We start from the raw sequence: 54,418 nt of genomic DNA, 5'->3' as shown, positions 1-54,418 counted from the left end.
GACAGTGGCTTATACCCAGACCGATACGACCACCAAGCAGAGCCCTAACGGGATCTCTGGGACCAGCATCTGGGTCCACTGTAGCGATTCTGTCTGACCACCTTCGTGTGTGGAATGACCCTTGATAGGTTTGGGCCTCCTATCACTGATCGCGCAGTACAGGGGCCTTTTAACTTAAAGACCTCTATACGAGTTACTTTATGTGGACTTTGAGTTGTTATTCTTTATAGATTGATCTTAAAAGAAATAATACTTTAAGTTATCGTAAAGTGGACTTTAAGTCCTTCTCTTATGGTCTCTCGTTGTGTCGGACATAAAGGTATAGGGTTTCACCATCCCATCAACCTCGACCCATGATCGCAGCGAGAGCCCATAAGAGAGGGTCTGCGCCCACCTCTACGCAAAAACCCTCACGTAGACAGGGAGGGCCAAATAATGGTCTTCATCCTGTTGTGCTTCACCTTCGCCCGTCGCTGGGCACTTCAATAATCCAGTCTTTCCGATAGCGCCTTCCATGCCACAGCCGGTTCCCTTGTTCGGGGTCTGGATGGCTGGCTGTGGGTGCGAACTTGGAGGGCGCTACCGAAAGGAAAACGAACACCATGCTGATCGACAACAACCAAGCCGACCTACTGCCTATCGTGATTGAGGGGCACACCTTCAAGCCGAGCGCTGAGGGCCTGTGGAGCCTCAACGAGATCCATCAGACCTTGAACCTTCCCGAGTCTAAGAGGCCGGGCCAATGGGATAACGAAGTATCGAACCGACTGCTGTCTTGTGGAAATTTCCACAAGGTGGATAAGGTGGGGTCCTTCGCTGATGAGCTGGGCGCCATCGCCTATGCCATGTGGGTCTCCACTGAGTTCTACCTGATGGTGGCCGGTGCCTTCGTGGCCATGCGTAACAGCGCCATCCGTGACGCTAAGGCCAAGGACGCCGCACTGGCTGCCAACATGCCCAAAGCTTCGGCACTCGACATGAAGGCACGAGGCGCAGGTCTGACGTGGACTGAGGCTTGCCGGGTCGCTGGCATTCAGCAGCCTCGTCTTGCCCTTGACGCGTTGGTCGCCATGAACGCTTTTGCCTATCCAGTGGACGACTTCGGTAGCCGTGAAGGCTCCCCGCGACCTCGTAAGCGTGGCTTTGAAGTTGGGGCATTCGTAAAAGTCTCATCGGACTTCGGGAATCGTGAAGGCTGGAGGGTCAAACCTCGTGGCCTCGACTGGCTGCGCGGGAAAGCTCAAGAGGTCAACTTGAGGGTAGCCGAAACGAAGGCCGCTCAAGCCAAAGCCAAGAGGGCTACGCAGGCATCCCGCATTGACCAGTGGGGCAGGGTACGCAAGGAGGTGCGCCAATGACCTTCCCCGAGCAGCTCAACGCGTTCTTCACGACCCCGGCAAGCCGAACCAAGCTGGTCACCCTGCGCACCATCTGGCGTGACCGCTACGCCCGCCAAGCCATTGCCCCAAAGGGTCACCACGGCGTGGACGTAGCGGCCCTGTACGAGCACTTGACGGCCAGCCATCCCGGCCTATCGGCTCTCGTGGAGTCGCTCGTAGCGTCCACCTTCATGCATCTCGATGCGGTCCTGATGGTCGCAATGCGTATTCCGCTGACCCGCAGTCAACCGATCACAGTAGTAACACCGTAGCCGTCCGCCATCGGCTTACATCAGGTCCCCACCGCAAGGCTCATCCAGCCGACCCGACCTGACACCCCATTGAAACCCAGAACCTATAGACAAACCTTGAGGCCCCGGAGTGACGTACTCCTACGTCTCTGGTCTCCGTGCGCGCCAATGCGGCAAGGTTTGATCTATGGGTCCCCTTTAGGAGATCCAACGCCGTGAACCTCAATATCCAAAACGTAACCCCTGAGACCGTTGAAGTCCAAGGCCAGACAGTGACCCGTGCCTTCGCTGAGGGTGTGATGCTCTCGGGTCTGATTGCCGGTGCAGGCACGAACAAGGTAGCCCAAGAGGTCATCGTTAAGCAGTACCTCGAAGCTGGCCTGAGTGCTGCTGCGTTCCCTGATGTGGTCCGTGCCGTGAACGTCCGTCATGCCCAGGCAAGTGCGGAGCGTGAACGCCAATTGGCTGAGTCGCGTGCCCATGCCGAGCGCTTCGCTTCGTACAGCGCCAAAGACGCGCTCACCGTTGCGCGCCGTCGTGCCGCTCGTGAGGAGCGCGAGCGTAAGCACCGCGAGATGGGTCAGGCGATCCGTGCAGCTAATGGCCGTAGCGACTTCTCGACTGGCAATTGGCTCGACAACCACTGAGCCCCGCCGTCTGCAACCACTTCAATTTCCAATCTCAGGAGACCAATTTCATGTCCAATGCATTCAAGAACACCGATCACCGCGATCAGCGTGACCGCTATCAGGCCCCGACCAAATACGAAACTGCCGTGTGGGGCAATGGCGGCAACCTTCAGTTCAGCACTCAGGCATCTACGAGCGCCCAGTCCACCGATTCCAGTGTGGTCGCTCAGGCCATCGCTGAGGGCATCGACGACTTCTTCAACGGTGGTGAGTGGGCCCAGAACGCGACCGATGCGATCCCTTGTGAGTTCCGTCCCAAGGGCACCGAGCCGACCTCTGTACAACTGGTCAACATGGTCAACCGCAACGTCGAGTTCGACCCGCGACAGTCGATCTATGATCGCTCCAAGATCACCAAAGGGGAGGCCGTAGCGGGCGACTTCATCTTCACTGAGCCGACCAATACCGCTGCCTTCTTCTCGCACCGCTTCACCCTGCTGGATGCCCACGTTATCGCTGGCTTCACCGGCAACGGTGTGGCGCAGATGATGGACAAGATGCTGGCCGACTTCGAGAAGGCCTGTGGTTCGACCATCGCTGACATCCTCATCAAGTCGCCGAGCACCGAGGTCAAGGAGGTCACCATTGTGGGCACCACTCCGGCTATCCGCGCCGAAGACTGGATTGACGCGCTGACCATGAGCATCAACCAATCGGTCGGTAACTCCTTGGGCGACTTCGTGCTGCTGATGCACATGACCGAGCAAGCGACCCTTGAGCGTGCCGCCCAGCGTGCTGGCGTTGAGTCCATTGAGGACCTCTTGGGCTGCCGTACTCAGTTCTATTCTGGGTCGGACCGTGGCGTCTTCATGCTGCCCAAAGGGTTCGCTTCGTTGTCGTTCCGCCATGACCAGAACGGTGATGTGTGGAAGGTCCTTGCGAGCCGTAACGCGGGCGTGCAGGGCTGGGACTTCGAGGTAACCGGTGTGGCTGACGTGATGGCTCAGGCCAAGGTCAAGATCAAGCTGGCCAACCCTGAAGACCCCACTGAGCGCCTGCAAGTCGAGGTCGTGGACTTCCCGCTGATTACCCGTGTGGTCGTCAAGCCGTAACACCCGTAGTTCCCCATAGGGCCCTTCGCGGGCCTTGTGGGCTGACCTGAGCATCTACCTCGCTGGTGGATCTTCAGTTGAGCCCATCCTGAGTCACACTCCTACGCGCAAAGCGCAGGGCAATGACCCACATTCAATCTCACATTTCACGTAGGAGCCCGGTATGGCCACCAAGAAACTATGGTTGGCCGTCCTGAAGGCCATGTTGACCTCAAAGGCTACGTGGAAACTGATAGGCGCCGTTGCGGTCCTTTATGGAGCTGCGCATGGCGAGCTGATCGCTGAGCTAGTGGGGGAGGTCGTCAGTGACGTATTTGCAGAGGTCCTTTCGGTTCCCCTTGAGGTGGCCGGTGATGTCCTTTGAAAACTGACAGAAATTTCCGTGAGACCACCTGTCACCAGTAGCCCGCGCAAGTACCCCCGTAGGCCCGTGTGCGTGCCAGCGAGTGCGCCCGTGTGCGGATGCCTGTACAGGTGGGGTCCTTATCGCGTGCGTCTGCACGGGCGCGCAAGGCTGTCCAAGCGATGACTTGGCGGGGTGTCACAAGCATGTTCCAATGCGTCACAAGTCATGGCATCATCTTCACACATTCAAAGGACAACCGGACATTATGGAGTTTCTTGCCGAATACGCAAGCTTTCTCGCCAAAACCGCAACGCTGGTGATCGCCATCCTGATGGTGTTGTCGGCCATCGCCGGTCTGCGCGGCAAGGGGCGGCGCAAGCCGGGTGGGCAATTGCAGGTCACCCGCCTCAACGAATTCTATAAAGAGCTGCGTGAGCGCTTGGAGTCGGGCCTGCTCGACAAAGGCGAGCTCAAGGCGCTGCGCAAGCAGCAGGCGAAGGACGAGAAGCAACAGAAGAAGAAAAAGCCCGAGCAGAAACGCCGGGTGTTCGTTCTCGACTTTGATGGCGACATCAAGGCCTCGGCCACCGAAAGCCTGCGCAACGAGATTACTGCGCTGTTGACCTTGGCCACACCACGTGACGAAGTGGTGCTGCGCCTGGAAAGCGGCGGCGGCCTGGTGCATAGCTACGGCCTGGCGGCTTCGCAGCTGGCGCGCATTCGTGAAGCCGGCATTCCCTTGACCATCTGCATCGACAAGGTCGCCGCCAGCGGCGGCTACATGATGGCCTGCATCGGCGAGAAGATCGTCAGCGCACCCTTCGCCGTGCTCGGTTCGATCGGCGTGGTGGCGCAATTGCCCAATATCAACCGCTTGCTGAAGAAGCACGATATTGATTTCGAGGTGCTCACGGCAGGTGAATACAAGCGCACCCTGACGGTGTTCGGCGAGAACACCGAAAAGGGCCGGGAGAAGTTCCAGGAAGACCTCGACATCACCCATCAGCTGTTCAAGGATTTCGTTGCCCGCTACCGTCCGCAATTGCACATCGATGAAGTGGCGACCGGCGAAGTCTGGCTGGGCATTGCCGCTCTCAACCGCCAACTGGTCGATGAGCTTGGCACCAGCGACGAGTACCTGAGCCGCAGCGCCCGCGAGGCCAATGTATTCCACTTGCGTTTTGCCGAGCGCAAGAGCCTGCAGGAGCGTATTGGCGTGGCTGCCAGTGGCGCGATCGAGAACACGCTGGTAGGGCTGTGGAGCAAACTTGGGCGCCTTCGCTAACACCTTGAACCCCTTGAAGATTTTTTTCTTGAAGGGGGTTGCAAGGTCAATCGATTGCCGACATAATGGCCTCCATAGAAACGCAGCTGAACTTGAAAAAGCCCAGCGGTTTCAAGGAGATAGCGAAAGCTGACTCCGACTTTGAGGCCGAGTAGCAAAGTGGTTATGCTCCGGATTGCAAATCCGTCTACGCCGGTTCGATTCCGACCTCGGCCTCCATATTCGAAAGCCCCGCAGATTAACGTCTGCGGGGTTTTTCTTTGTGGGCGGGAAATGGCGGGAGTTCCGAAACTTCAGCTTTTCGACGGCTTGGCAATGGCGTCGACATGGCGGTAAACCCGCTTGCTGATTCCTTCATTCGAGCGCCCTAAGTCAGACGCTCAGCCTCGTGCTGGTTTTTTTGCATCTGGCGCTCAGCCCTCGCCGCGATGCTTCCAGGCGTGGTGCCTGCCCAGGTCACTGGCATGAAAGGCCCGGGTGAGATGCGCCTTCTTCAGCTCCTCAACCCAGGCAATGGCCTCGGCGCGTTCTCGGGCGCGGATCGCATCAACAGCCTCCGCCCAGTGCTCCAGCGCCTCGGCAAACCTTCGCTTCTCATTCTCGGGCATCTCGGCACCCTTCGCGTGAGTGGTTGGAAGGGGTAAGGGTAGACCACATGGGCGTGATGCTTGGGGCGGTTGTCGGCAAGCGGCGAACGAAAAGCCCGGCGCTTGGCCGGGCTTGGGTTGCATGCAATGTCAAAGGGTTGACGCCTGCATCGTTGCGCGGAGCAGAGCTAGATCCTTGGTCGGTATGACATAGGTTCTGGAGAGCATGTCACCGACTCGTTGGCATCGTGCGGACTGCGCATAGATGAAGATCGTTATGATCCCTAGCGGAGCCTCGATGTGTCTGGTGAATCCTCGAATCAGGGCTTGTACAAGCGTAGGTGGGTCACCTGCTCCGTTGATGACGGTCAGCCCAAATACAAGCTTCCCCGGTGTCCTGCCTTTAAGAAGCCATTCCCATAGCGGATACAGGAATAGGTAGACAAAGACCAGTTCAAGCCCTGCGAACAACAGACGTTCTTGCTGGGTGAGCCACAAGCCGAGCAGAACAATTGCTCCGTAGTCGATGATGTACGCCCCTATGCGTTTCATCAGAAGGGACGTCCTTGAGACTTCCATCAGGTGCTCCGTGTTGTGGTAAATAGCGAATGGGTAGGGCCCAGGAGTTAACCGGCTTGGGGTAACTTGAAATTGCGCTCGTAGATCAGTCCGTAGCAACGGCGCGCTACAGTCGCGAAGTACACTGGTAAAAATGAGTGGCGCAAGACCTGGCTTGGGCGTTCGTCATGAGTGAGGCATTTCGAGCATGCACGTGTTGAGGTGGGTCTTGCTGTATCGGCAGCGGCTGGCTGACGTTTATCCTTGAGTCGCGAGATTCTTGTGCTGTGGCGCTGCAAAGGTAGATTGCCCTCATCAACAAGAAGGATGCCCGGAAATTGGAAATGGCCCAGGAATCGTGCCTTGCGGTAATTGCAGTCGCGCCGTTTCAGTTTTGTTTTGGAACTGAATACCTTGGCCTACCAAATAGGGAATGTGGCAATGGGCAAAAGATTGGGAAAGTTTAGAGCCTGGTTCACGCCCCGTCGGCGGCTCTGGACGGGAATAGGCACGTACGCACTAGTGATTGTGGTACCGATGCTCAGCCCGGGAACCAGCTTGAGTTTTCTGGTGGGGCCGGCGTGTATCATCTTTCTCAGTAGCTTCATGTACAGACCTGCCAGCAAGCGCTGAGGTGCTTCCGGGTAATCTACGATAGGCCGGATTCTGGCAAGTCTGTGGTGCCCTGGCCCGAAGTGCGCCCCCGGTTGTGATAGATTCCCGCCATTGACAAGGAGGTGATACATGGCAACCAGAGGCAAGGATCATCAGATCGACAATATCGAATTCAATGTCAGCGATATTGACCGCAGCAAAGCGTACTACGGTACGGTTTTCAACTGGCAGTTCGTGGACTATGGCCCGAGCTATACCGAGTTTACGGATGGGCGATTGACGGGCGGTTTCACCACGGGTGAGCCCGTCAGGCCTGGTGGCCCGCTGGTGATCCTGTATGCGGATGATCTGGCAGAAACGCAACATCGGCTTGAGGCTGCAGGGGCAAAGATCAGCAGGGCGGTGTTCGCATTTCCGGGCGGCAAGAGGTTCCACTTCATCGATCCGGATGGTTACGAGCTCGCGGTCTGGACTTCTGTGGATTGAAGCGACCAGGCCGAAACAGCGAATAAAAGAAAACCCGCCATCTAGGCGGGTTAAACAGAACGTATCGAAGCAAGGCCAGTCTGCCGCTACAGATGTCAGAATTTTGTGAAGGCCCGGCAGGTGAGGTTTCAATAACCGTTACTGAATTTTTCATCAATCATGTGTCTTTCTGCTGCGTAGCGCTTCGGGTCTACTGCGTCGGCGCGGCACTTTTCCTCGATGGCAAGGCCAGGCAATGCTGCGCCGATGGCCGACTCTACTTTCGTCCTGTTCTGCGGTGGTCGTCGGAAGTGGCCAAGCGCATCAACATGGCTGGGCTCAGGCAAAAAAAGCCCGCCGGGGCTGGCGGGCTGGAACGTGCTTGAAGGGAGAGCCTTGAGGTTGCGCCTGGTCGGTTAAGTCAGGGTTAACTACCCGCTGCATTGACCGCTGGCGCCGAAGCGCCTATACAGGCGGCCTGTAGTGTGTGGAGTGTGTGATGTACGAAGAAGACGATTTGCCAGAGCCCGAGCACGACCATTTGCTTGACCACGAATTTCACGACAGCTTCGACCCTGAGGCGGATGCGCAGGGAGCACTGGATGAAGTCGAGGAAGACGAGGAGCTGCAGGATGATTTCGATGACGAGGAGGATCACCCGGCCTGGCACGATGACTGCGACGATTGACGTCGCAGCAATCGTGTAGTGGTCCGGCGGTCAGCGGCGGTCGAGCGAAAAGCGCCCGGGGCCGCTGACGGCCAGTGCCAGCAGGCCGCCAACGATGCTCAGGTTTTTCAGGAACTGAGTCATGTTGGTGCTGCGTTCAGGGTCGACCATGTTCCAGAACGGGTGGCCGAGCAGCGCGGTGCCCAGCACGAACAGGGCGAACAGCAGTGCCAGTGGCCGGGTATAGAAGCCGAGGATCAGCAGGATGCCAACCAGGAACTCCATGATCACCGCCACCCCGGCAGCCAGCATCGGGGCCGGTGCGCCGAGGGAGGTCATGTAGCCGACCGTGCCCTCGAAGCCGGTCAGCTTGCCCCAGCCCGCGAGTACGAACAGGATCATCAGGAAGATTCGGGCAAGCAGCAGAATGAAGTCGCGTTGGCCTTCGAGCAGTGCATAGCGCATGGCGGCGCTCCGATGGACGGGGACAGTTTCCACTCTAGCAGCTGCTCGGCGGAATTCCGCTGGGCATGAAAAAGGCGCCGCAAGGGCGCCTTCATCGAAAACAGATGGTGCGAGTGGCGGGACTCGAACCCGCAAGGCTCACGCCGACAGATTTTAAGTCTGCTGTGTATACCAATTCCACCACACTCGCACTGTTGATCGCCGCGCCTCATTGATAGATGGCCTTGGCAATCAAGCGCGCTTTATAACCCATTGTTATAGAAGCGTCAACAAGCCTGCAGGTTCAGGGCGTGATGGTGTGGGCGATTCCGCGCAGCTCACAGGCAGAATCACGCAAGTCGTGGACATGGTTGTCCATGGTCCGAGCATCAGTCTTATGGATTGAATGACGCAGATACAGGGCGTGGCCGTCCAGTGCCTGGCACAGTGTGTCGATTTCGGCAGCAGTGTGCAGCAGGTCGTCCTGAAGCAATTGCAGACGTTGATTCGAGGGCATGTGGTGCGTCCTTGCGGGTAAGCGAGGTGCCACTATAGGCCAATTGACAGCAGGCTGTCATTGCGCCACCTTTGCGCCATTGGATCCAAGTGAGTAAGCCGTGATGCCCCCGTTTTCCTCAGGCCAGGCCAGCGCAGCAGGGCGTGTTGTGCGCCCGAAGCTGTTTTGGCGTGTGTTGTTGTTGCTGGTTTGCCTGCTGGCAGCCTTCCTCTTCGTCGGCCTGATGGGGCTGGGTAGCTATCTTGTGGTGCTCGGCCTGGATGAATTGCATTCGGCGTCTCAACGGCTCATGGCCGTGGGCGGCGGTGCCGTGATCTTGCTGGTGGGCCTGTGGCTGCTCAAAGTGGCAATGCCACGAAGGCTGGTGCCGACGTTGCGTGAGCCTGAAGTTGACGGTCGTCGCATGGAGTAGGGTGCTTGCAGGACTTTTGACTACGCTCAGTATGTCCTTATCGCGGTGCTTGGGGAGTTCGCATGCCAGCAACGGACCGGCCCGCCCAGTCAGTGATGCCCGAAGCGCGCTATGAACAGCTGGTTCAGGCGGTGGTGGACTATGCCATCTACATGCTCGACCCAGATGGCCATGTGGTGTCGTGGAACGCCGGTGCCCAACGGATCAAGGGCTATCGCGCCGACGAGGTGATCGGCAAGCATTTCTCCCTGTTCTTCACCGCCGAAGATTGTGCCGACGGCCGCCCCGAACGCCTGTTGCGCCAGGCCCTGGAGCAAGGAGTGGCGCAGGATGAGGGCTGGCGCGTACGCAAGGATGGCACGCAATTCTGGGCCCTGGCCGCGATGGACGTCATTCGCGACGAGCAGGGCCAGATCATCGGCCTGGCCAAGGTCACGCGCGACATCACCGATCGCCGGGATTCCGCGCTGCAACTGGACGCCATGCGCGCCCAGCTGTTCCAGGCACAGAAACTCGAGGCCCTCGGCCAACTGACCGGCGGCCTGGCCCATGACTTCAACAACCTGCTGACCATCATCCTCAGTTCCGCGCGCCTGGCTATCAACAGTCAGGACCCCGGCCGCACCCGGCGTATGCTCGAACACATTCTCGATGCCGGGCAGCGGGGCACCCAGCTGACCCAGCAACTGCTCAGCTTTGCCCGCTATCGGCAGCTGAGTGTCGCGCGGATTTCGCCTGCCCAGGTGGCCGGGTCCATTCGCGCACTGGCGGAACATGCGTTGCCTCCCGACATCGAGCTTGTCGAGCAGATCCAGGCAGAGCTGCCTGCAATTGAAGTTGATGCCGGGCAGTTGCAGATGGTGTTGCTGAACATGATGTTCAATGCCCGGGATGCGATCGGCACGGCGGGACGGATTGACCTGGTGGTCGACAGTGTGGAGCTGGCCGGTGAAGTGGAGGGCTTGCAAGGGCGCTACGTGCGTTTCGACGTGCGGGACGACGGCGAGGGAATCGATCCGCAGGTTTTGCCACGTATCTTCGAGCCGTTTTTCACCACCAAACCTTTCGGCAAAGGCACCGGTCTGGGGCTCAGCCAGGCCTATGGGTTCGCCAGGCAGAGCAATGGCGCCATCCGCGTTGCCAGCCGGCCCGGCAAGGGGACCTGCATGAGCCTGTATCTGCCGGCATGCCCCGATGACCAACCGCAGACAGGCGAGTAAAAAATCATGGTTGAACAGCTCAAGCGACTGGCCACCGGCATTGAAGGCCTCGATGCCCTGCTCAAGGGAGGGTTGGTGGTGGGGGCGTCCTATATCGTCCAGGGGCATCCGGGCTCGGGCAAGACCATCCTGGCCAACCAGCTTGCTTGCAACCATGTTCGCGAAGGCGGGCGGGTGCTGGTGGCCACGTTGCTCAGTGAATCCCATGAGCGGTTGTTCCAGTACCTGTCGACCCTGACGTTTTTCGATCAGACGCTGGTGGGCGACAGCATTCAGTTCGTCAGCGCCTTCGACACCCTTGAGCAGGATGGCCTCGATGCCGTAGTGCGGTTGCTGCGCCAGGAGATTGCCCGGCAGCAGGCTAGCCTGTTGATCGTCGATGGCCTGCTCAACGCCCGCTCGCGGGCGGAAACCAGCCTCGACACCAAGAAGTTTGTTTCCGAATTGCAGGGGCATGCCGCTTTTGCCGGATGCACTGTCCTGCTGCTGACCAGTGCACGCCTGGAGGAGGGCAGCCCCGAGCACACCATGGTCGATGGCGTCATCGAGCTGGGCGAGCACATGGTTGGCAGCACGGCGGTACGTCATGTCCAATTGCGCAAGACCCGTGGCAGCGCGGCGTTGTCGGGGCGCCACGAATGCCTGATCAGCGAGGCAGGGTTGCAGGTCTTCCCGCGGCTGGAATCACTGTACAGCCACCCCAGCCAGCCTGGCGCGCAGGCGCTGAGCCGCGCCACTACCGGGGTGAGCGACCTGGATCGCATGCTTGGCGGTGGTTTGGCTGAAGGCTCCGTAAGCCTGCTGATGGGGCCGTCCGGGGTCGGCAAAAGTGCCTTGGGTATCGCGTTTCTGGCTGCGTCCGATGAGCACGCACCTGGGCTGCACTTTGGGTTCTACGAGACGCCCGCTCGCCTGCGTCTCAAGGCTCAAGCACTGGGTTTCGACATCGCCGGGCAGGAGCGCGACGGGGTCGTGCAGCTCAGTTGGCAACCCACCACTGAGGGGCTGCTGGATGAGGTAGGCGCACGTTTGCTTGAGCAGGTACGGGCGCAGGGCGCCAAGCGCGTGGTGATCGACAGCCTCGGCGCGTTCGGGCGCCTGGCGCTGGAGCCTGGGCGCTTGAACGCGTTCTTCCGTGCCCTGACCGGTGAGCTGCGCGCGCGTGAGGTGACCGTCCTGCTCACGTGGGAGATGCGTGATATTTTCGGCGCCGAGATCACCGCGCCGGCACCGGACCTGTCGAGCATCGTCGACAATCTGGTGTTGATGCGCTTCGCCGAACTCGATGCCAAGCTGCACCGCATGCTGTCGATCATCAAGGTGCGCGACAGCGAGCACGACCCAACGCTGCAGGCGCTGCACCTGGGGCCGCAGGGGATCACCCTGGGGCGGGCTTTCGATGGCGCAAGTGGCGTGCTCAGCGGCACAGCGGTCGCGCAGGGCGATCGCTGATGGGGTGACGCCATGAACACCATCCTGATCGTCGATGACGAGTACCTGATCGCCGATATCCTCGGTTTCGCCCTGGAGGACGAAGGCTATCAGGTGGAAAAGGCCAGCAACGGGCGCAAAGCCCTGGAGGCGTTGAATGGGATGCAAAAAGGCAGGCATGTGGAGTTGGTGATCACCGATTACATGATGCCGGTCATGAATGGTGTGGAGCTCGTGCGGGCTATTCGCACTGAACTGGACCTGCCGCACCTGCCGGTCATTCTCATGAGTGGTGCGCAGGCCGACAAAAAGCTGATCCGCCCCGAGCTGTTCGCCGCGGTGTTCGACAAGCCATTCGACATGGACAGAATGATCGCCAAGGTGCGCGAACTGCTGGGCACCTGAGGTTCAGGGTGGGCGCCCCGCGTGGGCGGGCAATCGATCAGACGCGTCCGTGCGGCTTGATGCTTGGGTGATCAGTGTTTCTCGTCGCCTTTCTCCGGGGCAGGGCTGCCTGCCTGGATTCGCTTGTAAATCTCTTCACGGTGCACCTGGACATCCTTCGGCGCATCGATGCCGATCCTCACTTGCATCCCCTTGACTCCCAGAATGGTGACTTTGATGTCGTCGTTGATGACGATGCTTTCGCCGACCTTACGGGTGAGTATCAGCATGTAGTTCTCCTTGGTGATGTAAAAACCGCCGGGCCATTTACCACAACGGTGGGAGCTTTGTCCCTCTTCCTTTCCATTAAAGACGCTTTCGGCGGATAGTAATTCCTCCGTCAGACAATTTATGCCTGTCTCTAGTTGCAGGTGCTGGTGGACATATGATGCTGGCCATCAGCGGAGGTGCTCGGTGGCAAGGATAGGGTGGTTGACGTCATATGGGAAATTTCCTTGTTTGATAAGTGAAATAGCCGAGCTCAATGATCGTTTGCGTCCAGTGCCTGCAGAAAAACCAGCAGCGCCGCTTCCTCGGGCTCCAGACCCTTGCGCCGGCGCGCTCGCGGCAACTGTGCCAGGCGCCCGAGCTGAAAATGCTCGAACAACGCAGGGTGGATATAGCAGCGGCGGCAAACGGCTGGGGTATTGCCCAGGCGGTTGGCTACCTGGCGCACTGTTTCCGCCACCTGGCGCCGCGCTTCGCTGTCGGGCTCCCAGGCCAGTGGCCTCAGCAGGCTCAGGGCCAGGCTGCTGCCGGCCCAGGTGCGGTAGTCCTTGGCGGTGAAGTCGGCACCGGTCAACTGCTGGAGGAACTGGTTCACCTCGGTCGAACCGATGCTGTGGCGTTGCCCGTCATCGTCCAGGTACTGGAACAGCGCCTGGCCAGGCAGTTCCATGCAGCGCTTGAGTAGTGCCGCCAGGCGTCGGTCTTGCAGCGTGACGTCGTGTTCGACACCGCGCTTGCCGCGGAACTGAAAGCGGATGGTGCTGCCCCGAACCTTTACGTGACGGCAGTTCAGCGTGGTCAGCCCGTAGGAGCGATTGTCGCGAAGGTACTGCCGATTGCCGATGCGAATGAGCGTCGCGTCGAGCAGGCTGATCACCAGCGCCATCACTTTTTCCCGGTCCATCCCGCGGCGGGCCAGGTGTTCGTCCAGCCGCTTGCGCAAGGCGGGCAGGGCTTGGGCGAAGGCCAGCAGGCGGCCGTACTTGTACTGGTCACGCTGCTCGCGCCATTGCTGATGGTAGCGATACTGTTTACGCCCCCGGGCATCGCGGCCGGTGGCTTGTAAATGGCCCTGCGGGTCGGCGCAGATCCACACCTCGGTATAGGCTGGCGGGATCACCAGCGCCGCGATGCGCGCCAGGGTCGCGGCATCGCGTACCTGCCGGCCCAAGGCATCGAAGTAGAGGAATCGCTCGCCTCGCCGGCGCCGGCTCAACCCGGGCTGGTTATCGTCGACATAGTGCAGGGCGGCGGGTGGCGGGCAGTCGGGCATCGGTGCAGTCCATCGAGCGGTCATGCAGCAATGGACAACCGCCACTGCGACGTTGCTCAACCGAGCAGCGCCACCGACTTGATCTGCGCCCATAGGTGCTGGCCCGGCTGCACGCCGAGTTGCTCTGCCGAGTAGCGGGTGATGCGCGCCAGCAGGGGGCTGCCGCTGGCGTCCAGGCTTACCATCACATGGGCCGGGTTGTCTGCCGCGTGGCATTCGCGCACCTGCACCGGCAGGCGGTTGAGAATGCTCGAGGCGCCGTCGGCGCTCAGCGCCAGGCTTACATCGCGGGCCTGCACCTTGAGCCGCAGGGTGCTGCCCACATGCAAGTCAGGATGGGCGATGCGCAACAGCGGACCTTCGCCGCCGGGCAAGCGCAGGTCGAACAGCTCAAAGTGCGGGTCGTGGCCGACCACCACGCCTTCGAGCACTACGCCGGCATCCTCGCCCTGGGCCAGCGACAGGTCCAGGCGTGCCAGGGTCTGGCCGATCGGGCCGCTGGCCAGGGCCTTGCCCTGCTCCAGCAGCACCAGGTGGTCGGCCAGGCGCGCGACTTCGTCCTGGGCATGGCTGACGTAGATCAGCGGGATATCCAGCTCGTCATGCAGGCGTTCCAGATAGGGCAGGATTTCACGCTTGCGCGCACTGTCCAGGGCCGCCAGGGGCTCGTCCATCAGCAACAGGCGCGGGCTGCTGAGCAGCGCCCGGGCGATGCCGACACGTTGTGCCTCGCCGCCCGACAAGGTTGCAGGCTTGCGCTCGAGCAGATGACCGATGCCCAGCAACTGGCACGCCTGCTCCAACTTGATCTTGCGCTCACTGGGGGCAATACGGCGCCAGCCGAACTCCAGGTTGCCGCGCACCGACAGGTGAGGGAACAAGCTGGCTTCCTGGAAGACATAACCCACAGGGCGTTTGTGCGGGGCAATGAAATGCCCACGCGCACTGTCTTCCCAGACCTCGCCGTTGACCTCGATGTAGGCACTGGCGGCACGTTCCAGGCCCGCCAGGCAACGCAGGCACGAGGTCTTGCCCGAGCCGGAATGGCCAAACAGCGCGCTGATGCCACGCCCGGGCAAGTGCAGGTCGACATCCAGGGTGAAATCGTCGCGCGCAAGGGTGAGGCGCGCCTGTATCGAAGCACTCATTTCAGCTCCAGCCAGCCTTGCCACGCCGGCCGGCGTAAAGCATCAGCAGCACCAGGAAGGAGAACAGCAGCATGGCCCCGGCCAGCCAGTGGGCCTGGTCATAGGCCATGGCCTCGACATGATCGAAGATCTGCACCGAAACCACGCGGGTCTTGTCGGGGATATTGCCACCGATCATCAGCACCACGCCGAACTCGCCCACGGTATGGGCGAAGCCGAGAATGCTGGCGGTGATGAAACCGGGGCGTGCCAGCGGCAGCACCACATGGACGAAGGTATCCCAGGGGCTGGCGCGCAGGGTCGCGGCCACCTCCAGCGGGCGCTGGCCAATGGCGCTGAAGGCGTTTTGCAGAGGCTGGACCACGAACGGCATGGAATATACCACCGAGCCGATCACCAGCCCGGCGAAGCTGAACACCACGCTGCCCAGGCCCAGCGCCTGTGTGGCCTGGCCGATCCAGCCATGGGGGCCAAGCATCAGCAGCAGGTAGAAGCCGATCACCGTCGGTGGCAGCACCAGGGGCAGCGCCACCACCGCGCCAATCGGCCCGCGCAGCCAGGAGCGGGTTCGTGCCAGCCACCAGGCGATGGGCGTGCCCACCACCAGCAGGATGGCAGTGGTCAGGCTGGCCAGCTTGATGGTCAGCCAGATCGCACCCAGGTCACTGGCGTCGAGCGGCATCAGATTTCATAGCCGTAGGATTTGATCACGGCGGCTGCTTTCGGGCCTTTGAGGTAGTCGACCAGCGCCTTGGCCGCCGGGTTGTCCTTGCCTTTGTTCAGGATCACCGCATCCTGGCGGATCGGTTCGTGCATCGAGGCCGGGACGATCCAGGCCGAGCCGGTCTCGACCTTGCCGTCTTTGTAGATCTGCGACAGGGCGACGAAGCCCAGCTCGGCATTGCCGGTGGAAACGAACTGGAACGCCTGGGTGATGTTCTGCCCTTCGACGAGCTTGGCCTTGGTGGCCTCGGTCAGCTTGAGCTTGTCCAGCACCTGGGTGGCGGCCAGGCCATAAGGGGCGGTCTTGGGGTTGGCGATGGACAGGTGCTTGAAGTCGTTTTTCTTCAGCACCTGGCCCTTGCTGTCGACGTAGCCGGGCTTGGCCGACCACAGTGCCAGGGTGCCGATGGCGTAGGTGAAGCGCGAGCCGGCAACGGTCTCTTTTTCCTGCTCGAGCTTGGCCGGGGTGCTGTCGTCGGCGGCGAGGAACACTTCGAACGGCGCGCCGTTCTTGATCTGGGCGTAGAACTGGCCGGTGGCGCCGTATGCGGCGACCAGCTTGTGGCCGGTATCCTTCTCGAAATCCTTGGCGATGGCCTGGATGGGCGCGGTGAAGTTGGCTGCCACGGCAACCTGGACCTCATCGGCCCAGGCGCTGTTGAGGGAGAACAGGCTGGCCAGGGTGGCGGCGGCCAGGTGGGACAGGCGAATACGCATCGAGAAGGCTCCTAGGGACGGATGGTTATCGTTATGGTGCTGACTATATAGCGATAAGCCATCCGTCGGGAAGAGCTACGCGGCTAAGAAGTTGATCTATGGGTCAAGATTTTAAGCGCCCCGTTGGCAATTTCAAGCGTCAGCTCGCCTGCGTCGAGGTGTTTTCCCAAGCGCAGGGCCTGGCCTGACCACAGGTTGCTGAAATCACTGTTGCCCTGTGGGTCGGTAATTGCCCGTAGCGGCATCAATGCGCCGCCTGCCAGGGGGAAATGCGGGGCTAGTGCGCTCATCGGCCCCAGCTCGCGCATGATGCGGTTGTTGATGCCGCGCGCAGGGCGCCCGGTGAACAGGTTGGTCAAAGCGGTATCGCTGGCCGGGGCGTTGTCCAGTGCACGGCGATGCGCCGGCGAGACCTTGGCCTGTGGGCAGAACAGGTAGGCGGTGCCGATCTGCACTGCCGAGGCACCCAGGGCGAGGGCGGCTAGCAGGCCGCGGTGATCGGCAATGCCACCGGCGGCGATCACCGGTACGCGCACGGCATCCGCCACCTGGGGCACCAGGGCGAAGGTGCCGATCTGGCTGGTGATATCGTCGCTGAGGAACATGCCGCGGTGGCCGCCCGCTTCAAAGCCCATGGCGATGATCGCGTCGCAGCCGTGCTGCTCAAGCCAGATGGCTTCTTCGACCGTGGTGGCGCTGGACAGTACCTTGGCCCCGGTTGCCTTGACCCGTTGCAGCAGTTCGGCGGCGGGCAGGCCGAAATGGAAGCTGACCACCTCCGGGCGCATCGCCTCCACCAGTTGGCAGCTCTGCTCGTCGAACGGCGCACGGTTGGACACCGGCGTGGGTGCGTCGAAGTCGGCGCCGGTCTCGTCGTAGTAGGGCTTGAGCGCCTGCTTCCAGCGCGCGTCGCGCTCGGGGTCGGGTGCTGGCGGCTGGTGGCAGAAGAAGTTGAGGTTGAGCGGGCCGTTGCACGCGGCGCGGAAGGCCTCGATTTCCCCTCGTAACTGGTCGTGGGTCAGCATGGCGCAGGGCAGGGCGCCCAGGCCGCCGGCGTTGCCGACGGCAATGGCCATCGCCGAGCCGCTGGCGCCGGCCATGGGCGCCTGGAGGATGGGCACCTCGATGTTCAACAGTTCGAGGATGCGGCGGTCTGGCCAGGTGCTCATGGGCGACTCCTAGAGTGCGGCGGGATCGGGGCGGTTTTACAGGGCCTTGCTGACCTGAATGTCGCTGATCTTCTCGGCGTCGTCGCCGTGAATCTTGCGCAGGGCCTGCTGCGCCTGCTCCAGGGAGGCATCGGGCATCAGGGCGAAATCCCAGCGGCGTTCGCCGTCGAGCTTGTACTTGATCACATACTTGATGGTCTGGGTCATGCGGGCGTTATCCGAGTTTCGACGAGGAGCGGCGAATGATCTTGATCTTGTGCGTCAGGGTCGGCTTGCGGGTTACCGAGATCGGGCGCGTGGTGACGGTATCGATGGTGATGTTCCAGAAACCGGTGCTGGGCACGGTGATTTTTGCCGGGAACTTCTCGAAGTGGCCGCCGTGGTAAGTGTGTCGCCCGCCATTCTTGAAGCTGCGGAAGTTGGCGTCGTTCATCAGGCGGATGTTGCAGCGCTGGGAGCATTCGATGACGACGATGTCGTCCTCGTTCAGGTGCTCGCGCTGGTGTACGAATTTCATGGGGTGCTCCGCAAGGGTTGTTTCTGCAAAGGCGAAAGATACCACGATGTGGGGCTACACTTGCGTCCGGGCTCGAGCCGGCGGGGAGATTTCTGCCAGATCGGGGAGCAATTGCGCCTGTCTGCGGTCAGAGGGTGACCTTTGCAATTGGAGTAGCGTAAATGAAATGGCTGGTAGCGGCGGTGGCGCTGGCGCTGGGGGGCTGCGCAAGCGTGACGGAGCTGGAGCAGTCCCACGAAACCATGGATGTGATGTCTGGCAAGACGCCCCGTGAATACGCCGATTGCGTCAAGCGCAAGCTGGCGGACAGCCGTGACCCGTTGGGTGAAGAAGTGCGCGGCGACGGCCTGCGCCTGATCGTGCCGCAAAAACTGTCGGCCAGCGCAGGGCCTGCGGCGCTGCTGGACATCGACAAGCGTGGCAGCGGCAGTGCGATCAAGGTTCATGAGCGTTTGAGCAATTTCCCCCTGCGCCTGGGGGATGTGCGCACTGCAGCGACCGAGTGCATCTCCGGTTCTTGATCCAGCGCAGTTGTTGATCGATTAAAAGGCAGATTGCCCTTTTCCTTCCCGGTGACACGTTGTCGCATACCGGGGATAAGCCCTAGTATTTCTGGGCTTATGTCGTTTGAGCCTAAGCTTATAACAAGGAAATGGAGTCTTCCGTGATGATATCCCTGAGTCGTGTCGTGATCGGCGGTTGGCTGATCCTGGCCTGGCCCTCGGCGTATGCCGCCGACGGGCAACAGGTCTTCAACCAGGGCGGGCAGAACCCCGCCGCCATGGCCTGCCTTGGCTGCCATGGGCCGGACGGCAAAGGCATTGCCGCAGCCGGCTTCCCCCGCCTTGCTGGTCTGCCTGCCGGCTACCTTGCCAAGCAATTGCGGGATTTTCGCCAGGGCAGCCGCAAGCAGGCGGTGATGGAGCCGCTGGCCAAGGCGCTGAGTGACGCGGAAATCGACGCCGTCAGTACCTACCTGGCGGCGCTCCCTGCCGATGGCGCGGCCGAATTGCGTCGCCAGCAGATTGCTGGCGATGCGGTATCCCGTTTGGCCCTGTATGGCGACTGGGGCCGGCAGATCCCTGGCTGCGTGCAGTGCCATGGGCCTGGCGGCAGCGGGGTCGGCGAACACTTCCCACCCCTGGCCGGGCAACCGGCCGGCTACCTGGTGGCCCAGCTCAATGCCTGGCGCGACGGCAGCCGCAGCAACGACCCCAACCAGTTGATGGTCAACGTGGCCAAGGCCATGACCGATGCCGAGGTCAAGGCGATAGCCGAGTATTTCGCCAACGCCGCAAGCCCGTCGCCCAGCCAGGAGGTCAAGCCATGAAAACCATGATCCCCGCTGTGCTGTTGCTGGCCATGGGCAGTGCCCAGGCCGCGCCGATTGCCATGGAAGATCAATCGCAGCTCAAGGTGCCGGGCGTGCAGGCCGCGCCGCAGTTCGTGGCCCCCGCCGAAAGCGCCATCCCCGACAACGCCTTTGGCAAGATGGTCCGCCAAGGCCATGCATTGTTCGTCGATACCCGCCGCTTGATGCCCGACGCCGTGGGCAATGGCCTGAACTGCAGCAATTGCCACCTTGACCAGGGGCGCATGGCCCACTCGGCGCCGTTATGGGGTGCTTATCCGATGTACCCGGCCTATCGCAAGAAAAACGACAAGGTCAACACCTTCGCCGAACGCATCCAGGGCTGTTTCCAGTTCAGCATGAACGGCAAGCCACCGGCGGCCGACAGCCCGCAGATGACAGCGCTGAGTGTGTACGCCTACTGGCTGTCGACCCAGGCGCCGACCGGCGTCGAGATCGCCGGCCGTGGCTATCCCGACGTTGCGCAGCCCGCAGAAGGCTACGACTTCAAACGTGGCCAGCAGGTGTACCGCGAGCAATGCGCGATCTGCCACGGTGACAACGGTGAAGGGCAGAAGGTCGCCGGGGAATACGTGATGCCGCCGTTGTGGGGCAAGGACTCGTACAACTGGGGGGCGGGCATGCACCGCATCAACACCGCGGCGTCGTTCATCAAGTACAACATGCCGCTGGGCAAGCCTGGCAGCTTGAGCGACCAGCAGGCCTGGGATGTGGCTGCGTGGATCAACCGCCACGAGCGGCCGCAGGATCCACGGTTGGTGGAGGGCTCGATCGAGAAGACGCGATTGAAGTTCCATGCCAATGACGGGGTCAACCTGTACGGGCAAAAGGTCGACGGTGTGCTGGTCGGGCAGGGCACCGGCGGCTGAGCGTGGCAGCGGCCCACGGCCATGACGCCGTGGGCCGCCCCGCAAAGGCGGCCAGGTGTGTTCCAGGAGTGCCGCGCTAGATTCGCGCTGGGTCCGTCTGCAGCAACCACAGCTGGCTGTTGCTTGCCAGTTGCTGGTCCAGGGTTGATTCAAGCCCCTCTACGCGGGCCTTTTCCTGCTTGAACAGCTGGTCGAGCAGCGCCATCAGGTCACGGGACTTGCTTGCCGAGCGCGGTGTGCTGTTATCGGATTGCACGGCCCCATCGCGCATGGTCAGCACGCGCTTGGAGCTGCTTGCTTGTTGGCTGACCCCTGCCTCGGCCAGTTCGCCGTCGAGTATCGACAGCCGGCTGATGCTGCTGGCCTGTTCGCGCAGCACACGGTAGTGGTAGTCACCGCCAACAACGCCGTCGGTAAGCCGTGCCGACGAGTCGAGGCTGCTGTGCCAGGCGGCGTCGAGGGTGGCCTGCTGCTGCTGTTGGCGAGTGACGTTGTTGCCCTTGCTCTGGGTCGAGGTGGACTGCGAGACCTGGTAGGCGAAGCGGTCCTCTTCATTCCGTCTTAGCGGGTTTGGTCGCGTGCTGGTCTGGCTGATCGAGGCGCTGAAGTCGGCCAGACCGCTGAGCAGCGAGCGGCTGAACGTGTGGCTTTGCATGCTGTGCTCGGCCGGGCGCGGGCTATTGTCGTCCACCTGGTTGAGTTGGCGGAAGGCGTCCTTGAACAGCGTCATCAAGTGCGCATCGCCCTTGCCGCGCTCCTGCGCAGCATCGAACTGGGCCAGGTAGTTGTTGAGCGCCGCCTGTCGCTGCGCCGTGCCACCAAGCAAGCTACCCCCCTGGGTGTCGAGGTTCAGTTGCAGGTCGCCGTTCGGCCCCTGCAGGCTGACACTGCGGGTGGTTTGATTCAGACGCAGATCGAAGGTCTGCTGCTCGCCGTCGACCAGATCGAGCTTGGCATTCATCTGCAGCCCGGTGAACAGGTTCTGATCGAGCTTGAGCATAGCGTCCAGCTTGAGGCGCGGCGGCTGCTGGTTCAGGCCGCTGATCACCGACTCGAAGCCATTGGCGAGGCTCGCCAGGCTCTTCAGTTCGGTGTCGCTGAGGGTGCCGTTCTGCACCTCGGCATCGACGGCCAGGCCTTTCTCGCTGCTGTAGAGGCCGAGGGTGACAGTTGCCCCGGAAGCGGTGGTCAGGTTCAAGGTCACGTGGTTGCTGGCGTACTTACGCAGCTCTGACTGCTGCTGGGCCAGCAGCACGGCGTCGGCTTGGCTGTTTGCGCCTGCCAGCAGCGCCGATTGGGACACGCGCTGGCCGCCGTTGGCGACCAGTTGTTCCATGAGGGTTGCGCCCAGGCCCTGGAAACTCCCGCTCAGCGTATTGCTCCTGAGGCTGCCCTGCATGTGCAGGCTGAGCGGGTCGGTGTTTTCCTGCTGCCAGAGGTAACGGCTTTGCGGTGTGCCCAGCGAGCCCCTGGCGGAGTATGTCTGGGCATCGGCAACGCGGGTATCCAGGCCGAGGTTGACCTGAGCGCTTGGGCTGTCGGCGGGGTGTGCGGCCTTGTGCAGGCTGACGGTCTGCTGGGGGGTGGAGCTGCTGTAGGCGAGGGGGAGCCGCAGCGCGGCGCTGATCGGGTTCATGTCGCTGTCCTTGCGAGGGAGTGGGTCTACCGATGATATCGGCATGCCATCGTCAAACCTGAGCGACAAGTGCGAAACGAACCGGCCCGCCATAAGGCGGGCCGGTCGATGCAGCAGCTGACGATCAGCGGCGGCGGAACAGCGGCAGCGGCTCGTCGGTGGCGCCCTGGTAGGTCACCGAGAAGTCCTTCAGGCTCTGCAGCGCGTCTTCCGGGTCCTTGTCGGCACGGATGGCGAACGCATCGAAGCCACAGCGGGCCATGTAGAACAGCTGGTCGCGCAGCACGTCGCCGATGGCGCGCAGCTCCCCCTTGAACTTGTAACGGTCACGCAGCAGGCGCGCATTGGAATAGTTGCGCCCGTCGGTGAAGGCCGGGAAGTTCAGGGCGATGACCTGGAAGTGCTCAACGTCCGCGCCGATCTCTTCCGCTTCCTCGTCGCTGTCCAGCCAGATGCCCAGGCCGCCGTCGCGGGCCTTGAGCATGCTCGGATGGTCACGCCACAGTTGCAGCGGCACGATGTAGTCGTCGCAGTTGGTCAGCTCGTCGATCGAGACGTCCTTGGGCAGCAGGTGCCAGGTTTCGTCGACGATCTGGTTGTTCTTAATGATTCGCTGCATAGACGCGTTCCTTGAAGGGGTCGATGCCGATCCGCTGGTAGGTGTCGATGAAGCGCTCGTCTTCGGTGCGTTGCTCGACATACACGTTGATCAGCTTCTCGATCACGTCGGCCATGTCATCCTGGGCGAACGAAGGGCCGAGGATCTTGCCCAGGCTGGCGTCACGCGCGGCGTTGCCGCCCAGCGACACCTGGTAGAACTCCTCGCCTTTCTTGTCCACCCCGAGGATGCCGATGTGGCCGACGTGGTGGTGGCCGCAGGCGTTCATGCAGCCGGAGATGTTCAGGTCGAGCTCGCCGATGTCGAACAGGTAGTCCAGGTCGTCGAAGCGGCGCTGGATGGATTCGGCGATCGGGATCGACTTGGCGTTGGCCAGCGAGCAGAAATCACCGCCCGGGCAGCAGATGATGTCGGTCAGCAGGCCGATGTTCGGCGTGGCGAAGCCGTTCTCGCGCAGTTCCAGCCACAGGGCGTGCAGCTGGCGCTGCTCGACGTCGGCGAGGATGATGTTCTGCTCGTGCGAGGTGCGCAGGTAGCCGAAGCTGTAGCGCTCGGCGAAGTCGGCGACGGCGTCCAGCTGCTTGTCGGTCAGGTCGCCCGGGGCGACGCCGGTGGGCTTGAGCGACAGGGTGACGGCGACGTAGCCCGGCTTCTTGTGCGCGCGGGTGTTGCGCGAGCGCCAGCGGGCGAAGCCTGGGTGCTCGGCATCCAGCGCGCTGTAGTCCTGGTTGTCGAGCGCCAGGTACTCAGGGTCGATGAAGTGGCGCGCCACGCGCTGCACTTCGGCCTCGGTCAAAGTGGTCTCGCCACCGCGCAGGTGGGCCATCTCGGCCTCGACCTTCTCGGCGAACACTTCCGGGGTGAGGGCCTTGACCAGAATCTTGATCCGCGCCTTGTACTTGTTGTCACGGCGGCCGTAACGGTTGTACACGCGCAGGATGGCGTCCAGGTAGCTGAGCAGGTCCTGCCACGGCAGGAACTCGTTGATGAACGCGCCGATCACCGGGGTACGGCCCAGGCCGCCACCCACCAGCACGCGGAAGCCCAGCTCGCCGGCAGCGTTACGCACCGGCTCAAGGCCGATGTCGTGCACTTCGATGGCGGCGCGGTCGTCGCTCGAACCGTTGACGGCAATCTTGAACTTGCGCGGCAGGTAGGCGAATTCCGGGTGGAAGGTGGTCCACTGGCGGACGATCTCGCACCATGGGCGCGGGTCCACCAGCTCGTCGGCGGCGACACCGGCGAACTGGTCGGTGGTGACGTTGCGCAGGCAGTTGCCGCTGGTCTGGATCGCGTGCATCTGCACGGTGGCCAGCTCAGCCAGGATGTCCGGGATGTCTTCCAGCGCCGGCCAGTTGTACTGCACGTTCTGGCGGGTGCTGATATGCGCGTAGCCCTTGTCGTAGTCGCGGGCGATCTTCGCCAGCATACGGGCTTGTGTCGCGTTCAGCTGGCCATAGGGCACGGCGACGCGCAGCATCGGGGCGAAGCGTTGGACATAGAGCCCGTTCTGCAGGCGCAGCGGGCGGAATTCTTCTTCGCTCAGCTCACCGGCCAGGTAGCGGCGGGTCTGATCACGGAACTGCTTGACGCGGTCCTCGATGATCCGCTGATCGTACTCGTCGTATACGTACATAAAAGTCCTGTCTCAGGCTGCATGCAGCTAATCGCGCGCACGGCCGCGCACTCCGGAGCGGAGCGGGGGAACGATAGCAGAGTGGGTTTATGCGCTAAAGTGATGTTTTTGCATATGAAAAGAACCATTTGGACTAAGTGAGACTGACTGCCATTTGCCCGCTCTATACCGCGCTAAGCGTATACTCCGTCGTTTGCTCCCCAGGGATGTAACCGCATGCTCAAGGCCTTGTGCCAGGGCCTGTGCCTGAGCCTGCCACTGGTGGCGGGCGCACAGGCCGCTTCGGTGGTATTTCTCAACCCAGGCTTGTCCAACGAGACGTTCTGGGTCGACTACTCACGCTTCATGCAGGCCGCCGCCACGGACCTGGGCATGCAACTGCGCGTGCAGTACAGCGAACGCCGGGCCGACCTCGCCCTGACCCAGGCCCGCGCCGTGCTGCTGGGGCCAGAACGCCCGGATTACCTGGTGCTGGTCAACGAACAGTACGTCGCCCCTGAGATCATTCGCCTGTCCCGCGGCACCGGGGTCAAGCTGTTTTTGGTCAACAACGGCCTGACGGACAGCCAGGCGCGCAGCATCCAGGCCCAGCCCGACAAGTACCCCGAAGTGCTCGGCACCCTGACCAACAACGACGAGGCGGCCGGCTACCAGATGCTCAAGGCGATGGTGGCGAAACTGCCGCCCTCGTCCGAGCCGGTCGACCTGCTGGCCTTTGCCGGGGTCAAGACCACCCCGGCCTCGCAACTGCGCGAGCAGGGCATGCGCCGCGCGCTGGCGGACTTCCCGCAGGTGCGCTTGCGCCAGGTGGTGTATGGCGGCTGGAACCGCCAGCGCGCCTTCGAGCAGGCGCAGGTGCTGCTGGAGCGCTATCCGCAGACGCGGCTGGTGTGGTCGGCCAACGATGAAATGGCCTTCGGCGCCATGCGGGCCTTCGAGCAGGCTGGCAAGGTGCCGGGGCGCGATGCCGTGTTCAGTGCGGTGAACAGCTCGCCGGAAGCCCTCCGTGCACTGATCGACGGGCGCCTGGCTGTGTTGATGGGCGGCCATTTCACCCTGGGCGGCTGGGCCATGGTCATGCTGCACGACGATGCCATGGGCCTGGCGGTGAATCGCGACGGATTGCGCGAGCACCAGGTGCCGGTCTTGCAACTGATCGACCCGGCCAAGGCCCGGCGCTGGCTGCAGTTGCTTGAGCAGGGTGGCCACGGCGTCGACTTTCATCACTACAGCGCCGAAGGGCGGCCGGCCAGCTACCGCTACCCGTTTCTCACGTCGCCCGTCGACTATTGAAAGTCCCTGCTTGAGCGAAGGACATTGCTGGACTTAACTGCTGCTTGTGAAGTGCATTCCCATAACCACTACAAGAGGCAATGCAATGGGAAACTCAACCAAGGTCCGCAAAGCTGACAGCAGTGTCGACGCCTGGGCGATCCTGTGCCTGATCGTGCTGGTGGTGGTCACCGCCGTGTATTGGGTCAGCCACCAGTAACGGGCCGCCATAAACCGTGAAACACCCCTGAACCGCCCGCGGAGTGGATACCCGCGGGCGGTTTGCGTTCTGATGGCCTTGCGCGCACCTGTAGGAGCGGCCTTGTGCCGCGAATGGGCTGCGCAGCGGCCCCGGCGATCTTCACTCCATTCACTATCGCCGGGGCTGCGTTGCAGCCCCTTCGCGGCGCAAGGCCGCTCCTACAGGGATTGCATGTTTGTCTAGCGCGCAGTCAGATGCACCGCCAGTTGCACCAGTCCGATCAGCACGAAGATGAAGACCAGGGTGAACAGCGTGCCCATTACGATGAAGTGGCTGGCCTTGCCGTAGGTGAAGTCGCGGGCGCGGTTCTTGCCGCTTTGCACGCCGAAGGCGGCGGCGAGGATGCTCTGCAGCATCTGCCAGAAGGTGGGCGGTTTGCCTTGGCTGGAATCGTCCATGGTTGGCTCCTTGGGTCAGAGGCAATCAGGGACAGTGTAGGTGAATGTTCCGAGCCCATCGCCGGCTTGCCGGCGATGGGGTCGAAGCGGGCTTAACTGTCGTAACCCAGGTTCGGCGCCAGCCAGCGCTCGCTCACGCTCAGGTCCTGGCCCTTGCGTTCGCTGTATTGCTCGACCTGGTCCTTGTCCACCTTGCCCACGGCAAAGTACTGCGCCTGCGGGTGGGCGAAGTACCAGCCGCTGACCGCCGCCGCCGGGAACATGGCGAAGTGCTCGGTAAGGAACACCCCACTTGGGCCGGTTTCGCCGATGGCGCTGCCGTCGAGCAGGCGGAACAGGGTTTCCTTCTCGGTGTGGTCCGGGCATGCCGGGTAGCCAGGGGCAGGGCGGATACCGCTGTACTGCTCCTTGATCAGCGCTTCGTTGTCCAGGTGCTCGTCCTTGGCATAACCCCAGTGCTCTTTACGCACCTGCTCGTGCAGCCATTCGGCGCAGGCCTCGGCCAGGCGGTCGGCCAGGGCCTTGACCATGATCGAGCTGTAGTCGTCGCCCTTGTCCTGGTAGGCCTTGGCCACTTCCTCGGCGCCGATGCCGGCGGTGGTGATGAAGCCACCCACGTAGTCGGTCACGCCACTGTCCTTCGGCGCGACGAAGTCGGCCAGCGACCAGTTCGGCTTGCCGTCAGGCTTGATGGTCTGCTGGCGCAGGTGGTGCAGGGTGGCCAGCGGTTTGCCGTCGTCGCCATACACCTCGATGTCGTCATGGTTGACCTGGTTGGCCGGCCAGAAGCCGAACACCGCGCGGGCACTGATCAGCTTTTCGTCGATGAGTTTGTCGAGCATCTCGCGGGCGTCCTGGTACAGCGAGGTGGCCGCCTCGCCGACCACTTCGTCGGTGAGGATGCGCGGGAACTTGCCGGCCAGGTCCCAGGAAATGAAGAACGGGGTCCAGTCGATGTACTCGGCCAGGGTGCGCAGGTCGATGTTGTCCAGTACCTTCACGCCAGTGAAGGACGGCACTGCGGCCTGGTAGCCGGCCCAATCGTATTGCGGCTTGGCGGCGATGGCCTGGGCATAGCTCAGGCGCTCGGTGCGGGCGCTGCGGTTGGCGGTGCGCTCGCGCACCTGCACGTACTCCTCGCGGGTCTTCTCGACGAAGCCGGCCTTGAGCTCCTTGGACAGCAGCTGGGTGGCCACGCCCACCGCGCGCGAGGCGTCGGTGACGTAGATCACGGCATCGTTCGAGTACTTGGGCTCGATCTTCACCGCGGTGTGCGCCTTGGAGGTGGTGGCGCCACCGATCATCAGCGGCAGGTGGAAGCCCTGGCGCTGCATCTCGCGGGCAACGTGGACCATCTCGTCCAGCGACGGGGTAATCAGGCCGGACAGGCCGATGATGTCGCATTTCTGCTCGCGGGCGGTCTGCAGGATCTTCTCGGCCGGCACCATCACGCCCAGGTCGACGATGTCGTAGCCGTTGCAACCGAGCACCACGCCGACGATGTTCTTGCCGATGTCATGCACGTCGCCCTTGACCGTGGCCATGAGGATCTTGCCCTTGGCCTCGGGCTTGTCGCCTTTCTCTGCTTCGATGAACGGGATCAGGTGGGCCACGGCCTGCTTCATCACCCGGGCCGATTTCACCACCTGGGGCAGGAACATCTTGCCGGCGCCGAACAGGTCGCCGACCACGTTCATGCCGCTCATCAGCGGGCCTTCGATCACCTCGATCGGGCGCGCGCATTGCTGGCGGCACTCCTCGGTGTCTTCGACGATGTGCGCGGTGATGCCCTTGACCAAGGCGTGCTCCAGGCGCTTGTCGACCGGCAGCGACCGCCAGGCTTCGTTCTCGACTTCCTTGGTGGCGCCGCCGCCTTTGTAGTCGTCGGCGATGGCCAGCAGGGCGTCGGTGCCTTCGGGGGTGCGGTTGAGCACCACGTCCTCGACCTTCTCGCGCAGCGCGGCGGGGATTTCGTCGTAGATTTCCAGCTGGCCGGCGTTGACGATACCCATGGTCAGGCCGTTCTGGATGGCGTGATACAGGAACACCGAGTGGATCGCCTCGCGCACCGGGTTGTTGCCACGGAACGAGAACGACACGTTGGACACACCGCCCGAGGTCAGGGCGTAGGGCAGGTGGTCGCGGATATAGGCACACGCCTCGATGAAGTCGACGGCGTAGTTGTTGTGCTCCTCGATGCCGGTGGCGACGGCGAAGATGTTCGGGTCGAAGATGATGTCTTCCGGCGGGAAGCCCACTTCATTGACCAGGATGTCGTAGCTGCGCTGGCAGATTTCTTTCTTGCGCGCGGCGGTGTCGGCCTGGCCGACTTCGTCGAAGGCCATCACCACCACGGCGGCGCCGTAGCGCTTGCACAGGCGGGCGTGGTGCTTGAACTGCTCGACGCCTTCCTTCATCGAGATCGAGTTGACGATGCCCTTGCCCTGGATGCACTTGAGGCCCGCCTCGATCACCTCCCACTTGGAGGAGTCGATCATGATCGGCACGCGGGAGATGTCCGGCTCGCCGGCGATCAGGTTGAGGAAGCGGACCATGGCGGCCTGGGAGTCGAGCATCCCTTCGTCCATGTTGATGTCGATCACCTGGGCGCCGGCCTCGACCTGCTGCAGGGCGACCTCAAGCGCTTCGGTGTAGTTCTCTTCACGGATCAGCCGGGCGAACTTGGCGGAGCCGGTGATGTTGGTGCGCTCGCCGACGTTGACGAACAGCGACTGGCGATCGATGGTGAACGGCTCCAGGCCCGACAGGCGGCAGGCCTTGGGGATGTCCGGGATTTCACGCGGCTTGTACTTCGCCACGGCCTCGGCGATGGCCTGGATGTGCGGCGGGGTGGTGCCGCAGCAGCCGCCAATGATGTTGAGGAAGCCGCTGGCGGCGAACTCTTCGACCACGGCAGCCATTTCTGCCGGGGTTTCATCGTATTCGCCGAAGGCGTTCGGCAGGCCGGCGTTGGGGTGCGCCGAAACGAAGGTGTCGGCCTTGCCCGACAGCTCTTCCAGGTACGGGCGCAGGTCCTTGGCGCCCAGGGCGCAGTTCAGGCCGATGGAGATCGGCTTGGCGTGGCGCACCGAGTTCCAGAACGCTTCGGTGGTCTGCCCGGACAGGGTGCGGCCGGAGGCATCGGTGATGGTCCCGGAGATCATGATCGGCAGTTCGACAGCATCTTCCTCGAACACCTGCTGCACGGCGAAGATCGCCGCCTTGGCGTTGAGCGTGTCGAAGATGGTTTCGATCAGGATCAGGTCGGCGCCGCCCTCGATCAGGCCGCGGGTGGCCTCGATGTAGTTCACCACCAGTTCGTCGAAGGTGACGTTGCGATAGCCCGGGTCGTTGACGTCGGGGGAGATCGAGCAGGTGCGGCTGGTCGGGCCGAGCACGCCGGCGACGAAGCGCGGCTTGTCCGGGGTTTCCAGGGTTTTCGCGTCGGCCACCTGGCGGGCGATGCGTGCGCCTTCGACGTTGAGCTCGTACACCAGCGCTTCCATGCCGTAGTCGGCCTGGGAAATCTGCGTGGCGTTGAAGGTGTTGGTTTCGAGGATGTCGGCGCCGGCGTCCAGGTAGGCTTTCTCGATCGCCGCGATCACATCGGGGCGGCTGAGCAGCAGCAGGTCGTTGTTGCCCTTCACGTCGCTTGGCCAATCGGCGAAGCGCGTGCCACGATAGTCGTGTTCCTCGAGGCGGTAACTCTGGATCATAGTACCCATGCCGCCGTCGAGGATCAGGATGCGCTCTTTGAGTGCTTTCTGGAGTGCTTGGTAACGAGCGCTGCGGTCGGACATAGGACTACCTGGTCGGGCGAATATCAGAAGGTGCCGAATAATAACAAAGCTGCATGGATTTTAGGCGTTCTGCCCATTTGCATGAATTTCACTCATGTTGGGAGGCGCGCTACCCACACCTCAGGACCCGCCAGGCACATCGTGATGGCTTCAAGTAACCAGGACATTCGGCACATGCTGTTTCGCATTCTTGCCAGCGCCTTCGCACTGCTGATCAGTGGCGCGGCGTTCGCGCAGGCCCCGCAATCCAGCCCGGCGGTTTCATACACCCGGGACATTCAACCGATCTTCACCGAGAAGTGCGTGGCCTGCCACGCCTGCAACGATGCTGCCTGCCAGCTCAACCTGGGCAGTGCCGAAGGCGCCGAGCGCGGCGCCTCCAAGGTGCCGGTCTATCAGGGCGAGCGCAGCAAGGCGGTGCCCACCACCCGGCTGTTCTATGACGCCCGTGACGAGGCCGGCTGGCGCAAGCAGGGCTTCTATTCGGTGCTGGACAAGCAAGGCAGCCAGGCAGCGCTGATGGCACGCATGCTCGAGCTGGGCCACAAGACCCCGCTCACGCCCAACGCCAAGCTGCCCGAAGAGATCGTGCTGGGGCTCAACCGCAACAACATGTGCCCCATGCCCCACGAGTTCGACGCCTACGCCGGTGCCCATCCCAAGGAGGGCATGCCGTTGGCGGTGACCGGCCTGACCGACCAGGAGTACCAGACCTTGCAGCGCTGGCTGGCGGCCGGTGCCCCGGTGGAGAAGACCCCGATCCAGCCAAGTGCTGTCGAAGCGCAGCAGATCGCCGACTGGGAAGAGCTGCTCAACCGCCCGGGTTCGACCGAAGCGCTGGTCGGCCGCTGGCTGTACGAGCACTTGTTCCTCGCCCACATCTATTTCAAGGGCGGCGAGCAGGGCCACTTCTTCCAGTGGGTACGCTCGCGCACGCCCAGCGGCCAGCCGGTCGACCTGATCGCCACCCGCCGCCCCAACGACCCGCCCGGCACCGATTTCTACTACCGGCTGATCCCGGTGCAGGGTGTGATAGTGCACAAGACCCACATCACCTACCCGATGGGCCCGCAGAAGCTCAAACGCGTCAAGCAGCTGTTCTACAGCGGCGACTGGCACGCCGATGCGCTGCCCGGTTACGGCCCGCGCCACCGCGCCAACCCGTTCGAAACCTTCGAGGCGATCCCGGCGGTGGCGCGTTACCAGTTCATGCTGGATAACGCCGAATATTTCGTGCGTACCTTCATCCGTGGCCCGGTGTGCCGTGGGCAGATCGCCACCGACGTGATCCGTGACAACTTCTGGGCGCTGTTCCAGGAGCCGGCCCACGACCTCTACATCACCGATGCGCGCTACCGGGGCGAGGCCACGCCGTTGCTGGCCATGCCGGGCCAGATCGACGACGTGGGCAGCGTGCTGAGCCTGTGGCACGCCTATCGCGACAAGCGCAACGACTACGAGGCGCTGCGCCGCGAGGCCTATGCCGAGCAGCCCGCGCCGAGCTGGTCGACCCTGTGGGCGGGTAATGACAATGCCCTGCTGAGCATCTTCCGCCACTTCGACAGCGCCTCGGTCACCAAGGGCCTGATCGGCGATGTACCCTTGACCATGTGGCTGTTCGACTACCCGCTGTTCGAACGCACTTATTACCAGCTGGCGGTGAACTTCGACGTGTTCGGCAACGTCTCGCACCAGTTGCAGACTCGCCTGTACTTCGATCTGATCCGCAACGGCGCCGAGGTCAATTTCCTGCGCCTGATGCCGGCCAACAAGCGCGGCGAGATCCTCGGCGACTGGTACCAGAACAGCGGCAAGGTGAAGATGTGGATGGACTACACCGACATCGACACCGACACCCCCAGTGCCCTCAAGCTCGACAAGCACGACCCCAAGCGCGATTTCGGTCTCAAGTTGCTGCAGCGCACCGGCAGCCTGAATGCCGCGCCTGACCCGATCAACCGCTGTCAGGGGGCCTTCTGCTCGCGGCCGCAGATGAGCGAGGAGTTCCGTGATGTCGAGCAGTCGCTCAGCCGTCTGGTCTCGCGCCCGGCCGCCGGCCTGAAGGTGATCGGCCAGTTGCCCGAAGCGACGATGCTGCGTATCGAAGGGCAGGGCGGCCAGCGCCAGGTCTACAGCCTGCTGCGCAACCGCGCCCACAGCAATGTGGCCTTCCTGCTTGGCGAGGCGTACCGCTACCAGCCTGGGCTGGACACCCTCACGCTGTACCCCGGCGTGCTCAGCAGCTATCCCAACTTCATCTTCAATGTGCCCGCCAAGGATGTACCGGAGTTTGTCGAAGACCTGGAGGCCGCCCGTGACGACACGGCGAAGTTCGAGCGGGTGGTCATGCGCTGGGGCGTGCGCCGCAGCCACCCCGAGTTCTGGCGCTACTTCCATGACCTGAGCCGCTACCTGCAGGAGACCGATCCGGTGGAAGAGGGCGTGCTGGACATGAACCGCTACGAGAACCTCTGATCGGTCAGCCGGGACATTCCCGGCATCCTGCGGTCGGAGTGGGTGAACAGGCTTTGGGGCTGCCTTGCAGCCCTTCGCGGGTAAACCCGCTCCCACAGGGATAGTGCAGACCTTGGGTTCAGCACAGTGCTGGTGGGAGCGGGTTTACCCGCGAACGAGCGCGACGCGCTCGCGAAGGCCTCAATGCACCGGCAATCGCAGGTATTTCATGCTGTATTCGCTTCAAGCTCTGCGCGCATTCGCCGCCTGGGTGGTGGTCTGCCACCACTTCCGGCAAATCTTCTTCGACTTCCACGCCAGCGGCCCGATCGGCCAGTTGCTCGCCGAGCGCGGTGCGGTGGGGGTGGATATCTTCTTCGTGATCAGCGGGCTGGTGATTTACCTGTCCACCCGCGACAAGGACATCGCCCCCGGCCAGTTCCTGCTCAACCGCGCCCTGCGCATCGTCCCGGCCTACTGGTTCTACACCCTGTTGATGGCCGTATTGATGCTGATCGCCAGCCGCTGGATGCCACACCAGGTCTTCGAGTGGCAGCACCTTTTGTTGTCGCTGCTGTTCATCCCGGCTGAGAACCCCGGTGGCTATGGCCTTTACCCCACGCTCAACGTCGGCTGGACGCTGAACTTCGAGATGTTCTTCTACCTGCTGTTCGGCCTGGCCTTCCTGGTGCGCCAGCGCCATCACCTGTTGCTGGTGACGGCGGCGCTGCTGCTGGTCAGCGAAGTGCTCGGCCGCCTGGGTGTGCTCAGCCGTTTCTACAACAACGACATCGTCTATGAATTCCTACTGGGCATCGGCCTGGGGGTGCTGTACCGGCGCGGGCTGATCCGCGAGGGGCTATGGCTGCCATTGGGGCTGCTGGCGCTGGCGGGCTTCGCGCTCTATCACCTGGACGCCTCGCAGCGCCTGCTGCACTGGGGCCTGCCCAGCGCGCTGGTGGTGCTGGCGTTCATTGCCCTGGAGCCGTACTTCAAAGGCAACCGGCTGCTCAAGATGCTGGGCGATTGCTCCTACTCGGTGTACCTGATCCATGTGCTGGTGCTTTACGCTGGCTTGTTCGCCAGCCAGCGGCTGCGCCTGAACCCGTACCTGGTATTCGCCCTGTGCGTGCCGTCAATCGGACTAATGTCGTGGTTCAGCTATCACTGGCTGGAACGTGGCCTGTACGGGCGGCTCAAGGCCTGGTTGGCGGCTCCCGCGGCCGCGGAACCCGCGCTGGCGCTATCCCGAGTCAAATACTAGGACTTTGTTCGGGGCACGGGTTGGCGTACACTGCCGGCAAGTCTGTGAGGAACTTCCATGAGCGCTATAACTATTACCGACGCCGCCCATGATTACCTGGCCGATCTGCTCTCCAAGCAGAACACGCCGGGGATCGGCATCCGTATTTTCATCACCCAGCCGGGCACCCAGTACGCTGAAACCTGCATCGCCTACTGCAAGCCAGGCGAAGAAAAACCCGACGACGAGCCGGTGGGCCTGAAGAGCTTCACCGCTTACCTTGACGCCGTCAGCGTGCCGTTTCTCGAAGACGCGCTGGTCGACTATGCCACCGACCGCATGGGCGGCCAGCTGACCATCAAGGCCCCTAACGCCAAGGTGCCGATGGTCAACGAAGACAGCCCGATCAACGAGCGGATCAACTACTACCTGCAGACCGAGATCAACCCGGGCCTGGCCAGCCACGGCGGTGCCGTGAGTCTGGTCGACGTGGTCGATGACGGCATTGCCGTGCTGCAGTTCGGCGGTGGTTGCCAGGGTTGCGGCCAGGCCGACGTGACGCTCAAGGAAGGCATCGAGCGCACCCTGCTTGAGCGCATTCCGGAGCTCAAGGGTGTGCGTGACGTGACTGACCACAGTCAGAAAGAAAACGCCTACTACTAAGGGGTTTCTTCCTATCGCGGGGCCAGCCCCCGCCCACCCAACTTTACATTTTGGAAGGATGGGTGGGTGGGGGGGTGACCCCCCCTTGAGGCAGCCCCCCCCGCTAGTTACCTGTTGCTCAGGTTGCGTGGGAGCGGGCTTGCCCCGCGATTGCGTCAGCCCCGCCAGCCACAACGACTGAACAAGGATGCTCGGCATGTACCGCACCCTGCCCGCCCTCATTGCCCTGATGCTTTCGACTCAAGCCCTGGGCGCCTACCTGCCCCCTGGTAGCAGTGAGGCCGACTACCGTCAGGCCGTCGCCACTCTCGACGTGGTCGAGCCACAGCTGATGGGGATGGTCCATCAACTCGTCAAAGGCACCCCCTCCCAGGATCTGGAACCGCGCCTTGGCCAACTGCGTGGCCAATGGACGCCGGCGCTGCAACAGCTCCAGCGCGCAGCCGATGCAGGCCATGCCGTGGCCCAATATCGAATGGCGCTTTACTTGTTCGCCTATCAGGCAGGTGACATCGAGCTCAACGACCCCACCCAGTGCGCACTGCTGACCAAGAGCCTGGAGCAAGGCTTCGCGCCAGCTGCTGGGCGTATGGCCAACCTCTGTATTGGCTATGTCGACGGGCCGGCCTACGCGCCAGCCTTGAACAAGGCACTTTCCGACTTTTCCCAGTTCACAGCCTATTACCCGCAGCCAACGGTGACGCTGGAGTGTGCCAAGCCGAACCCTCAAGACATCCAGTTGCAATGGGGCGATGCGACGGCCTACCAGGCCGAGCTCTACCGTCTGCTCGGCTTTGCCAGTGATCGACGCAGCCCGCTGCGCCGCGAGTTCTGGCAGAAGGCAATCGATATCAATGGTTGCCCCGCGGTCGCCAGGCGTATGGACAGGTTGCAGAACTGAAGTCGCAGCTAGCAATAAACTGTTACCAATTCAACCCCTGCGACAACAGGCCGCATCCCGGAAATCAAGGGCTTGCGGCCGATCAGGCCTAGGTCGGGTGGATGGCCAAGGGGTGGCATGACAGAATGCCCCGGTTTTCTGGCCGACCCACCCCAAGGGCCGGCACCTTCCCTGTAAAGGATGGTTCCATGACTGATCTGTTGACCCGGCGCGCGGTAGTCGCCGGGATGGGCGTACTGGGGCTTGGCCTGTTGGCGGGTTGCAACCCGGCCCGCGGCCTGGATTTCAAGTACGGCAAGAACATGAGCAACGAGATCCTCGGGCGCAAATTCAAGCTCAAGGACACCCAGGGCAACGAACGCTCCCTGTCGAGCTTCTACGGCAGCATGCCGATGATCTTCTTCGGCTTCACCCAGTGCCCGGCAGTTTGCCCGACCGCGCTGGCGCGTATCGCGCAGATCCGCAAGATGCTCCGGGGCCGTGACCTCGAACTGTTCCAGCCAGTGCTCATCACCCTGGACCCGGAACGCGACACTCCCGAAGTGCTCGATGCCTACGTCAAGGCGTTCGACCCGTCGATCATCGCCCTGACCGGCACCCCCGAGGAAATCGCCGAAGTGGCCCGGGAGTTCAAGGTGTTCTACGAAAAAGTCCCGGTCGGCGACACCTATACCGTCTCTCACTCGTCCACCAGCTACGTCTACGATACCCGTGGCACCCTGCGCCTGAGCCTCGGCCATTCCCTCAACGCCAAGGAATGCACCGAAGACCTGCTCACCCTGATGGAGATCTGCTGAATGTCGATGCAACCGATCAAACGCACCCTGGCTGCCCTGGCCCTGTTCGGCCTGGCCCTGCCGGCCTTCGCCCAGACCACCGTGAGCGACGCCTGGGTACGCGCCAGCGTGCCGCACCAGCAGTCCACCGGTGCCTTCATGACCCTCACCGCCAGCAGCGACAGCAAACTGGTGAGCGTGGCATCGCCCGTCGCCAAGACCGTGCAGGTGCACGAAATGACCATGAACGGCGACGTGATGGGCATGCGTGAGGTCAAGGCGGTCGAACTGCCGGCCGGCAAGCCGGTCACCCTCGACCCGAATGGCCTGCATGTGATGCTGATGGGCCTGAACCAGCAGGTAAAGGATGGTGAGCAGGTGCCACTGACCCTGACCATCGAGGATGCCAAGGGCGCCAAGGAAACCCTGCAGGTGCAGGCAACGGTGCGTCCGCTCACTGCCGAGGCGGGCGGCGGTCATGATCATATGCACATGAAGCACTGACCCAGTTGGGGCCGCTTATGCGGCCCTCACTTTTTCAGCCAGGTGTACAGGCTCCTGCGATTTGCGTTCAGCTACGGAAGCGCGGCAGCGGGCGTTCGATACTCAGTGACGTCAGCGTCTTGCGCACCTGCGCTTCGTCGGCTTCCAGCGCCTTGAGGCTTGCGCGGATCTTGCCGGCGGCAGGCACGTCGCCCTGGCGATCGATCCAGTCGGCGATTTCCTTGCAGGCGCTGCTCAAGTTGGCCTGGCGCTGGGTCATCAGCGACAGCAGATTGGTGATTTCACGTTCGGACATGGCGGGATCCTCCGTTCAGCCCCTTGAGTGTAGCAGTGGCCTGCCAGGCTGCCTGGGGTGGATTGCCGCACGCCGTCAGGGGGTAAGGCAGGCCTGGCGGTAAGCGCCCGGGGTGACGCCATAGGCCTGTTTGAACTGTCGGCTGAGGTGGCTCTGGTCGGCAAACCCCAGGTTGAAGGCGACTTCCAGGGCCGGCAGGCCGCTGCGCAGCAACTCACGGGCACGAGTCAAGCGGCGCTGCTTGAGCCAGGCATGGGGCGGCAGGCCAGTGGCCTGGCGGAACACTCGGGCGAAGTGGAAGGGCGAGAGGTTCACCGCCGCCGCCAGGGACTCCAGCGACGGTGGGTCGGCCAGCTGGCTTTCCAGCAACTCGCGGGCGCGGGCTACCGCCAATGGCTCATGGCCGGGGGCGGCGGGCTCGGCGCAATGGCCATGGCGCTGCACCAGCGCCAATACCGCTTGGCGCCAGGCAGTCTGTTGTTCGAGGGCGCTGGCACCGGCCTCCGAACGCTGGTTCAGCTGGCTGAAAGCCGCGGCCAGTGCCGGGTCCTGGATCACGCTGGCCTTGAACAGCGGCATGCCGTGGCGGCCCAGCTCCAGCTCGTCGAGCACCCCGGTGACCCGCGCACATTCGGGGTAGAACCCACGGTAGCGCCAACCGGCCTCATGGGCGGTGGCGCCGGTGTGCAGCTCGTCGGGGTTGATCAACACCATGCTGCCCACCGGCGCCAGGTGCTCGCTGCCACGGTGCCAGAAGCGCTGGGCGCCAGACTCGATCACCGTGAACACGTAGCCTTCGTGCACATGCGGGGCAAAGCGCTGCTGGAAGTAGCGGGCGTGCAGCATCTCGACGTCGCCCAGCGCCGGTGCTTGCCAAAGGTGGGTCTGTTCGCGTTGGGGCGTGGTCATGCCAGCCAGCTGCGCAGCAGGAAGAAAATCAGCATGCTCGCCAGCATGCTCAGCAATACGCTGCGGGTCAACAGCACCAGGGTGATGGCCACCAGCGCGCCGAGCAGGTAGGGGTTGAGCGGGTTCAGATCGAGCTGGTGCCCAGGCAGGAAGATGATCGGCCCGCAGATTGCCGTGAGCATGCCGGGCACGGCAAAACCGAGGAACTGCCGGGCGTTGGAGCTCAACCGCAAGGGCAGGCGCGGTTCCAGAAAGGCATAACGGTTGAGGAACACCACCGCCCCCATGGCGAAGATCAGCAGCCAGATCATGGGCGGCCTCCGGAGAATTTCTGACAGATGAAGCCCGCGGCCATGCCCAGCAGGCCGGCCGCCACCAGCGCGGTCTCCCAGTGCCAGAAGCTGAACAGCACCGAGCAGAACAGCGACACCGCCACGCACACCACCGTGGGCAGGTTGCGCACCAGCGGCGCGATCAGCGCGACAAAGGTGGCGACGATGGAGAAGTCCAGGCCCAACTGATCCAGGTGCGGGATGTTCTGGCCGAGGATGATGCCGGCCAGGGTAAACAGGTTCCACGCCACGTAGAAGGTAAGGCCCACCCCCAGGGCGTACCAGCGGTTGAACTGCTGCTGGTCGTGGTGGCTGGTCAGGGCGAAGAACTCATCGGTGAGCAGGAACCCCAACCCCAGCCGCCAGCGCGTCGGTAACCCCGACAGCACGGGCCGCATCGACAGCCCGTAAAGCAGGTGTTGTGAGGTCAGCAGCAGCGTGGTGAGCAGGATCGAGAACAGGTTGGCGCCGCCCTTGAGCATGCCGATCGCCACCAGTTGCGCGGCACCGGCGAAGACAATGGCCGATAACCCCTGGCCTTGCCAGGCACTGAGGTTGGCTTCGATGGCCATGGAACCGGCGAGCAGCCCCCAGGGGGCGACGGCCAGTGACAGCGGCAGGATGGCGATGGCGCCATGGACGAAAGCCTGGCGGGCTCGGGTGGGGTTGGGCATGGGGCACGACAACGAATCGACAGGGTGGGCCAGCATGCCAGAGGTGTCGCCCGCTGGCTTGAACGTTCTTGCTGGTTTGCCGACGAGGGCTTAGCGATTGCTCAAGTGTTGTTGCGCCGTCGCGCAGCCATTGATTTCCACTGCCTTCTGTAGCAAGGCCTGGCGCCGCACCGGGTCGAGGTCACTGAGCAGGCGGAACACTTCTGCCTGGTAGTCGCGCTGGCGCCCCCACTGCAACGCCAGGCCTTGTGGCCGGCTGCGGCTGCAGGCCAGGCGCGTGGCCGGCTGCGGGTAGTAGGGCGCATACAGGGTGGCCATACGGGGGATCGACTCCAGCGCCTCGCGGTAGGCAGGGCTGCTGTTGTACGGCCGACACCAACGGGCGATGGCCAGTGCAGGCGGGGCAAAACCTTGCTTGAGGCTGGCTTCCAGCAGTGGGCAGGCAGCATCCGGGATCTGCGTGGTCGGCAGGAAGGTGATGTAGTACAGCGCCAGGCGGTACTGCGCGACCGGGTGATCGAGCGCCACTGATTTCTTCAATAGCGCCACCGCTGTGGGTAGGGTGCGGGCCATGGCCTGGCCCTGGCGGCTGAGTTCGGGGTCGCTTGCAACGGTACGCAACGGGCTGGCGCTGTCGTCTGCCACGTCCGCCTGCTCCAGTAACGGCAAGGCCTGGCGGTAGAGCAGGTCAGCATGCGGGTCGATGCTCACCTCCAACGCCTGGGCAGCGAACGTCGTCAGCAGCAGCGGCAGACAGGCCACGCGCAGGGCGCTAAGCCCCAGACGCGGGTAGACGGCTTGAATGGTCATGGCAGGTGCGGGTGTGCCTCAGGCGAATCAGGTGCGACGACAGCGTATTCTAGCCATCCTCGTACGCTTGCCGGAAGTCCGGGAAACCCCTATCAGCTCTGCTTGGCCGGCGGCATCCTGCGTTGCGCGTGTTTTTCCTGGGCCAGGCCCAGCTTGGCGGTGATCACCTTGGCCAGGGCATTGTTGCCTTGATCGTTGAAGTGCAGGCGATCGACGAACAGGTCTTCGGCAAAAGCCGGCGAGCTGCTGAGCATGCAGTTCATGTCGTAGCAAGGGACCGGCTCGGCCTGGCTTCTGATGCGTCGAAAGAACGTCGAGTGCAGTTGGCGGTCGTAGCTGTCACCGAGCAGGCGATCGAAGTTCGTCGGTTGCTTCGCCAGCTTGGCCAGCATCGATTGTTCGCCGGCGGGCAATGTCTCGCGGCACCAGGGCAGCAGCGGCTGGAGGATGAAGGTCAGGCTGGTATGGTCGTCTGCCAGCAGACGCTCCCATTGGCGCAAGGTACGGCCGATGCTGTCGGCGGCGCGGGCCAGGCGTTTGTCTGCGGGCGACAATGCATCGAGCGTCGGCCATTGCGGCGCCTGGCGAGGCGCAACGGCATGCCGTAGCTGCTGCCACAATGATGCGCGGCGCGCCGGCGCGGTGTCCTGCACCCCCTCGTTGAAGCGATTGAGAAACGCCAGGTGGGCCTGCGAGTGCTGCGGGTCGTGGGCAGCGGCGAGTACCTCGACCAGTGCCTCCTGGGCGAGGGTGTTCAAGCCGCTGAGTACCACCACATGGCCGAGCTGGCCAAAGCGGTGCTGATGGGTGAGGAACAGCAGCAGTTCCTGTGTGGCGTTGAGCCCGCATCCGGCCAGGCTTAGCCAGGTCTCGCCGGTCAGCAGCGACAGATTGGACGCCACCGTATGTTCATCGGAGCTGGCACCGACTCCCAGCGCGGTGGAGCCCCCCACCAGCAGGTTGATGCGCCCTGCGCCTGCGCACTCGGCCACCGAAAAGCGCTTGCCGGCGCGATGGCTGTAGCGCATCCCCTGTGCGTCGGTGTTGATGGTGCTGGAGCGATAGCCCTGTTCGTGAACGTACAGTGTCTGCGGTGCGCGGCGGCTGCCCAGCTGCAGGAAGCGCTGATAGCTGTCTTGCAACGGCTGCGCAACACCTGTCGTGGGCCTGGCGATCAGGGTCATGGACGCTCCTTGGCGGCGTGCCGCACGGCAGGGCTCAGGCCGCCAGGGCCTTGAGGTTGTAGGCCAGGCCCACGCCGGCGATCAGTAGCAGGGCAACCCCCGAAGCCAGGCTGATCAGGCGGTTGCTGCGCTGCGAGGCGATCTTGCCGATGGCGAAGATGTACAGGCTGAGCACGGCGAAGTCGATGGCGATCCACAGCAGTGACAGCACCACCATGCTTTTGCCGAACGACTCGGTGATCTGGATGAACTGCGGGAAGAACGAGATGAAGAAGATGATGTCCTTGGGATTGGAGATGCCGACCATGAACCCCTGCAGCAGACCGCCGCGGGTGGCCGCTGGCGCTTCGGCTGCGGCCTGCTGTGCTGGTGGGGCCTGCAGGGCTTCGCGCAGGGTGCCCACAGCGATATAGCCGATGAACAGGCAGCCCAGCAGGCTCATGCCGTTGAGCCAGGTTTTGTCGATGGCTGCGCTGGTCATGATGATCCAGGCCGCGACGCCGATCAGCACCAGTGAGGCCCAGTTGGTGCCGATGGCGGTGAACAGGGCCTTGCGCGAGCCAGCGGCGGCGGCGGTGTTGACGATCAGCGCCACCACTGGGCCGGGTGTGGCGATCAGCAGCAGGACGGTGAGGGCGTAGGTGGCGGTCAGTGCGGTATTCACGTTCAGTTCTCGATCAGAGGGTCGGGTGTTGCGTGGGCATGGAACGGGCAGCGGGCCGGGTTCAGCGAGCCGGGCTCCTGCAGTTGGTACTGTTGCCATTCGAAGTTGTCGTGCTGGCCGAAGAAGCCCAGCGAGGCCGGCATCACGCCATCGTTGTAGTGCTGCACCCGCTCGCGGATGCGTGCGCGAATCCGCTGGCCGCTGGCGGTGCTGGCACTGGCTACCTCGTCGAAGCTCTCCCGCGGGTTGATCACCCAGGCAATGTGCCGGCCCAGGTTGCGGCTTTTCATCAGGCGGTGGGCAGGGAAGTTCATGTTGATGAACAGCGGCATGCCGGCGAAGCAGAACGACCACTGGTTGTCGTGCGGGTCTTGTGGCACCTCGCGTGGCCAGGGGCTGGGATCACGGCTGTGCACCTGGCGCAGTACGTCCCAGGCCAGGGCCTGCTGCTGTTGCAGCGAGGTGTCGGCGGCGGTTTGCAGGAACACCAGCAACGGGTTGCCGATGCGCTGCTTGAGCGGTATGGGCTCGATGGTGGCGATGTAGTCGGCAAGGCCCCGGGCGATGTCGTCGGCCAGTTGCTCTGCACGGGCGAAGAGGATGTGGCAGGTGCGCGCATTGACCGCCTTGCGCCCGAACAGGCAAGGGAAGTCAGGGTTGGCGAGGGTTTCCTTGAAGTGTTCTATGGCCTTGTGTGTCCAGTGGTGTGGGTTCTGAACATGTTCATCGGCCAGCTCCAGCGCATCCAGGCGGTAGCAATTTCCATAACCCGTAAACATGATTTCCCCAGATAGTCGCAAATCGGCAGTTAAGGTGGTTTTACCGGCATATCCATACGGTTAACCGCTCTATATTTGTTGTTTCCGGCATTTTCCGAGAAGGGTCATAGGTTGTAAAACGCCTGGAACTATGACCAACTATTAGTCTCGCTCATGCTCTGGAAGCCTCTATGTCGGAACGGATTCAGGCCCTGCACGCCCTGCGTGCCTTCGAGGTTGCCTCGCGCTATGGCTCCTTCACCCGCGCCGCCCAGGAGCTGGCGCTGACCCAGGGCGCGGTCAGCCATCACATCAAGACACTCGAAGCCTTGTTCGGCTGCGACCTGTTCGAGCGGCGCGGCCCCAAGCTGCGCCTGACCGAGCATGGCCGGCTGCTGGCCGAGGAGCTCAAGGTCGGCTTCAAGATCATCGAAAACGCCTGTGCCTTGCTGCGCCAGGACCGCTACGGCCTGCGCCTGAAGGCGCCGTCCACGCTGACGGTACGCTGGCTGCTGCGCGCGCTGGACGGTTTCAAGAAGGTCGACAACAGCTGCGCGGTGCAGCTGTCGAGCGTGTGGATGGACATCGACGCCGTGGACTTCTACTCCGAGCCTTACGACTGCGCCATCCTGCTCGGCAACGGGCGTTTCCCGGCAGACGTCGAGAGCCTGAAGCTGTTCGATGAATGGCTGATCCCGGTCTGCCACCCCGACTACCTGCCCGGGCCCGCCCCGGACCTGGCCGTGCTCGAAGGCTGCGAGCTGCTTCACCCCTCGCCGGACCGGCGCGACTGGCGGCGCTGGCTGGCACGGGTGGATGCGCCGCACATCAGCATCGACCAGGGCCAGGTGTTCGATACCCTCGACCAAGGCATCTCGGCGGCCCAGCAGGGCCTGGGCATTTCGGTGGTCGACCTGGTGCTGGCCAGCGCCGACCTGGCCGCCGGCAACCTGGTCACGCCCTTCCCGCAGGCAGTCGCGACCGGCGACGGCTATTACATGACCTGGCTCAAGTCCAGCCCCAAGGCCCGGCAGATGCACAAGCTGCGCGACTACCTGCTGGCCCGGGTGCCGGCCCTGGCGCACAAGGACATCAGTTACCTGTACGGCTGATCGCGTTGCCGGGGAACGCCCGTTCGAGCATGAAGTCGATGAACACCCGCAACCGCGGCGGCACCTGCCGCCCCGACGGCCACAGCAGGTAGAAGCTGCCGCGCCGTTCGATGAAGTCGTCGAGCACGCTCACCAGGCTGCCGCTGGCCAGCGCGGCGCGCACGCTGAAGTCCGGTAGGCAGGTAATGCCGCGGTGGTTGAGGGCAAAGCAGATGCGCGTCTCGACGTGGTTGCAGACCATCGAGATGGGAATCTCATAGTCCTGCTCGGGGTGTTCGCGGCGCAGCGGCCAGGTTTCCAGCTTGCCACTGCTGGGGAAGCGGTAGTGCAGGCAGCGGTGCCCGGCCAGCTCGCGCGGATGCTCGGGCAGGCCATGCTCGCGCAGGTAGTCGGGGGAGGCCACCAGGCGGTGCTGGAAATGGCCGAGGAACTTGGCGTTCAGGCGCGAATCCAGCGGTTGGCCACCGCGCATCACCACGTCAAAACCCTCGCCGATGATGTCGACCATGCGGTCGCTGAAGTCCAGGTCCAGCTCGATGTCCGGGTAGCGCGCCATGAACTCGGCCAGTGCCGGCATCACCAGCCCGGTCACCTGCGGCAGGCTTACCCGCAGCCGACCGCGTGGGGCGCCGCTGGCCTGCGACAGTTCCTGCTCGGTGGCTTCGATCTCGGCGAGGATGCGCCGGCTGCGCTCGAGAAACAGCGCGCCCTCGGCGGTCAGGGTGATGCTGCGGGTGCTGCGGTGGAACAACCGCACACCCAGGCGGCCCTCCAGGCGCGCCACGCGTTTGCCCACCGCCGAGGCACTGATGCCCAGCGACTGGCCGGCGGCGACGAAGCTGCGGGTTTCGGCAACCCGGTTGAAAACCACGAAACCGCTGAGGCTGTCCATGTCGTGCTCCGATTACGGACGTTGATGTCCTGGGTGAGCGGAATTCTACCCATCTTTTTCCGTAGTGCCTCGGCGCCGCAAGATGCCTGCCTTGATCATTGCCCAGGACACCCCCATGAACCCTGCCTTCACCGCCGTAGAGGCGCCCGCCATCGCCACGCGCCTGCCCTTGAGCGGGCTGCTGGCCCTGGCCCTGACTGGCTTCATCGCCATCCTCAGCGAAACCCTGCCCGCCGGCCTGCTCGACCAGGTGGCCAACGGCATGCACATCAGCCAGGCCATGGCCGGGCAATGGGTCACCGCCTACGCGCTGGGCTCGTTGCTCACCGCCATCCCGCTGGTCACCCTGACCCAAGGCTGGCGGCGGCGCCGGGCGCTGCTGCTGGCCATTGCCGGTTTCATCCTGTTCAACGGCCTGACCGCGCTGTCCAGCGACAATCAGCTGACCTTGCTGCTGCGCTTTCTCACCGGCGCCGCTGCCGGCCTGGCCTGGGGCCTGATCGCCGGGCATGCGCGGCGCATGGTGGCACCGGCACAACAAGGCAAGGCCATGGCCCTGGCCATGCTCGGCCAGCCCATCGCCTTGTCGCTGGGCCTGCCCATCGGCACCTGGCTGGGCGCCTGGCTAGGGTGGCGCGCCGCCTTCGTGGTGGTCACCCTGGCGGCCTTGCTGCTGGTGGCCTGGGTGCTGCGCGCAGTGCCGGACTTCCCCGGCCAGGCCGCCGGCAAGCGCCCGGCTGCGCTGGGCGTGCTGCGTACCCCAGGGGTGGCGCGGGTGCTGCTGGTGATCCTGGCGTGGATCCTCGGCCACAACATCCTCTACACCTACATCGTGCCGCTGCTGGCGGCGGCCGGCATGGGCGCCGATGTCGGCCAGGTGCTGATGACCTTCGGCCTGGCTTCGCTGGCCGGCATCGCCCTGGTCGGGCTTGGCGTCGACCGCCATCTGCGCGGCCTGGTGCTGCTGTGTCTGGCCGGTTTCGCCGTGGCCACGTTGGCCCTGGGCCACACCCAGGGTTCGGCCTGGCTGGTGCATGCCAGCGTGGCCTTGTGGGGGCTGACCTACGGCGGCGCCCCGACCCTGCTGCAGACCGCCTGCGCCGACGCGGCGGGCGAGGGCGGCGATGTGGCGCAGTCGATGCTGGTGACGGTGTGGAACACTGCGATCGCCCTGGGCGGGATCATCGGCGGGCTGCTGTTGACCGGGGTCGGGGTCGGCTCGTTCGGTGGCGTGGTGCTGGTGCTCATCGGGCTGGCCTGGCTGCTGGTGTTTGCCGGGCGCCGCGCCGGATTCGTCGCTGGCGCACGCTGATCGGCCGCTGCAGGGTGTAGAATCGCCCTCCAGCAAACCAAGCAAGGACCACGCAGTGCAGCGCCAACAGGGCTTTGTCCTCACCCGCCATTGGCACGACACCCCCGAAGGTACCTGTGTCGAGTTCTGGCTGGCCACCGACCAGGGCCCACGCCACTTGCGCCTGGCGCCGCAACCGTCGGTGGCGTTCATCCCCGTCGCCCAGGCCGAGCATGCCCGGGTGCTGCTGGCGGGTGAGCAGGGGGTCGAGCTCAAGCCGCTGCAACTGCGTGACTTCGACCAGCGCCCGGTGCTGGGCCTGTACTGCCGCCAGCACCGTCAGTTGATCGCCCTCGACAAGCGCCTGCGCGCTGCCGGCATCGAGGTGTTCGAAGCCGATATCCGTCCGCCCGAGCGCTATCTGATGGAGCGCTTCATCACCGCCCCGGTGCGTTTCGATGGCCGGCCCGATGCCAACGGCACGCTGATCGACGCCCAGCTCAAGCCCGACCCCGACTACCGCCCGCCGCTGCGCCTGGTCTCCCTCGACATCGAGACCAGTGAGCGTGGCGAGCTGTACAGCATCGGCCTGGAAGGCTGCGGCCAGCGCACCGTGTACATGCTGGGCCCGGCCAATGGCGATGCCAGCCAGGTGGATTTCGACCTGCACTACTGCGACGACCGCGCCGGGCTGATCCACTGCCTCAACCAGTGGCTGGCGCGCCACGACCCCGACGCGATCATCGGCTGGAACCTGGTGCAGTTCGACCTGCGCCTGCTGCATGAACACGCCAAGCGGCTGAACGTGCCGCTGTGCCTGGGCCGTGACGGCGCGCCGCTGCACCTGCGCGAGCATGGCAGCCGCAGCCACTTCTTCGCCGAAGCCCCCGGGCGGCTGCTGATCGATGGCATCGAGGCGCTGCGTTCAGCCACCTGGAGTTTCCCCTCGTTCAGCCTGGAGAGCGTTGCCCAGCAGTTGCTCGGCGAGGGCAAGGCCATCAGCACCCCCTACCAGCGCATGGACGAAATCAACCGCCAGTTCGCCGAGGACAAGCCGGCGCTGGCCCGCTACAACCTCAAGGACTGTGAACTGGTCACGCGGATCTTCGCCCACACCCGGCTGCTCGACTTCCTGCTGGAACGCGCCAGCGTCACCGGCCTGCCGGTGGACCGCAGTGGCGGCTCGGTGGCCGCGTTCTGTCATTTGTACATCCCGCCCATGCATCGCCTGGGCTTTGTCGCGCCCAACCTGGGCAGCCGCCCCGACGAAGCCAGCCCTGGCGGCTTCGTCATGGATTCGCGCCCGGGGCTGTACGACTCGGTGCTGGTGCTCGACTACAAGAGCCTGTACCCGTCGATCATCCGCACCTTCCTGATCGACCCGGTGGGCCTGGTCGAGGGCCTGCGCCAGCCGGACGACGCGCACTCGGTCGAGGGTTTTCGGGGCGGACGCTTCTCGCGCAGCGAGCACTGCCTGCCGGCCATCGTCGAGCGCGTGTGGCAAGGGCGCGAGGCCGCCAAGCGCGACGGCAATGCGCCGTTGTCCCAGGCGCTGAAGATCATCATGAACGCCTTCTATGGCGTGCTCGGTTCCAGTGGTTGCCGCTTCTTCGACCCGCGCCTCGCCTCGTCGATCACCATGCGCGGCCACCAGATCATGCGCCAGACCCGGGCCCTGGTGGAGGCGCGGGGCTACGACGTGATCTACGGCGACACCGACTCCACCTTCGTCTGGCTCAAGGGCGCCCATGGCGAGGAGGCCGCGGCGCGCATCGGCCGTGCGCTGGTGGCCGAGGTCAATCAATGGTGGCGCCAGCACCTGGGCGAAACCATGGGGCTGGACAGTGCCCTGGAACTGCAGTTCGAAACCCATTACCGGCGCTTCCTGATGCCCACCATCCGCGGCACCGAAGAGGGCAGCAAGAAGCGCTACGCCGGCCTGGTACAGCGCCAGGATGGCAGCGAGGACGTGGTCTACAAGGGCCTGGAGTCGGTGCGCACCGACTGGTCGCCGCTGGCCCGGCAGTTCCAGCAGACGCTTTACGGCCGGGTGTTCCGTGGGCAGCCGTATCGCGACTACGTGCGCGAAACCGTGCAGCGCCTGCTGGCGGGCGAGGATGACGAACTTCTGGTGTACCGCAAGCGCCTGCGCCGGCCCTTGGCCGATTACCAGCGCAACGTGCCGCCCCATGTGCGCGCCGCGCGCCTGGCCGATGAATACAACGCCCGGCTGGGGCGTCCCAAGCAGTACCAGAACGGCGGCTGGATCAGCTACCTGATCACCACCTCAGGCCCCGAACCTCTGGAGAACCGCCAGTCCCCGATTGACCACCAGCACTACCTGAGCCGTCAGTTGCAGCCGGTGGCCGACGCCATCCTGCCGTTCGTGGGCGATGACTTTGCGGCGCTGACCGGTCAGCAACTGCCGCTGTTCTAGCGCCGCCCTTCGTAGGTGGCCGACTGGACGAACCAGAAGCCCGAGACGATGGACCACACCAGGCTGACGCCGACGAAAATACCCAGCCCTTGCAGGAACCCAACGTTGGACAGGGTGATCAGAGCAACCAGCCAGATCAAGCCCAGGGAAACGTACAGGACGATGCTGTTGACGCTGATGACGAAGGCTTTCACGGGCCTATTCCTTACTGAATGTGAACAAGCAATGCCGCTCCCGAGGCGCGCGCCTGCTATCACAATGCCTCCAGCCATTGGCCCGCGGGCGGTTGGACTATGCTCAGGGTGTCGCACCCCGTTACCGCTCAGACATCGCAAGTTACTTTTGCCCGCGTTGTCCACCGGGTTCGGTGGTTTAGGCTCGCATGTCGGATCTTTCGCCAGGATCTGTAGTCATGAGAATTAACAAGGAGATGCCCATGCTCGTCAGGTCACTGACCCTCGCCACCCTGTTCGCCTTCGCCGTCCCCGCATTGGCCGCCGACAGCGATGCCCCCCTGGCCAAGGAGCAGGGCAAAGCGCGGCCGCTGGTGGTGATTGCGCCCAGCAGCGCCGACCCGACCTTGCGCGGCCTCAACGAGGCCTTGAAAGACCCGGCGGTGCAGGCCGGTTTCAAGGAACGTGGGCTGGTGCTGTACAGCGTCGCCCAGATGATGGGTAAACGTGAGGACAAGAACCTCGAACAGCAGACCACCATGGCCCTGATTCGCGAGCTGCAGCTCGGCGCCAGCAAGGGCACCAAGGTGATCCTGGTGGGCAAGGATGGCGAACGCCACGTCCTCAAGGATGATGAAAGCGGTGAAAAAATCGACCCGCAGGTGATCTTCAAGGCCGTCGACGAACTGCCGGCCAGTGAAAAGGCGGTCACTGCGCCAGAGCCGGTGGCGGTGGCTCCGGCCGAACCCAAGGCCAAGGACAGCAAGCCAGGCAAGCCCGCCAAACCGGCCAAGCCTGCCGAGCCGCCCAAGCCTCTGGACGACTGACCGCTCTGCCACGGCCTTCTGCGCCAGCAGGGGGCCTTTCCTGTATCACTGTGTATCTGCGCCTCATCACGACCGACTGGCATACAAAACGCCGCTCATCGCGATACACCCACGACACACCGCGCCGTTTCAATGGCTCCACTTTCCAACCACAAGTGGAGCGACACCATGAAATCGACCCCCAAGACCCTCAGCCTGCTCGGCGCCACCCTGCTCGGTGGCCTGGTGCTGGGCAACAGTGCGTTTGCCGTTGAACCCTTGAACCAGGGCTACCAGCTGGCAGCGGCCAAGGCCGCCGGTGAAGGCAAATGCGGCGAGGGCAAATGCGGCGGCAGCGGCAAGGCCAGCCAGGCCGAAGGCAAGTGTGGCGCTGACGCGAAGGCCGACAAGGCAGAGGGCAAGTGCGGCGAAGGCAAGTGCGGCGCCGAAGGCAAAGGTAAAGCCTGACCCCCTTGCTGTAGCGTGGCGCCTTGGGGCGCCGCGCGCTTTTCTGGAGGCTGACCCATGAATTCGCAACCTTTGCACACAGGCCTCGGCCTGCGTCGCGGCCTGCTACCTGAGTTACTGGCGATGCCGGCCGGCGCGGTCGATTTTCTCGAATGCGCCCCGGAGAACTGGATCGGGGTCGGCGGTGTTTACGGTCAGGGCCTGGCGCAGCTGGCCGAGCGCTTCGCCATTGCCTGCCACGGCCTGTCATTGTCGCTGGGCGGCACCGCGCCGCTGGACGTCGCCTTTCTCGCCCGCACCCGGCAGTTCCTCGACCGTTACCAGGTGCGCCTGTACAGCGAGCACCTGAGCTACTGCAGTGACGACGGCCATCTCTACGACCTGATGCCTATCCCGTTCACCGACGAGGCCGTGCGACACGTGGCGGCACGTATCCGCCAGGCCCAGGACCTGCTGGGCCGGCGCATTGCGGTCGAGAACATCAGCTATTACGCCGCCCCCTACCAGGCCATGAGCGAACTGCAGTTCATCCGCGCGGTGCTCGACGAGGCCGATTGCGACCTGCTGCTGGACGTCAACAACGTCTTCGTCAATGCCTGCAACCACCGCTATGACGCCCAGGCGTTCCTCGCCGGCATCCCCCGCGAGCGGGTGGTGGGCATGCATGTGGCGGGGCATTACGACGAAGCACCGGACCTCAAGGTCGATACCCATGGCGCCCCGGTCAAGGCGGATGTGTGGGCCTTGTTCGCCAGCGCCTGCCAGCGTTTCGGCGCCCACCCCACGGTGCTCGAGCGCGACTTCAACTACCCGCCGCTGGCCGAGCTGTTGGCCGAGACGGCACACATTCGCGCCCTGCAACAGCGCCACGGAGCACCCTGCCATGCCTGAAACCCTGCGCGAGCAACAGTTCACCCTGGCCCGGCACCTGCGCGACCCGGCCGCCAACCCGCCACCGCCGGATATCGAGGCGCGGCGCCTGAAGGTCTATCGCGAGCTGTTCTACGGCGCTATCGAAAGCCTGCTGGCGGGCAGCTTCCCGGTGTTGCGGCAAACCCTCGGCGAGCAACGCTGGCATGCCCGGGTACACGACTTCTACGCCAACTACCGCAGTCAGACACCGCTGTTCACCGAAATCGCCGAGGCGTTCATCGATTACCTGCAAGGCATCGACCTCGATACGCCCTGGCAGCTGGAACTGGCGCATTACGAATGGGTCGAGGCGCAGCTGTACCTGAGCGATGCGCAAGACCCGCCCCATCACCCCGACGGTGACCTGCTGGCCGGCGAACCCTTGCTGTCCTGTGTGGCCCGCGTGTTGGCCTATCGTTGGCCGGTGGAGCGCATCGGCCCGGACTTCCAGCCGAGCGAAGCGCCCGAGACACCGACCCTGCTGCTGGTGTACCGCGATATCGACCTGCAGGTTCGCTTCGCCCGCCTGGCGCCATTGGCCTGGCAGTTGCTGGTTGGTTTGCCTGGCACTGGAAGGCAACGCCTGCGTGCACTGGGCAAGGATGAAGCGGACGGCCTGGCGCTGCTGGAGCAGTTGCGCGGGCAGGGTGTCATCGTCGGGACCAGGCTTTGAGGCGGCAGCCGGCGCTGGGGCGCGTCTACACCTCGGCCTGCTTGCCCGGCGCCACGGCTTCGGCTTTTTTCGCAGGCTTCAAGCGTGACACCGCGAACAACACCACGGCCAGCCCGATCACCTGGTACAGCGAAATCGCCTCGCCCAGGATCGCCCATGACGCCAGCACCGTCAGTACCGGCCCCAGGTTGCCCACTGCCGCAGTGTGAGTCGGCCCCAGGCGCTGGATTGCCAAGGCCACCCAGTAGATTGGCAGCACCGTGGAAAACAGCGCCATCATTGCCGCATTCCCCCACACCGCCCCAGGCAGCTCGAACAGTGGCGCCACCTCGGCCACCGACAGGTAATGGGCCAGCACCATCAGCGACGAGGCCGTGCCACACAACCCGGCCAGGCGCATCGAGCCCATGCGTTTGAGCATCGCCCCGGTGCCGGCGTAATACAGCGCATAGGTCACCGCGCTGGCAAACACCCACAACGCGCCAAGCACCACCTGGCTGCCCATCCCAGTGACGCTGATGTCGTGGACAAAGGCGACGCCCAGCCCCAGGTAGCACAGGCCCATGGCCGCCAGGGTGCGCAGGGTGGGGCGCTCGCGTTGGGCAACGGCCTGGATCAGCAGCACCAGGGTTGGGTAGGTGAACAGGATCAGCCGCTCCAGCCCGGCGCTGATGTACTGCAAGCCGTAGAAGTCGAACAGGCTCGCCAGGTAATAACCGAACAGCCCGAGCATCGCCACCCGCAGCCCGTCCCCGGGCGTGAGCGCGCTACCGCCTTGCTTGCGGCTGAACCACACAAGCCAGGCGAACAACGGCAAGGACATGGCCATGCGCAGCGCCAGCAGGCTGATCGCATCCACAGGCCCTGCGGCGTAGGCGAGCTTGACGAAGATTGCCTTGAAGCTGAAACCGAGCGCCGCGAGCGCGGCGTAGAGGCTGCCATTGGCAAGGGCGCGGTGGAGCGGGGCGGGCAGGCGGGGCATGGCGGGTCCGTAGCGAAATGAGTACTGGCCAACGATGTGCCGGCCGACAAGCGTTTCGACCATAACCTGTCGCACTCCACAAATCACCCAGCGCCGCACGCAAGCACAGCGAGCCAGTTTGTTGCCACCTGCATTTGCATGCATGAATCGGATGAGTGCCATCATTTGAATGGCAATCCTCCTGTGAAAATCCCTACGAACGCATACAATCCTTCCTCTAGAAACGTAAGGCACAGGCTACCCCGTTCATGGCGTTCGACGCTTCCACCATCCTCACGCTCACCATCGCCCTTGCGGCTGCCGCCGCCCTGTACCTGGCGGTGGAGTGGAGCAGCGTGCGCGAGTCTTCGCTGCTGTGCTGGAGCGCCAGCTTCGCCATCATCAGCGTCGGTTCTTCCCTGGCCCTGCTGCGCACCAGTGGCTACCTGTTCATCGGCGTGTGGTTTGCCAACGGCATGTTGATCAGCGCCCACTGGCTGTTCCTGCTGGGCGTGTCGCATTTCACCGAAACGCGCCTGTCGCGGGCCTGGTATCTGATCATCCCGGCCTGGCTGGCCATGTTGCTGTTGCCGGACTGGCCGCAGTGGTCGAAGACCTTGTTGGTGGTCCAGTCAAGCATGATCGCGCTGCTCACCCTGCAGGCCAGCTGGCTGCTGCGTCCCCATGGCAAATCGTTCAGCGTCGGCGCGGTGCAGCTGCGTTACATCCTGCTGTTCCACGGCCTGTTCTACCTGGCCAAGACCCTGCCGGCACTGCTGCCGGGCACGCTGATCGACCTCAGTGCCTTCCGTGGCCAGATCATCCAGGTCTCCCTGGTGGAAGGCGCGATGGCGATCATGCTGATCGCCCTGTCGATGACCGGCACCGTGCGCTACCGCCGCGAAGAGCGCATCGAGCGCCTGGCCGCGCGCGACCCCCTGACCGCGCTGTACAACCGCCGTGCCCTGGAAGTGCGGGCGCCGGCCCTGTTCAAGGACGTCGCGCCAGAGCGCCCCGGCGCCTTGCTGCTGATCGACATCGACCACTTCAAACTGGTCAACGACCTGCACGGGCATGGCGCCGGCGATCGCCTGTTGATCGCCCTCAGCGAGATGATCCGCGCACTGTTGCCGGAACGGTCGATTGCCGCACGCCTGGGTGGCGACGAGTTCGTGATCCTGCTGGCCGATGCGTCACGGGGGCGCATCGAGGCACTGGCCGGGGCCTTGCGCCAGCAGTTCCAGCACACCGCCGCGCACACCTGCGCTACCCCCGAAGCGGTGACCCTGAGCATCGGTGCCCACCTGTTCGACCGCCCGCCGGCCAGCCTGGCGGCACTGATCGAGCAGGGCGACCGGTTGCTCTATGCGTCCAAGCGTGCCGGGCGCAACAGCTTGCAGTTGATGGATGGATCGCGCAGCACTGTCTGACCTGGCTCAGATCAGGCCATTTTGCAGTGCCTCGATGAAGGCGCTTTCCGCGCGGCTCAGCCGCTGCTCGCGGTTCCACAGCAGGTGAATATCCACATCGGCGATCCCCTCCAGCGGCGGCAGCTTCCACAAAAGCCCCGCCGCCACATCCGCCGCCACCACATGCTCGGGCAGGCAGCCGATGCCAAAACCGGCAATCACCAACCGGCGCACCTCTTCCAGGCTCGGTGACGAGGCAACGATGCGCCCTGCAAAGCCTTGCTGGTCACGGAAGATGGTCAGCGGCGAGAGCATCCCGCCGATCTGATCGCTGGTGAAGCTGACGAAATTCTCCCGCTGCAGGTCGCTCTGGTGCTGGCCGAACAGGGCATGGTGCTTGCCGCAGAAGAACGCGTAGCGCTGGCGCAGGAACAGGCGCTGCTCCAGGCGCGGCTGTGGCCGGCGGTTGAGGCTGAGCCCGGCGGTGGCGGTTTTTTCCTGCAGTGCCGCGACGATGTCCGAGCTGCGCATCACGTCGATCTCCAGTTCCACCCGCGGGTGCTGGCGGTGGAAGTCGGCCAGGCAGTCATCGAGGCGTTCGCTGACGACACGGCTGATCATCAGCAGGCGCACCTTGCCCACCAGTTCGTCCGCCGGTTGCTCCAGCAGGCCGCCGATCTGCGACATCTGCCCGTACACCTCGCCGGCCAGTTCGAACAATTGCTCGCCCACCTCGGTGAGCACGAAGCGCGGCCCACGGCGGGCGATGAGCTGGCGCCCGAGTTGCTCTTCCAAGCGCTTGAGCGCCTGGCTTACTGCCGGTTGCGTCAGGTGCAGGCGGGCGGCGGCGCGGCTGATCGACAGCTCCTGGCCAATTACTCGGAAGGTACGCAGCAGGTTCCAGTCGAGTCGGTCGTTGAGCAGGCGGTCGGGCATGGCGGGCTCTTTATAAGCAGGGTTAATACTTCGAATAATAAATAGAAAATTGACTAATCATAGGGGCGAGCCGAAAAATCGCAGTCATTGAAGCGCAGGCCTGCCAGTTCGGTGTCGCTTGCTTCGCGGGTAAACCCGCTCCCACAGGGTAGGCGCAAGACCTGTGGGAGCGGGTTTACC

General features: G+C 63.5%; 58 protein-coding genes, 2 tRNA genes and 1 pseudogene. 31 read left to right on the top strand and 30 right to left on the bottom strand.

The genetic code is table 11. The annotated features are described in order from the left end of the window. Window positions 1–602: 602 nt before the first annotated feature. The 7 genes from ABE459_RS05210 (at window position 603) to ABE459_RS05180 (ending at window position 5,221) form a co-directional block, all read left to right on the top strand. A complete protein-coding gene (locus ABE459_RS05210; RefSeq protein WP_346647989.1) occupies window positions 603–1,358 on the top strand; it encodes a hypothetical protein in 756 nt (251 codons plus the stop codon). Further along, entirely contained in the window at window positions 1,355–1,651 is a 297-nt protein-coding gene (locus tag ABE459_RS05205; RefSeq protein ID WP_346647988.1) for a hypothetical protein, read from the top strand. The genes ABE459_RS05210 and ABE459_RS05205 overlap by 4 nt, the downstream gene beginning before the upstream one ends. Window positions 1,652–1,845: 194 nt before the next feature. Next, the gene (locus ABE459_RS05200) at window positions 1,846–2,277 is read left to right on the top strand and encodes a hypothetical protein (protein WP_346647987.1); all 432 of its coding nucleotides are present in this window, start codon (window positions 1,846–1,848) and stop codon (window positions 2,275–2,277) included. A gap of 50 nt (window positions 2,278–2,327) precedes the next feature. Further along, a complete protein-coding gene (locus ABE459_RS05195) occupies window positions 2,328–3,371 on the top strand; it encodes a hypothetical protein (protein ID WP_346647986.1) in 1,044 nt (347 codons plus the stop codon). Between the two features lie 163 nt (window positions 3,372–3,534). Then, window positions 3,535–3,735: a hypothetical protein gene (locus ABE459_RS05190; protein ID WP_346647985.1), complete on the top strand. Its 201-nt coding sequence runs from the start codon at window positions 3,535–3,537 to the stop codon at window positions 3,733–3,735. Window positions 3,736–3,982: 247 nt separating this feature from the next. Further along, window positions 3,983–5,002: a protease SohB gene (gene sohB / locus ABE459_RS05185; RefSeq protein WP_323829064.1), complete on the top strand. Its 1,020-nt coding sequence runs from the start codon at window positions 3,983–3,985 to the stop codon at window positions 5,000–5,002. A gap of 145 nt (window positions 5,003–5,147) precedes the next feature. After that, window positions 5,148–5,221, top strand: a tRNA-Cys gene (locus ABE459_RS05180). Between the two features lie 194 nt (window positions 5,222–5,415). Here the strand turns inward: ABE459_RS05180 and ABE459_RS05175 are convergent. Then, window positions 5,416–5,610, bottom strand: coding sequence for a hypothetical protein (locus ABE459_RS05175; protein ID WP_125464569.1), 195 nt, complete (start codon window positions 5,608–5,610; stop codon window positions 5,416–5,418). Window positions 5,611–5,739: 129 nt separating this feature from the next. Next, window positions 5,740–6,141, bottom strand: a complete 402-nt coding sequence (locus ABE459_RS05170; protein ID WP_223277153.1) for an RDD family protein — start codon at window positions 6,139–6,141, stop codon at window positions 5,740–5,742. Window positions 6,142–6,891: 750 nt separating this feature from the next. Here ABE459_RS05170 and ABE459_RS05165 point away from each other — a divergent pair. Then, window positions 6,892–7,248, top strand: coding sequence for a VOC family protein (locus ABE459_RS05165; protein WP_323828921.1), 357 nt, complete (start codon window positions 6,892–6,894; stop codon window positions 7,246–7,248). A 478-nt stretch (window positions 7,249–7,726) separates the two neighbouring features. After that, a complete protein-coding gene (locus ABE459_RS05160; protein ID WP_110995372.1) occupies window positions 7,727–7,915 on the top strand; it encodes a hypothetical protein in 189 nt (62 codons plus the stop codon). Window positions 7,916–7,945: 30 nt separating this feature from the next. Here ABE459_RS05160 and ABE459_RS05155 read toward each other — a convergent pair whose 3' ends face one another. The 3 genes from ABE459_RS05155 to ABE459_RS05145 all read right to left on the bottom strand — a co-directional run bounded on the left by ABE459_RS05155 (window position 7,946) and on the right by ABE459_RS05145 (window position 8,855). Further along, window positions 7,946–8,359 carry a DoxX family protein gene (locus tag ABE459_RS05155; protein WP_323828923.1) on the bottom strand — a complete coding sequence of 138 codons (414 nt, stop codon included), beginning with the start codon at window positions 8,357–8,359 and terminating at the stop codon, window positions 7,946–7,948. Between the two features lie 105 nt (window positions 8,360–8,464). Beyond that, a tRNA-Leu gene (locus ABE459_RS05150) sits at window positions 8,465–8,549 on the bottom strand. A 93-nt stretch (window positions 8,550–8,642) separates the two neighbouring features. Further along, entirely contained in the window at window positions 8,643–8,855 is a 213-nt protein-coding gene (locus ABE459_RS05145; RefSeq protein ID WP_125464565.1) for a hypothetical protein, read from the bottom strand. Window positions 8,856–8,958: 103 nt separating this feature from the next. On the opposite strand from ABE459_RS05145, the gene ABE459_RS05140 reads away from it, so the two are divergent. The 4 genes from ABE459_RS05140 (at window position 8,959) to ABE459_RS05125 (ending at window position 12,323) form a co-directional block, all read left to right on the top strand. Continuing rightward, window positions 8,959–9,267, top strand: a complete 309-nt coding sequence (locus ABE459_RS05140) for a hypothetical protein (protein ID WP_258706623.1) — start codon at window positions 8,959–8,961, stop codon at window positions 9,265–9,267. Between the two features lie 62 nt (window positions 9,268–9,329). Continuing rightward, window positions 9,330–10,487 (top strand): ATP-binding protein, encoded by a 1,158-nt coding sequence (locus ABE459_RS05135; protein ID WP_223277152.1) that lies wholly within the window; start codon window positions 9,330–9,332, stop codon window positions 10,485–10,487. 6 nt (window positions 10,488–10,493) lie between these two features. Then, a complete protein-coding gene (locus ABE459_RS05130) occupies window positions 10,494–11,939 on the top strand; it encodes an ATPase domain-containing protein (protein WP_323828928.1) in 1,446 nt (481 codons plus the stop codon). Window positions 11,940–11,951: 12 nt separating this feature from the next. Next, window positions 11,952–12,323, top strand: a complete 372-nt coding sequence (locus ABE459_RS05125; RefSeq protein ID WP_125859138.1) for a response regulator — start codon at window positions 11,952–11,954, stop codon at window positions 12,321–12,323. Window positions 12,324–12,394: 71 nt separating this feature from the next. Here the strand turns inward: ABE459_RS05125 and csrA are convergent, their stop codons facing one another. The 8 genes from csrA to ABE459_RS05085 form a co-directional block, all read right to left on the bottom strand. Continuing rightward, on the bottom strand, window positions 12,395–12,592 hold the full coding sequence (gene csrA, locus ABE459_RS05120) for a carbon storage regulator CsrA (RefSeq protein ID WP_110995367.1): 198 nt from the start codon (window positions 12,590–12,592) through the stop codon (window positions 12,395–12,397). Between the two features lie 251 nt (window positions 12,593–12,843). Beyond that, a complete protein-coding gene (locus ABE459_RS05115) occupies window positions 12,844–13,863 on the bottom strand; it encodes a DNA topoisomerase IB (protein ID WP_323828931.1) in 1,020 nt (339 codons plus the stop codon). 56 nt (window positions 13,864–13,919) lie between these two features. Then, window positions 13,920–15,011, bottom strand: coding sequence for a molybdenum ABC transporter ATP-binding protein (gene modC, locus ABE459_RS05110; RefSeq protein ID WP_323828933.1), 1,092 nt, complete (start codon window positions 15,009–15,011; stop codon window positions 13,920–13,922). A gap of 1 nt (window position 15,012) precedes the next feature. Beyond that, the gene (gene modB, locus ABE459_RS05105) at window positions 15,013–15,693 is read right to left on the bottom strand and encodes a molybdate ABC transporter permease subunit (protein WP_125859135.1); all 681 of its coding nucleotides are present in this window, start codon (window positions 15,691–15,693) and stop codon (window positions 15,013–15,015) included. After that, window positions 15,693–16,451 (bottom strand): molybdate ABC transporter substrate-binding protein, encoded by a 759-nt coding sequence (gene modA / locus ABE459_RS05100; RefSeq protein ID WP_323828936.1) that lies wholly within the window; start codon window positions 16,449–16,451, stop codon window positions 15,693–15,695. Before modA ends, modB begins: the two co-directional genes overlap by 1 nt. An 83-nt stretch (window positions 16,452–16,534) precedes the next feature. Continuing rightward, entirely contained in the window at window positions 16,535–17,620 is a 1,086-nt protein-coding gene (locus ABE459_RS05095) for a nitronate monooxygenase (RefSeq protein WP_323828938.1), read from the bottom strand. Window positions 17,621–17,656: 36 nt separating this feature from the next. Next, window positions 17,657–17,827, bottom strand: coding sequence for a hypothetical protein (locus ABE459_RS05090; RefSeq protein ID WP_167409850.1), 171 nt, complete (start codon window positions 17,825–17,827; stop codon window positions 17,657–17,659). A gap of 7 nt (window positions 17,828–17,834) precedes the next feature. Next, window positions 17,835–18,137: a DUF1883 domain-containing protein gene (locus ABE459_RS05085; RefSeq protein WP_046855131.1), complete on the bottom strand. Its 303-nt coding sequence runs from the start codon at window positions 18,135–18,137 to the stop codon at window positions 17,835–17,837. Between the two features lie 161 nt (window positions 18,138–18,298). Between ABE459_RS05085 and ABE459_RS05080 the strand changes: the two genes are divergently transcribed. The 3 genes from ABE459_RS05080 (at window position 18,299) to ABE459_RS05070 (ending at window position 20,378) form a co-directional block, all read left to right on the top strand. Continuing rightward, entirely contained in the window at window positions 18,299–18,658 is a 360-nt protein-coding gene (locus ABE459_RS05080; RefSeq protein WP_125464556.1) for a hypothetical protein, read from the top strand. Between the two features lie 146 nt (window positions 18,659–18,804). Continuing rightward, window positions 18,805–19,467, top strand: a complete 663-nt coding sequence (locus ABE459_RS05075; RefSeq protein WP_125861339.1) for a c-type cytochrome — start codon at window positions 18,805–18,807, stop codon at window positions 19,465–19,467. Next, window positions 19,464–20,378, top strand: coding sequence for a c-type cytochrome (locus ABE459_RS05070; RefSeq protein WP_258704591.1), 915 nt, complete (start codon window positions 19,464–19,466; stop codon window positions 20,376–20,378). Before ABE459_RS05075 ends, ABE459_RS05070 begins: the two co-directional genes overlap by 4 nt. A gap of 76 nt (window positions 20,379–20,454) precedes the next feature. Here ABE459_RS05070 and ABE459_RS05065 read toward each other — a convergent pair whose 3' ends face one another. The 3 genes from ABE459_RS05065 to ABE459_RS05055 form a co-directional block, all read right to left on the bottom strand. Next, window positions 20,455–22,014, bottom strand: coding sequence for a hypothetical protein (locus tag ABE459_RS05065; RefSeq protein ID WP_258704590.1), 1,560 nt, complete (start codon window positions 22,012–22,014; stop codon window positions 20,455–20,457). Between the two features lie 124 nt (window positions 22,015–22,138). After that, window positions 22,139–22,633, bottom strand: a complete 495-nt coding sequence (locus tag ABE459_RS05060; RefSeq protein WP_153787237.1) for a DUF934 domain-containing protein — start codon at window positions 22,631–22,633, stop codon at window positions 22,139–22,141. Further along, window positions 22,617–24,269: a nitrite/sulfite reductase gene (locus tag ABE459_RS05055; RefSeq protein WP_153787236.1), complete on the bottom strand. Its 1,653-nt coding sequence runs from the start codon at window positions 24,267–24,269 to the stop codon at window positions 22,617–22,619. The genes ABE459_RS05060 and ABE459_RS05055 overlap by 17 nt, the downstream gene beginning before the upstream one ends. A 216-nt stretch (window positions 24,270–24,485) precedes the next feature. Here ABE459_RS05055 and ABE459_RS05050 point away from each other — a divergent pair, with 216 nt between their 5' ends. Continuing rightward, a complete protein-coding gene (locus ABE459_RS05050; RefSeq protein WP_323828952.1) occupies window positions 24,486–25,562 on the top strand; it encodes an ABC transporter substrate-binding protein in 1,077 nt (358 codons plus the stop codon). A gap of 420 nt (window positions 25,563–25,982) precedes the next feature. On the opposite strand, the gene ABE459_RS05045 is transcribed toward ABE459_RS05050, so the two are convergent. Together ABE459_RS05045 and metH are read right to left on the bottom strand one after the other, a co-directional pair. Then, entirely contained in the window at window positions 25,983–26,201 is a 219-nt protein-coding gene (locus ABE459_RS05045; protein WP_125464551.1) for a DUF2970 domain-containing protein, read from the bottom strand. Between the two features lie 92 nt (window positions 26,202–26,293). Beyond that, complete coding sequence (gene metH, locus ABE459_RS05040; RefSeq protein WP_125464550.1) at window positions 26,294–30,001, bottom strand: methionine synthase; 3,708 nt, start codon at window positions 29,999–30,001, stop codon at window positions 26,294–26,296. A 174-nt stretch (window positions 30,002–30,175) separates the two neighbouring features. Between metH and ABE459_RS05035 the strand changes: the two genes are divergently transcribed. The 6 genes from ABE459_RS05035 (at window position 30,176) to ABE459_RS05010 (ending at window position 36,542) form a co-directional block, all read left to right on the top strand. Continuing rightward, entirely contained in the window at window positions 30,176–32,476 is a 2,301-nt protein-coding gene (locus ABE459_RS05035) for a fatty acid cis/trans isomerase (RefSeq protein WP_323828955.1), read from the top strand. 208 nt (window positions 32,477–32,684) lie between these two features. Then, entirely contained in the window at window positions 32,685–33,719 is a 1,035-nt protein-coding gene (locus tag ABE459_RS05030) for an acyltransferase (protein WP_258704586.1), read from the top strand. A 57-nt stretch (window positions 33,720–33,776) separates the two neighbouring features. Beyond that, a complete protein-coding gene (gene nfuA / locus ABE459_RS05025) occupies window positions 33,777–34,361 on the top strand; it encodes a Fe-S biogenesis protein NfuA (protein WP_110996563.1) in 585 nt (194 codons plus the stop codon). A gap of 196 nt (window positions 34,362–34,557) precedes the next feature. Continuing rightward, window positions 34,558–35,262, top strand: a complete 705-nt coding sequence (locus ABE459_RS05020; RefSeq protein WP_258704585.1) for a hypothetical protein — start codon at window positions 34,558–34,560, stop codon at window positions 35,260–35,262. A gap of 188 nt (window positions 35,263–35,450) precedes the next feature. After that, window positions 35,451–36,059, top strand: a complete 609-nt coding sequence (locus ABE459_RS05015; RefSeq protein WP_323828963.1) for an SCO family protein — start codon at window positions 35,451–35,453, stop codon at window positions 36,057–36,059. After that, on the top strand, window positions 36,060–36,542 hold the full coding sequence (locus ABE459_RS05010) for a copper chaperone PCu(A)C (RefSeq protein WP_110996176.1): 483 nt from the start codon (window positions 36,060–36,062) through the stop codon (window positions 36,540–36,542). A 67-nt stretch (window positions 36,543–36,609) separates the two neighbouring features. On the opposite strand, the gene ABE459_RS05005 is transcribed toward ABE459_RS05010, so the two are convergent. From ABE459_RS05005 to ABE459_RS04970, 8 genes are all read right to left on the bottom strand, one after another. Next, window positions 36,610–36,837 carry a hypothetical protein gene (locus tag ABE459_RS05005; protein ID WP_110996175.1) on the bottom strand — a complete coding sequence of 76 codons (228 nt, stop codon included), beginning with the start codon at window positions 36,835–36,837 and terminating at the stop codon, window positions 36,610–36,612. Window positions 36,838–36,912: 75 nt separating this feature from the next. Next, a complete protein-coding gene (locus ABE459_RS05000) occupies window positions 36,913–37,746 on the bottom strand; it encodes an AraC family transcriptional regulator (RefSeq protein WP_125464546.1) in 834 nt (277 codons plus the stop codon). Further along, complete coding sequence (locus ABE459_RS04995) at window positions 37,743–38,057, bottom strand: AzlD domain-containing protein (RefSeq protein ID WP_125464545.1); 315 nt, start codon at window positions 38,055–38,057, stop codon at window positions 37,743–37,745. Before ABE459_RS04995 ends, ABE459_RS05000 begins: the two co-directional genes overlap by 4 nt. Beyond that, complete coding sequence (locus ABE459_RS04990; protein WP_323828967.1) at window positions 38,054–38,752, bottom strand: AzlC family ABC transporter permease; 699 nt, start codon at window positions 38,750–38,752, stop codon at window positions 38,054–38,056. Before ABE459_RS04990 ends, ABE459_RS04995 begins: the two co-directional genes overlap by 4 nt. Before the next feature lie 90 nt (window positions 38,753–38,842). Further along, window positions 38,843–39,562, bottom strand: coding sequence for a sel1 repeat family protein (locus tag ABE459_RS04985; protein ID WP_323828969.1), 720 nt, complete (start codon window positions 39,560–39,562; stop codon window positions 38,843–38,845). 92 nt (window positions 39,563–39,654) lie between these two features. Further along, complete coding sequence (locus ABE459_RS04980; RefSeq protein ID WP_323828971.1) at window positions 39,655–40,746, bottom strand: hypothetical protein; 1,092 nt, start codon at window positions 40,744–40,746, stop codon at window positions 39,655–39,657. A 34-nt stretch (window positions 40,747–40,780) separates the two neighbouring features. Continuing rightward, complete coding sequence (locus ABE459_RS04975; RefSeq protein WP_125464542.1) at window positions 40,781–41,410, bottom strand: LysE family translocator; 630 nt, start codon at window positions 41,408–41,410, stop codon at window positions 40,781–40,783. Between the two features lie 2 nt (window positions 41,411–41,412). Beyond that, window positions 41,413–42,189, bottom strand: a complete 777-nt coding sequence (locus tag ABE459_RS04970) for a YqcI/YcgG family protein (protein WP_125464541.1) — start codon at window positions 42,187–42,189, stop codon at window positions 41,413–41,415. Between the two features lie 170 nt (window positions 42,190–42,359). Between ABE459_RS04970 and ABE459_RS04965 the strand changes: the two genes are divergently transcribed. Next, the gene (locus ABE459_RS04965) at window positions 42,360–43,280 is read left to right on the top strand and encodes a LysR substrate-binding domain-containing protein (RefSeq protein WP_110996170.1); all 921 of its coding nucleotides are present in this window, start codon (window positions 42,360–42,362) and stop codon (window positions 43,278–43,280) included. Here the strand turns inward: ABE459_RS04965 and ABE459_RS04960 are convergent. Next, window positions 43,261–44,172 (bottom strand): LysR family transcriptional regulator, encoded by a 912-nt coding sequence (locus ABE459_RS04960; protein ID WP_323828973.1) that lies wholly within the window; start codon window positions 44,170–44,172, stop codon window positions 43,261–43,263. The genes ABE459_RS04965 and ABE459_RS04960 overlap by 20 nt on opposite strands. 115 nt (window positions 44,173–44,287) lie before the next feature. Here ABE459_RS04960 and ABE459_RS04955 point away from each other — a divergent pair, with 115 nt between their 5' ends. Next, complete coding sequence (locus ABE459_RS04955) at window positions 44,288–45,484, top strand: MFS transporter (RefSeq protein ID WP_323828975.1); 1,197 nt, start codon at window positions 44,288–44,290, stop codon at window positions 45,482–45,484. 55 nt (window positions 45,485–45,539) lie between these two features. Then, complete coding sequence (locus ABE459_RS04950; protein ID WP_125464538.1) at window positions 45,540–47,900, top strand: DNA polymerase II; 2,361 nt, start codon at window positions 45,540–45,542, stop codon at window positions 47,898–47,900. Here ABE459_RS04950 and ABE459_RS04945 read toward each other — a convergent pair. Then, window positions 47,897–48,094 carry a hypothetical protein gene (locus ABE459_RS04945; RefSeq protein WP_323828977.1) on the bottom strand — a complete coding sequence of 66 codons (198 nt, stop codon included), beginning with the start codon at window positions 48,092–48,094 and terminating at the stop codon, window positions 47,897–47,899. The genes ABE459_RS04950 and ABE459_RS04945 overlap by 4 nt on opposite strands. A gap of 242 nt (window positions 48,095–48,336) precedes the next feature. On the opposite strand from ABE459_RS04945, the gene ABE459_RS04940 reads away from it, so the two are divergent. The 4 genes and pseudogenes from ABE459_RS04940 to ABE459_RS04925 all read left to right on the top strand — a co-directional run bounded on the left by ABE459_RS04940 (window position 48,337) and on the right by ABE459_RS04925 (window position 50,932). Further along, window positions 48,337–48,900 carry a DUF4174 domain-containing protein gene (locus ABE459_RS04940; protein ID WP_125464537.1) on the top strand — a complete coding sequence of 188 codons (564 nt, stop codon included), beginning with the start codon at window positions 48,337–48,339 and terminating at the stop codon, window positions 48,898–48,900. A gap of 168 nt (window positions 48,901–49,068) precedes the next feature. Then, a pseudogene (locus ABE459_RS04935) lies at window positions 49,069–49,335 on the top strand (hypothetical protein); the annotation flags it as partial. A gap of 69 nt (window positions 49,336–49,404) precedes the next feature. After that, a complete protein-coding gene (locus ABE459_RS04930) occupies window positions 49,405–50,238 on the top strand; it encodes a DUF692 domain-containing protein (protein ID WP_258704580.1) in 834 nt (277 codons plus the stop codon). Continuing rightward, window positions 50,231–50,932 carry a putative DNA-binding domain-containing protein gene (locus ABE459_RS04925; RefSeq protein WP_323828981.1) on the top strand — a complete coding sequence of 234 codons (702 nt, stop codon included), beginning with the start codon at window positions 50,231–50,233 and terminating at the stop codon, window positions 50,930–50,932. Before ABE459_RS04930 ends, ABE459_RS04925 begins: the two co-directional genes overlap by 8 nt. Window positions 50,933–50,957: 25 nt before the next feature. On the opposite strand, the gene ABE459_RS04920 is transcribed toward ABE459_RS04925, so the two are convergent. Then, complete coding sequence (locus ABE459_RS04920) at window positions 50,958–51,914, bottom strand: DMT family transporter (protein ID WP_323828983.1); 957 nt, start codon at window positions 51,912–51,914, stop codon at window positions 50,958–50,960. A gap of 248 nt (window positions 51,915–52,162) precedes the next feature. Here ABE459_RS04920 and ABE459_RS04915 point away from each other — a divergent pair, with 248 nt between their 5' ends. Then, window positions 52,163–53,323 carry a GGDEF domain-containing protein gene (locus ABE459_RS04915; protein WP_323828985.1) on the top strand — a complete coding sequence of 387 codons (1,161 nt, stop codon included), beginning with the start codon at window positions 52,163–52,165 and terminating at the stop codon, window positions 53,321–53,323. Between the two features lie 6 nt (window positions 53,324–53,329). Here ABE459_RS04915 and ABE459_RS04910 read toward each other — a convergent pair whose 3' ends face one another. Further along, window positions 53,330–54,238, bottom strand: coding sequence for a LysR family transcriptional regulator (locus ABE459_RS04910; RefSeq protein ID WP_125859111.1), 909 nt, complete (start codon window positions 54,236–54,238; stop codon window positions 53,330–53,332). Between the last annotated feature and the right edge of the window lie 180 nt (window positions 54,239–54,418).

This window comes from Pseudomonas sp. TWI923 (genome assembly GCF_039673365.1).
Classification (GTDB): Bacteria; Pseudomonadota; Gammaproteobacteria; order Pseudomonadales; family Pseudomonadaceae; genus Aquipseudomonas; species Aquipseudomonas sichuanensis.
This window is presented reverse-complemented; position numbering and strand designations above follow the sequence as displayed.

Bases quoted from the DNA above. Each gene is read 5' to 3' on its own strand.
- ABE459_RS05020 (WP_258704585.1), top strand. From the start codon at position 34,558: ATGTACCGCACCCTGCCCGCCCTCATTGCCCTGATGCTTTCGACTCAA.
- ABE459_RS05065 (WP_258704590.1), bottom strand. From the start codon at position 22,014: ATGAACCCGATCAGCGCCGCGCTGCGGCTCCCCCTCGCCTACAGCAGC.
- ABE459_RS04980 (WP_323828971.1), bottom strand. From the start codon at position 40,746: ATGACCCTGATCGCCAGGCCCACGACAGGTGTTGCGCAGCCGTTGCAA.
- ABE459_RS05055 (WP_153787236.1), bottom strand. From the start codon at position 24,269: ATGTACGTATACGACGAGTACGATCAGCGGATCATCGAGGACCGCGTC.
- ABE459_RS05205 (WP_346647988.1), top strand. From the start codon at position 1,355: ATGACCTTCCCCGAGCAGCTCAACGCGTTCTTCACGACCCCGGCAAGC.
- ABE459_RS04990 (WP_323828967.1), bottom strand. From the start codon at position 38,752: ATGCCCAACCCCACCCGAGCCCGCCAGGCTTTCGTCCATGGCGCCATC.
- ABE459_RS05045 (WP_125464551.1), bottom strand. From the start codon at position 26,201: ATGGACGATTCCAGCCAAGGCAAACCGCCCACCTTCTGGCAGATGCTG.
- ABE459_RS05115 (WP_323828931.1), bottom strand. From the start codon at position 13,863: ATGCCCGACTGCCCGCCACCCGCCGCCCTGCACTATGTCGACGATAAC.
- ABE459_RS04930 (WP_258704580.1), top strand. From the start codon at position 49,405: ATGAATTCGCAACCTTTGCACACAGGCCTCGGCCTGCGTCGCGGCCTG.
- csrA (WP_110995367.1), bottom strand. From the start codon at position 12,592: ATGCTGATACTCACCCGTAAGGTCGGCGAAAGCATCGTCATCAACGAC.
- ABE459_RS05095 (WP_323828938.1), bottom strand. From the start codon at position 17,620: ATGAGCACCTGGCCAGACCGCCGCATCCTCGAACTGTTGAACATCGAG.
- ABE459_RS05050 (WP_323828952.1), top strand. From the start codon at position 24,486: ATGCTCAAGGCCTTGTGCCAGGGCCTGTGCCTGAGCCTGCCACTGGTG.
- ABE459_RS05125 (WP_125859138.1), top strand. From the start codon at position 11,952: ATGAACACCATCCTGATCGTCGATGACGAGTACCTGATCGCCGATATC.
- ABE459_RS04920 (WP_323828983.1), bottom strand. From the start codon at position 51,914: ATGCCCCGCCTGCCCGCCCCGCTCCACCGCGCCCTTGCCAATGGCAGC.
- ABE459_RS05090 (WP_167409850.1), bottom strand. From the start codon at position 17,827: ATGACCCAGACCATCAAGTATGTGATCAAGTACAAGCTCGACGGCGAA.
- ABE459_RS04970 (WP_125464541.1), bottom strand. From the start codon at position 42,189: ATGTTTACGGGTTATGGAAATTGCTACCGCCTGGATGCGCTGGAGCTG.
- ABE459_RS04995 (WP_125464545.1), bottom strand. From the start codon at position 38,057: ATGATCTGGCTGCTGATCTTCGCCATGGGGGCGGTGGTGTTCCTCAAC.
- sohB (WP_323829064.1), top strand. From the start codon at position 3,983: ATGGAGTTTCTTGCCGAATACGCAAGCTTTCTCGCCAAAACCGCAACG.
- modC (WP_323828933.1), bottom strand. From the start codon at position 15,011: ATGAGTGCTTCGATACAGGCGCGCCTCACCCTTGCGCGCGACGATTTC.
- ABE459_RS05075 (WP_125861339.1), top strand. From the start codon at position 18,805: ATGATATCCCTGAGTCGTGTCGTGATCGGCGGTTGGCTGATCCTGGCC.
- ABE459_RS05085 (WP_046855131.1), bottom strand. From the start codon at position 18,137: ATGAAATTCGTACACCAGCGCGAGCACCTGAACGAGGACGACATCGTC.
- ABE459_RS05015 (WP_323828963.1), top strand. From the start codon at position 35,451: ATGACTGATCTGTTGACCCGGCGCGCGGTAGTCGCCGGGATGGGCGTA.
- ABE459_RS04960 (WP_323828973.1), bottom strand. From the start codon at position 44,172: ATGGACAGCCTCAGCGGTTTCGTGGTTTTCAACCGGGTTGCCGAAACC.
- ABE459_RS05190 (WP_346647985.1), top strand. From the start codon at position 3,535: ATGGCCACCAAGAAACTATGGTTGGCCGTCCTGAAGGCCATGTTGACC.
- ABE459_RS04925 (WP_323828981.1), top strand. From the start codon at position 50,231: ATGCCTGAAACCCTGCGCGAGCAACAGTTCACCCTGGCCCGGCACCTG.
- ABE459_RS05155 (WP_323828923.1), bottom strand. From the start codon at position 8,359: ATGCGCTATGCACTGCTCGAAGGCCAACGCGACTTCATTCTGCTGCTT.
- ABE459_RS05060 (WP_153787237.1), bottom strand. From the start codon at position 22,633: ATGCAGCGAATCATTAAGAACAACCAGATCGTCGACGAAACCTGGCAC.
- modB (WP_125859135.1), bottom strand. From the start codon at position 15,693: ATGCCGCTCGACGCCAGTGACCTGGGTGCGATCTGGCTGACCATCAAG.
- ABE459_RS04940 (WP_125464537.1), top strand. From the start codon at position 48,337: ATGCTCGTCAGGTCACTGACCCTCGCCACCCTGTTCGCCTTCGCCGTC.
- ABE459_RS05195 (WP_346647986.1), top strand. From the start codon at position 2,328: ATGTCCAATGCATTCAAGAACACCGATCACCGCGATCAGCGTGACCGC.
- ABE459_RS05175 (WP_125464569.1), bottom strand. From the start codon at position 5,610: ATGCCCGAGAATGAGAAGCGAAGGTTTGCCGAGGCGCTGGAGCACTGG.
- modA (WP_323828936.1), bottom strand. From the start codon at position 16,451: ATGCGTATTCGCCTGTCCCACCTGGCCGCCGCCACCCTGGCCAGCCTG.
- ABE459_RS05035 (WP_323828955.1), top strand. From the start codon at position 30,176: ATGCTGTTTCGCATTCTTGCCAGCGCCTTCGCACTGCTGATCAGTGGC.
- ABE459_RS05010 (WP_110996176.1), top strand. From the start codon at position 36,060: ATGTCGATGCAACCGATCAAACGCACCCTGGCTGCCCTGGCCCTGTTC.
- ABE459_RS05160 (WP_110995372.1), top strand. From the start codon at position 7,727: ATGTACGAAGAAGACGATTTGCCAGAGCCCGAGCACGACCATTTGCTT.
- ABE459_RS05070 (WP_258704591.1), top strand. From the start codon at position 19,464: ATGAAAACCATGATCCCCGCTGTGCTGTTGCTGGCCATGGGCAGTGCC.
- ABE459_RS05210 (WP_346647989.1), top strand. From the start codon at position 603: ATGCTGATCGACAACAACCAAGCCGACCTACTGCCTATCGTGATTGAG.
- ABE459_RS05135 (WP_223277152.1), top strand. From the start codon at position 9,330: ATGCCAGCAACGGACCGGCCCGCCCAGTCAGTGATGCCCGAAGCGCGC.
- ABE459_RS04955 (WP_323828975.1), top strand. From the start codon at position 44,288: ATGAACCCTGCCTTCACCGCCGTAGAGGCGCCCGCCATCGCCACGCGC.
- ABE459_RS05130 (WP_323828928.1), top strand. From the start codon at position 10,494: ATGGTTGAACAGCTCAAGCGACTGGCCACCGGCATTGAAGGCCTCGAT.
- ABE459_RS04910 (WP_125859111.1), bottom strand. From the start codon at position 54,238: ATGCCCGACCGCCTGCTCAACGACCGACTCGACTGGAACCTGCTGCGT.
- ABE459_RS04985 (WP_323828969.1), bottom strand. From the start codon at position 39,562: ATGACCATTCAAGCCGTCTACCCGCGTCTGGGGCTTAGCGCCCTGCGC.
- ABE459_RS05000 (WP_125464546.1), bottom strand. From the start codon at position 37,746: ATGACCACGCCCCAACGCGAACAGACCCACCTTTGGCAAGCACCGGCG.
- ABE459_RS04915 (WP_323828985.1), top strand. From the start codon at position 52,163: ATGGCGTTCGACGCTTCCACCATCCTCACGCTCACCATCGCCCTTGCG.
- nfuA (WP_110996563.1), top strand. From the start codon at position 33,777: ATGAGCGCTATAACTATTACCGACGCCGCCCATGATTACCTGGCCGAT.
- ABE459_RS05140 (WP_258706623.1), top strand. From the start codon at position 8,959: ATGCCCCCGTTTTCCTCAGGCCAGGCCAGCGCAGCAGGGCGTGTTGTG.
- metH (WP_125464550.1), bottom strand. From the start codon at position 30,001: ATGTCCGACCGCAGCGCTCGTTACCAAGCACTCCAGAAAGCACTCAAA.
- ABE459_RS05170 (WP_223277153.1), bottom strand. From the start codon at position 6,141: ATGAAACGCATAGGGGCGTACATCATCGACTACGGAGCAATTGTTCTG.
- ABE459_RS05080 (WP_125464556.1), top strand. From the start codon at position 18,299: ATGAAATGGCTGGTAGCGGCGGTGGCGCTGGCGCTGGGGGGCTGCGCA.
- ABE459_RS04965 (WP_110996170.1), top strand. From the start codon at position 42,360: ATGTCGGAACGGATTCAGGCCCTGCACGCCCTGCGTGCCTTCGAGGTT.
- ABE459_RS05145 (WP_125464565.1), bottom strand. From the start codon at position 8,855: ATGCCCTCGAATCAACGTCTGCAATTGCTTCAGGACGACCTGCTGCAC.
- ABE459_RS05005 (WP_110996175.1), bottom strand. From the start codon at position 36,837: ATGTCCGAACGTGAAATCACCAATCTGCTGTCGCTGATGACCCAGCGC.
- ABE459_RS05030 (WP_258704586.1), top strand. From the start codon at position 32,685: ATGCTGTATTCGCTTCAAGCTCTGCGCGCATTCGCCGCCTGGGTGGTG.
- ABE459_RS05165 (WP_323828921.1), top strand. From the start codon at position 6,892: ATGGCAACCAGAGGCAAGGATCATCAGATCGACAATATCGAATTCAAT.